This window comes from Nocardia miyunensis NBRC 108239 (genome assembly GCF_001613065.1).
In the GTDB taxonomy this organism is placed as follows: domain Bacteria; phylum Actinomycetota; class Actinomycetes; order Mycobacteriales; family Mycobacteriaceae; genus Nocardia; species Nocardia miyunensis.
This window is the reverse complement of record NZ_BDBQ01000043.1, coordinates 1-57,259: the sequence shown is the minus strand read 5'-3', so window position 1 is coordinate 57,259 and position 57,259 is coordinate 1. Positions and strand designations below refer to the sequence as shown.

At 67.7% G+C, this 57,259-nt stretch carries 52 protein-coding genes and 1 tRNA gene (1 of these 53 cut by a window edge); 33 read left to right on the top strand and 20 right to left on the bottom strand.

All coding sequences use genetic code 11. The features are described from left to right. Window positions 1-178 carry the 5' end (the start) of an alpha,alpha-trehalose-phosphate synthase (UDP-forming) gene (locus tag NM2_RS18425; protein ID WP_084531219.1) on the bottom strand. Its footprint begins 1,355 nt before the window's first position, so the window shows 178 of its 1,533 coding nt (coding positions 1-178); the start codon lies at window positions 176-178; the stop codon falls past the left edge of the window. Between the two features lie 80 nt (window positions 179-258). Next, on the bottom strand, window positions 259-426 hold the full coding sequence (locus tag NM2_RS50220) for a hypothetical protein (protein ID WP_169816187.1): 168 nt from the start codon (window positions 424-426) through the stop codon (window positions 259-261). A 201-nt stretch (window positions 427-627) separates the two neighbouring features. Between NM2_RS50220 and NM2_RS18420 the strand changes: the two genes are divergently transcribed. The 3 genes from NM2_RS18420 to NM2_RS18410 all read left to right on the top strand — a co-directional run bounded on the left by NM2_RS18420 (window position 628) and on the right by NM2_RS18410 (window position 2,065). Next, window positions 628-1,461: an alpha/beta fold hydrolase gene (locus NM2_RS18420; RefSeq protein ID WP_067670200.1), complete on the top strand. Its 834-nt coding sequence runs from the start codon at window positions 628-630 to the stop codon at window positions 1,459-1,461. Between the two features lie 146 nt (window positions 1,462-1,607). Further along, on the top strand, window positions 1,608-1,847 hold the full coding sequence (locus tag NM2_RS18415; RefSeq protein ID WP_067670198.1) for an MbtH family protein: 240 nt from the start codon (window positions 1,608-1,610) through the stop codon (window positions 1,845-1,847). Between the two features lie 143 nt (window positions 1,848-1,990). Next, a tRNA-Thr gene (locus tag NM2_RS18410) sits at window positions 1,991-2,065 on the top strand. Window positions 2,066-2,070: 5 nt separating this feature from the next. On the opposite strand, the gene NM2_RS18405 is transcribed toward NM2_RS18410, so the two are convergent. Continuing rightward, entirely contained in the window at window positions 2,071-2,478 is a 408-nt protein-coding gene (locus NM2_RS18405; protein WP_067670196.1) for an SAM-dependent methyltransferase, read from the bottom strand. Window positions 2,479-3,010: 532 nt separating this feature from the next. Between NM2_RS18405 and NM2_RS18400 the strand changes: the two genes are divergently transcribed. Beyond that, window positions 3,011-3,748 (top strand): response regulator transcription factor, encoded by a 738-nt coding sequence (locus NM2_RS18400; RefSeq protein WP_067670194.1) that lies wholly within the window; start codon window positions 3,011-3,013, stop codon window positions 3,746-3,748. A gap of 76 nt (window positions 3,749-3,824) precedes the next feature. Continuing rightward, a complete protein-coding gene (locus NM2_RS18395; protein WP_245718097.1) occupies window positions 3,825-5,255 on the top strand; it encodes a HAMP domain-containing sensor histidine kinase in 1,431 nt (476 codons plus the stop codon). A gap of 2 nt (window positions 5,256-5,257) precedes the next feature. Here the strand turns inward: NM2_RS18395 and NM2_RS18390 are convergent, their stop codons facing one another. Beyond that, window positions 5,258-5,683 (bottom strand): HIT family protein, encoded by a 426-nt coding sequence (locus NM2_RS18390; RefSeq protein ID WP_067670276.1) that lies wholly within the window; start codon window positions 5,681-5,683, stop codon window positions 5,258-5,260. A 154-nt stretch (window positions 5,684-5,837) separates the two neighbouring features. On the opposite strand from NM2_RS18390, the gene purD reads away from it, so the two are divergent. Next, window positions 5,838-7,121, top strand: a complete 1,284-nt coding sequence (gene purD / locus NM2_RS18385; protein ID WP_067670192.1) for a phosphoribosylamine--glycine ligase — start codon at window positions 5,838-5,840, stop codon at window positions 7,119-7,121. A gap of 313 nt (window positions 7,122-7,434) precedes the next feature. Here the strand turns inward: purD and NM2_RS18380 are convergent, their stop codons facing one another. Beyond that, window positions 7,435-8,415, bottom strand: a complete 981-nt coding sequence (locus NM2_RS18380) for a M23 family metallopeptidase (protein WP_067670190.1) — start codon at window positions 8,413-8,415, stop codon at window positions 7,435-7,437. 184 nt (window positions 8,416-8,599) lie between these two features. On the opposite strand from NM2_RS18380, the gene NM2_RS18375 reads away from it, so the two are divergent. From NM2_RS18375 to NM2_RS18355, 5 genes are all read left to right on the top strand, one after another. After that, window positions 8,600-9,769, top strand: coding sequence for a pyridoxal phosphate-dependent aminotransferase (locus tag NM2_RS18375; RefSeq protein WP_067670274.1), 1,170 nt, complete (start codon window positions 8,600-8,602; stop codon window positions 9,767-9,769). Between the two features lie 184 nt (window positions 9,770-9,953). Beyond that, the gene (locus NM2_RS18370; RefSeq protein WP_084531212.1) at window positions 9,954-10,670 is read left to right on the top strand and encodes a TetR/AcrR family transcriptional regulator; all 717 of its coding nucleotides are present in this window, start codon (window positions 9,954-9,956) and stop codon (window positions 10,668-10,670) included. 24 nt (window positions 10,671-10,694) lie between these two features. Beyond that, window positions 10,695-12,116: an adenylosuccinate lyase gene (gene purB / locus NM2_RS18365; protein ID WP_067670273.1), complete on the top strand. Its 1,422-nt coding sequence runs from the start codon at window positions 10,695-10,697 to the stop codon at window positions 12,114-12,116. A 58-nt stretch (window positions 12,117-12,174) separates the two neighbouring features. Next, window positions 12,175-12,609 (top strand): HIT family protein, encoded by a 435-nt coding sequence (locus tag NM2_RS18360; protein WP_067670188.1) that lies wholly within the window; start codon window positions 12,175-12,177, stop codon window positions 12,607-12,609. 132 nt (window positions 12,610-12,741) lie between these two features. After that, window positions 12,742-13,698: an alpha/beta hydrolase gene (locus NM2_RS18355; protein WP_067670186.1), complete on the top strand. Its 957-nt coding sequence runs from the start codon at window positions 12,742-12,744 to the stop codon at window positions 13,696-13,698. An 18-nt stretch (window positions 13,699-13,716) separates the two neighbouring features. Here NM2_RS18355 and NM2_RS18350 read toward each other — a convergent pair whose 3' ends face one another. Beyond that, the gene (locus tag NM2_RS18350) at window positions 13,717-13,929 is read right to left on the bottom strand and encodes a DUF397 domain-containing protein (RefSeq protein ID WP_067670184.1); all 213 of its coding nucleotides are present in this window, start codon (window positions 13,927-13,929) and stop codon (window positions 13,717-13,719) included. A 920-nt stretch (window positions 13,930-14,849) separates the two neighbouring features. Here NM2_RS18350 and NM2_RS18340 point away from each other — a divergent pair. Next, window positions 14,850-17,036, top strand: a complete 2,187-nt coding sequence (locus NM2_RS18340) for a S9 family peptidase (RefSeq protein ID WP_174575648.1) — start codon at window positions 14,850-14,852, stop codon at window positions 17,034-17,036. A gap of 27 nt (window positions 17,037-17,063) precedes the next feature. Here the strand turns inward: NM2_RS18340 and NM2_RS18335 are convergent, their stop codons facing one another. Together NM2_RS18335 and NM2_RS18330 are read right to left on the bottom strand one after the other, a co-directional pair. Continuing rightward, the gene (locus tag NM2_RS18335; protein WP_157121160.1) at window positions 17,064-17,354 is read right to left on the bottom strand and encodes a hypothetical protein; all 291 of its coding nucleotides are present in this window, start codon (window positions 17,352-17,354) and stop codon (window positions 17,064-17,066) included. Between the two features lie 216 nt (window positions 17,355-17,570). After that, complete coding sequence (locus NM2_RS18330) at window positions 17,571-17,864, bottom strand: hypothetical protein (protein ID WP_067670178.1); 294 nt, start codon at window positions 17,862-17,864, stop codon at window positions 17,571-17,573. A gap of 198 nt (window positions 17,865-18,062) precedes the next feature. On the opposite strand from NM2_RS18330, the gene NM2_RS18325 reads away from it, so the two are divergent. Beyond that, on the top strand, window positions 18,063-18,770 hold the full coding sequence (locus NM2_RS18325; protein ID WP_067670176.1) for a DUF2334 domain-containing protein: 708 nt from the start codon (window positions 18,063-18,065) through the stop codon (window positions 18,768-18,770). 69 nt (window positions 18,771-18,839) lie between these two features. Here NM2_RS18325 and gad read toward each other — a convergent pair whose 3' ends face one another. Next, the gene (gad, locus tag NM2_RS18320) at window positions 18,840-20,258 is read right to left on the bottom strand and encodes a glutamate decarboxylase (protein WP_067670174.1); all 1,419 of its coding nucleotides are present in this window, start codon (window positions 20,256-20,258) and stop codon (window positions 18,840-18,842) included. A gap of 253 nt (window positions 20,259-20,511) precedes the next feature. Between gad and NM2_RS18315 the strand changes: the two genes are divergently transcribed. Next, a complete protein-coding gene (locus NM2_RS18315; RefSeq protein WP_067670172.1) occupies window positions 20,512-21,882 on the top strand; it encodes a dipeptidase in 1,371 nt (456 codons plus the stop codon). Window positions 21,883-22,063: 181 nt separating this feature from the next. Here the strand turns inward: NM2_RS18315 and NM2_RS18310 are convergent, their stop codons facing one another. Continuing rightward, on the bottom strand, window positions 22,064-22,708 hold the full coding sequence (locus NM2_RS18310; protein ID WP_067670170.1) for an MBL fold metallo-hydrolase: 645 nt from the start codon (window positions 22,706-22,708) through the stop codon (window positions 22,064-22,066). A gap of 86 nt (window positions 22,709-22,794) precedes the next feature. Here NM2_RS18310 and purS point away from each other — a divergent pair, with 86 nt between their 5' ends. Continuing rightward, complete coding sequence (gene purS / locus NM2_RS18305; protein WP_067670168.1) at window positions 22,795-23,028, top strand: phosphoribosylformylglycinamidine synthase subunit PurS; 234 nt, start codon at window positions 22,795-22,797, stop codon at window positions 23,026-23,028. Then, window positions 23,028-23,708 (top strand): phosphoribosylformylglycinamidine synthase subunit PurQ, encoded by a 681-nt coding sequence (purQ, locus tag NM2_RS18300; protein WP_067670166.1) that lies wholly within the window; start codon window positions 23,028-23,030, stop codon window positions 23,706-23,708. Before purS ends, purQ begins: the two co-directional genes overlap by 1 nt. A gap of 12 nt (window positions 23,709-23,720) precedes the next feature. Here purQ and NM2_RS18295 read toward each other — a convergent pair whose 3' ends face one another. After that, window positions 23,721-24,791 carry a substrate-binding domain-containing protein gene (locus tag NM2_RS18295; protein WP_067670164.1) on the bottom strand — a complete coding sequence of 357 codons (1,071 nt, stop codon included), beginning with the start codon at window positions 24,789-24,791 and terminating at the stop codon, window positions 23,721-23,723. 52 nt (window positions 24,792-24,843) lie between these two features. On the opposite strand from NM2_RS18295, the gene NM2_RS18290 reads away from it, so the two are divergent. Together NM2_RS18290 and NM2_RS18285 are read left to right on the top strand one after the other, a co-directional pair. Continuing rightward, a complete protein-coding gene (locus NM2_RS18290; protein WP_067670162.1) occupies window positions 24,844-25,284 on the top strand; it encodes a MarR family winged helix-turn-helix transcriptional regulator in 441 nt (146 codons plus the stop codon). A gap of 11 nt (window positions 25,285-25,295) precedes the next feature. Further along, window positions 25,296-26,588 carry a M18 family aminopeptidase gene (locus tag NM2_RS18285; protein WP_067670159.1) on the top strand — a complete coding sequence of 431 codons (1,293 nt, stop codon included), beginning with the start codon at window positions 25,296-25,298 and terminating at the stop codon, window positions 26,586-26,588. Here NM2_RS18285 and NM2_RS18280 read toward each other — a convergent pair. Further along, entirely contained in the window at window positions 26,534-27,880 is a 1,347-nt protein-coding gene (locus NM2_RS18280) for a glycosyltransferase family 87 protein (RefSeq protein WP_245718096.1), read from the bottom strand. The genes NM2_RS18285 and NM2_RS18280 overlap by 55 nt on opposite strands. Window positions 27,881-28,432: 552 nt before the next feature. On the opposite strand from NM2_RS18280, the gene purL reads away from it, so the two are divergent. Continuing rightward, a complete protein-coding gene (gene purL / locus NM2_RS18275) occupies window positions 28,433-30,727 on the top strand; it encodes a phosphoribosylformylglycinamidine synthase subunit PurL (RefSeq protein WP_067670269.1) in 2,295 nt (764 codons plus the stop codon). A 348-nt stretch (window positions 30,728-31,075) separates the two neighbouring features. Here the strand turns inward: purL and NM2_RS18270 are convergent, their stop codons facing one another. Continuing rightward, the gene (locus NM2_RS18270) at window positions 31,076-31,363 is read right to left on the bottom strand and encodes a YiaA/YiaB family inner membrane protein (RefSeq protein WP_067670155.1); all 288 of its coding nucleotides are present in this window, start codon (window positions 31,361-31,363) and stop codon (window positions 31,076-31,078) included. Between the two features lie 139 nt (window positions 31,364-31,502). Between NM2_RS18270 and NM2_RS18265 the strand changes: the two genes are divergently transcribed. The 3 genes from NM2_RS18265 to NM2_RS18255 all read left to right on the top strand — a co-directional run bounded on the left by NM2_RS18265 (window position 31,503) and on the right by NM2_RS18255 (window position 34,639). Beyond that, the gene (locus NM2_RS18265; RefSeq protein ID WP_084531210.1) at window positions 31,503-33,260 is read left to right on the top strand and encodes an alpha/beta hydrolase; all 1,758 of its coding nucleotides are present in this window, start codon (window positions 31,503-31,505) and stop codon (window positions 33,258-33,260) included. Between the two features lie 20 nt (window positions 33,261-33,280). Then, a complete protein-coding gene (locus tag NM2_RS18260; protein ID WP_245718095.1) occupies window positions 33,281-34,117 on the top strand; it encodes a CPBP family intramembrane glutamic endopeptidase in 837 nt (278 codons plus the stop codon). Between the two features lie 135 nt (window positions 34,118-34,252). Next, on the top strand, window positions 34,253-34,639 hold the full coding sequence (locus tag NM2_RS18255; RefSeq protein ID WP_067670151.1) for a sterol carrier family protein: 387 nt from the start codon (window positions 34,253-34,255) through the stop codon (window positions 34,637-34,639). Window positions 34,640-34,723: 84 nt separating this feature from the next. On the opposite strand, the gene NM2_RS18250 is transcribed toward NM2_RS18255, so the two are convergent. Continuing rightward, window positions 34,724-36,043 (bottom strand): YhgE/Pip domain-containing protein, encoded by a 1,320-nt coding sequence (locus NM2_RS18250; protein ID WP_369690322.1) that lies wholly within the window; start codon window positions 36,041-36,043, stop codon window positions 34,724-34,726. Between the two features lie 113 nt (window positions 36,044-36,156). Between NM2_RS18250 and purF the strand changes: the two genes are divergently transcribed. From purF to NM2_RS18225, 5 genes are all read left to right on the top strand, one after another. Continuing rightward, window positions 36,157-37,734 carry an amidophosphoribosyltransferase gene (gene purF / locus NM2_RS18245; RefSeq protein WP_067670265.1) on the top strand — a complete coding sequence of 526 codons (1,578 nt, stop codon included), beginning with the start codon at window positions 36,157-36,159 and terminating at the stop codon, window positions 37,732-37,734. Between the two features lie 227 nt (window positions 37,735-37,961). Then, window positions 37,962-39,524, top strand: a complete 1,563-nt coding sequence (locus NM2_RS18240; protein WP_067670147.1) for an ABC transporter substrate-binding protein — start codon at window positions 37,962-37,964, stop codon at window positions 39,522-39,524. An 83-nt stretch (window positions 39,525-39,607) separates the two neighbouring features. Beyond that, the gene (locus NM2_RS18235) at window positions 39,608-40,621 is read left to right on the top strand and encodes an ABC transporter permease (RefSeq protein ID WP_245718099.1); all 1,014 of its coding nucleotides are present in this window, start codon (window positions 39,608-39,610) and stop codon (window positions 40,619-40,621) included. Window positions 40,622-40,638: 17 nt separating this feature from the next. Further along, the gene (locus NM2_RS18230; RefSeq protein WP_084531217.1) at window positions 40,639-41,709 is read left to right on the top strand and encodes an ABC transporter permease; all 1,071 of its coding nucleotides are present in this window, start codon (window positions 40,639-40,641) and stop codon (window positions 41,707-41,709) included. Then, window positions 41,702-43,444 carry an ABC transporter ATP-binding protein gene (locus NM2_RS18225; protein WP_067670144.1) on the top strand — a complete coding sequence of 581 codons (1,743 nt, stop codon included), beginning with the start codon at window positions 41,702-41,704 and terminating at the stop codon, window positions 43,442-43,444. Before NM2_RS18230 ends, NM2_RS18225 begins: the two co-directional genes overlap by 8 nt. A gap of 328 nt (window positions 43,445-43,772) precedes the next feature. Here the strand turns inward: NM2_RS18225 and NM2_RS18220 are convergent, their stop codons facing one another. Continuing rightward, on the bottom strand, window positions 43,773-44,393 hold the full coding sequence (locus tag NM2_RS18220; RefSeq protein WP_067670142.1) for a TetR/AcrR family transcriptional regulator: 621 nt from the start codon (window positions 44,391-44,393) through the stop codon (window positions 43,773-43,775). Next, window positions 44,380-45,246, bottom strand: a complete 867-nt coding sequence (locus NM2_RS18215) for an alpha/beta fold hydrolase (RefSeq protein ID WP_067670139.1) — start codon at window positions 45,244-45,246, stop codon at window positions 44,380-44,382. Before NM2_RS18215 ends, NM2_RS18220 begins: the two co-directional genes overlap by 14 nt. 278 nt (window positions 45,247-45,524) lie before the next feature. Between NM2_RS18215 and purM the strand changes: the two genes are divergently transcribed. Beyond that, a complete protein-coding gene (purM, locus tag NM2_RS18210) occupies window positions 45,525-46,622 on the top strand; it encodes a phosphoribosylformylglycinamidine cyclo-ligase (RefSeq protein ID WP_067670137.1) in 1,098 nt (365 codons plus the stop codon). 420 nt (window positions 46,623-47,042) lie between these two features. Here the strand turns inward: purM and NM2_RS18205 are convergent, their stop codons facing one another. From NM2_RS18205 to ygfZ, 4 genes are all read right to left on the bottom strand, one after another. After that, window positions 47,043-47,258 carry a DUF3073 domain-containing protein gene (locus tag NM2_RS18205; protein ID WP_067670135.1) on the bottom strand — a complete coding sequence of 72 codons (216 nt, stop codon included), beginning with the start codon at window positions 47,256-47,258 and terminating at the stop codon, window positions 47,043-47,045. A 172-nt stretch (window positions 47,259-47,430) separates the two neighbouring features. Further along, on the bottom strand, window positions 47,431-48,396 hold the full coding sequence (locus NM2_RS18200; RefSeq protein WP_067670133.1) for an asparaginase: 966 nt from the start codon (window positions 48,394-48,396) through the stop codon (window positions 47,431-47,433). Window positions 48,397-48,552: 156 nt separating this feature from the next. Further along, window positions 48,553-49,302, bottom strand: a complete 750-nt coding sequence (locus tag NM2_RS18195) for an MOSC domain-containing protein (protein WP_084531206.1) — start codon at window positions 49,300-49,302, stop codon at window positions 48,553-48,555. After that, a complete protein-coding gene (gene ygfZ, locus NM2_RS18190) occupies window positions 49,299-50,426 on the bottom strand; it encodes a CAF17-like 4Fe-4S cluster assembly/insertion protein YgfZ (protein ID WP_067670262.1) in 1,128 nt (375 codons plus the stop codon). The genes NM2_RS18195 and ygfZ overlap by 4 nt, the downstream gene beginning before the upstream one ends. Window positions 50,427-50,594: 168 nt before the next feature. Here ygfZ and NM2_RS18185 point away from each other — a divergent pair, with 168 nt between their 5' ends. From NM2_RS18185 to NM2_RS18165, 5 genes are all read left to right on the top strand, one after another. After that, complete coding sequence (locus NM2_RS18185; protein ID WP_067670131.1) at window positions 50,595-51,506, top strand: aminodeoxychorismate lyase; 912 nt, start codon at window positions 50,595-50,597, stop codon at window positions 51,504-51,506. Window positions 51,507-51,832: 326 nt separating this feature from the next. Next, the gene (locus NM2_RS18180) at window positions 51,833-53,275 is read left to right on the top strand and encodes a cytochrome ubiquinol oxidase subunit I (protein WP_067670129.1); all 1,443 of its coding nucleotides are present in this window, start codon (window positions 51,833-51,835) and stop codon (window positions 53,273-53,275) included. Window positions 53,276-53,288: 13 nt separating this feature from the next. Beyond that, window positions 53,289-54,353 (top strand): cytochrome d ubiquinol oxidase subunit II, encoded by a 1,065-nt coding sequence (gene cydB / locus NM2_RS18175; protein WP_067670127.1) that lies wholly within the window; start codon window positions 53,289-53,291, stop codon window positions 54,351-54,353. A 3-nt stretch (window positions 54,354-54,356) separates the two neighbouring features. Next, a complete protein-coding gene (gene cydD / locus NM2_RS18170) occupies window positions 54,357-56,216 on the top strand; it encodes a thiol reductant ABC exporter subunit CydD (protein WP_067670125.1) in 1,860 nt (619 codons plus the stop codon). Between the two features lie 274 nt (window positions 56,217-56,490). Further along, window positions 56,491-57,259, top strand: a 769-nt coding sequence (locus tag NM2_RS18165) for an ABC transporter domain-containing protein (RefSeq protein WP_501193636.1), incomplete at its 3' end; no start/stop codon positions are given.

The window sequence follows — 57,259 nt, the reverse complement described above, 5'->3', positions numbered from 1 at the left end:
CGGTGACCAGGCCGCCGGGGCTGCGCTTCCACCGAGTGGTGCCGTCGGGCAGCTGCTGCAGATCCACCGGCAGGCGGTTGGCGACCACGACGAATCCGGAACCCGCGCCGTGTCGAGCTGTCGCGGGCGAGTGGGCCCCCGCGTCCGATCTTCGCTGATCCGACGGGTTTGCGCTCATCTGGTCCATTACTGGAACCTCCGGTTTGCCGCGGGCCGGGAGAGCCCTGTGGAGTTGTAGTAGTCGCGGGTCGGGGGTGGTTATTCGCCCCGGCCGCCGGGACCGATGCCGAGCATGGACAACAGCATCCGGCATTCGTCCGCATCTTCAGCGTAAGCGGCGACGACTCGTTGGGCCTGTCGAGCAGTCTCGTCGGCGAGCGGCTCCAGATCGTCGTCCGCGATGTCGTTGGCGCCCTTCGCGGCCATCATCGTGTCCTCTCGACTATGGGTTGAGTTCTCACGGTTGCGAGAAGTCAATGGTATAGGTCGTGGGAAATAGGGGCGGTTCGGTCGGCCTGTGCTGGGTATTGACGTGATATCGGCAGCATGCCTGAAACAGGGAGGTTCAGGATGGCTATACCTTTGGGGAGACAGTACGCAGTGTAGGCAGAAAGGGTTTGGAACATCATGCCGTTGGCCACGGTGAACGGAATCGCACTGAACTATCAGGTGAAGGGGGACAAGGCCAAGGGCAGCGATATCAAGGGCGCCGCCCCGCTGGTCGTGCTGGTGATGGGGACCGGTAGTCCGGGCCGGGTGTGGGAACTGCATCAGGTTCCCGCGCTGGTCTCGGCCGGATATCGGGTGTGCACCTTCGACAACCGCGGCATCGCTCCCTCCTATGAGGCCGCGAGCGGAATGACCATCGACGATCTGGTGAGCGACACCGCCGCGCTGATCGAATTCCTGGACGAGGGCCCGGTGCTGCTGGCCGGGACGTCGATGGGCGCGCGGGTATCGCAGGAACTCGCACTGACCCGGCCCGACCTTGTTCGCAAGGCGGTCTTCCTGGCCGGGCACGGGCGGCTGGACCAGTTCCAGAAGACGTTGTCGCTGGGTGAGCACGAACTCGACGCCGAAGGGGTGAAGCTGCCGCCGAAGTACGAGGCCGCGCTGACCGCTGTGATGAATCTTTCACCCGCGACCCTCGCCGACGTCAACGCGGCGCGGGACTGGCTCGATCTGTTCGAGTTCACCGGCGGGCCGGTCACCCCCGGGATCCGGGCGCAGCGCGCGATGGATCACGATTTCGACCGGTTGCAGGCGTACCGCGGCATCAAGGTGCCGTGCCTCGCGGTCGGATTCGCCGACGACCGGATGATCCCGCCGTATCTGGCCCGTGAGGTCGCTCAGGTCATCCCCGCCGCGCGGTACCAGGAGATTCCCGACGCCGGGCACTACGGTTATCTGGAACGTCCCGACGCGGTGAACAAGGTGCTGCTGGAATTCTTCGGCGGCTGATGCGGTGTGCCCCCGGAGGTAACGCCCCGAGGGTAACGCCTGTCTTGCTAGGGTCGACATACGTATGGGGGTCGCTTCGCGCGGCCGTCAGCGTTTCGTACCCCTAGCGCATTCCCAACACACAGCGCCAGTATCAGTGAGGTGAGATGAGCACCAACCCCTTCGATGACGAAGACGGACGCTTCTTCGTTCTGGTCAACGACGAGGAGCAGCATTCCCTCTGGCCGGCTTTCGCGGAGGTTCCCGCCGGTTGGCGAGTCGTGTTCGGTGAGGACAGCCGGGCTGCCTGCGTCGAGTACGTCGAGAAGAACTGGACCGATATGCGTCCCAAGAGCCTGCGCGACGCGATGGCGGCCGACGACGCGGCCCGTCAGTCCCAGTCCTGAGCACAGCCGCTCGACACGCGTGGGGCACGACGACCCGGCGACCGCATGTCCCTGCTCATGCGGTCGCCCGGCTCCCCCCATCCCCGTGACCACGTCTTTTCCCGACCAGCCATCCCCCCGGTTATGATGGCTCCGCTTTTCCCGCCTCCTTAGCTCAGTGGTAGAGCACTCGCCTTGTAAGCGAAAGGTCGTCAGTTCAATCCTGACAGGGGGCTCCAGCAACTCAGTTCTTGCGGGCGACGCCTGCCCAGCAGCCCGCTTCGGCGTCTCGCCACTCGGGGAGGTCGGCCTCGGGGCGCCAGCGGTGGACGCCGACGACGCCTGGGTCCAGGAGTTCGTAGCCGTCGAATAGGCGGGTGACCTCGTCGCGATTGCGGTTCTGGGCGTGTACTCCGCTGGCTCGGTAGGTGGCCAGGGCGCGGCGCATGGTTTCGAGATCGCTCAACGTGCGCACCGCTCGGGCCATGAAGTCGCGGTTGTGGTGGACGCCCGAGGCGACGGTCGGCCACACCTCGAGGATCTTGGCCGCGGCCTGGCGGTCGACCTCGTAATTGTCCTTGCCGCCGAGGAAATAATCGTAGATGCGAGCGCTACTGGGTTTGCTGGGATCCACGCCCCGCTCATTCGTCATCACTCGTCTCCTGGTCTGCAGGTGTGAAAAGCCAATATCCAGCGGGCGCAATGCAATTCGTGTGATAATATGTCCTGTTGCGGCGCGGCCGGGCGACGGCCTCCGTGGTCACCGGGGGCTTGCCGGGCGGCGAGGTTCGGAGCTGATGATGCGATCCCGCCCGGATAATTCCCACCCGCCCCTCTGGTATTCCCTTCTGCGGGAGGGAATCCCGTGCGTGAATAATGCGGCCTCCGGCCTCGAGCGCGGAGTCGCCTATCGCGCAACCTTTTTCGAGGCCGATATGGCCAGGGCGCGACCGTGCGGAAATGGTGAATTCGAGGTCGCCGACAATGCTCACGTGGCGCCGCGTTCCGACGGTTCCGCATCGGGCGGGCATCCGCTCGTGCCCGCGAGCGCGTCGCGGGTACCGGTCGGAACAGGGACGTTGTGGCCGCTCGCGGCGGGTTCAGAGCGAGAACCTAGACCCTTCCCAGGAAACTCTCAGGCAACGTTCAGCGGGTTCGGCACTCGGCGAGGGACGATGTCCTCCATGAATGGTGTGCCAGCGGACCGGGCGCCCGAGGCCAGGATTCTGGTCGTCGACGATGAGCCCATGATCGTCGAACTGCTGTCGGTGAGCCTGCGTTACCAGGGGTTCGAAGTGACCTCGGCCGGCAACGGCGCGGAGGGGCTGGACAAGGCCAAGACCTTCCGGCCCGACGCGCTGATCGTCGATGTGATGATGCCGGGAATGGACGGCTTCGGCCTGCTGCGGCGGCTGCGCGCCGACGGTATAGAGGCTCCCGTGCTGTTCCTGACCGCCCGCGACGAGGTGGAGGACAAAGTCACCGGCCTGACCCTCGGCGCGGACGACTACGTCACCAAACCGTTCAGTCTCGAGGAGGTCGTCGCGCGATTGCGGGTGATTCTGCGGCGTTCCGGCCATGCGGTGGAGGAACGCAAATCCTCGCGAATCCGGTTCGAGGACATCGAATTGGACGACGATACGCACGAGGTGTGGAAGGCGGGGGATCCGGTTTCGCTGTCCCCGACCGAGTTCACCCTGCTGCGCTATTTCATGGTGAATGCGGGCACGGTGCTGAGCAAGCCGCGCATTCTCGATCACGTCTGGCGTTACGACTTCGGCGGCGAGGTCGGGGTGGTCGAGACCTATGTCTCCTATCTGCGCAAGAAGGTGGATACCGGCCCGGATCAGTTGATCCATACGCTGCGCGGGGTCGGCTATGTCATGCGTTCGCCCAGTCGCAGGAATTCCCCGGCGAAATGAGCGTCTGCCGGACCACCCGAATCGGAGGTCATCGGCCATAGACGACACTGTTTCGGCCGACATGGAGAATACGGGCATGGCTGGTGGCGTCGGGAAAGTTCGCGCGGCAATCATGCATCGCCTGGCGGCGGTGCCGTTGCGCGTGACGTTGGTCGTCGCGCTGGTGATTCTCGCCGGGCTCGGCCTGCTGATCTCCGGCGTGGTCGTCACCTCGGTCATGCAACGTGTCGTCGTCGTCGGCGTCGACCGGCAACTGTTCGACGCCGCGCATATCTGGGCGCGGCCGGACGCGCATCTGCCGAGCCGCCTGCCGCCGATGTTCTACGTGCGCACGACGAATGCGCAGGGGGTGGTGGAAGTGCGCTCCCCGGCGTCGTCGTCGGTGCCGGATCTGCCCCCTGATCTGGACAATCATCCGCGCACGGTCGGCACGATCGGCAATCCGTCCGACACCTGGCGGGTACTGGAGGTTGTTCATCCCGACGGTGTCAGCGTGGTCGCGGTGCATCTGGATCAGGGCAAGAACCTCGTCAGTCGACTGGTCGGCCTGCAGATCGTGGTGGGGCTGGCGGTGCTGGCGATCCTCGCGGCCGTCGCGCAACTGGTCATCCGGCGCAGTCTGCGACCGCTGCACGAGGTGGAGAAGACCGCGTCCGCGATCGCCGGGGGTGATCTGCATCGGCGAGTTCCCGTGCGCGGCACCAGCACCGAGGTCGATCTGCTGTCGCAGTCGCTGAACAGCATGCTCACGCAGATTCAGCAGGCATTCGCCGCCACCGAGGCGTCCGAGGAGGCCGCGCGGCGTTCGGAGGCCAAGATGCGCCGGTTCGTCGCGGACGCCAGTCACGAACTGCGCACGCCGCTCACGACCATCCAGGGTTTCGCCGAGCTGTATCGGCAAGGGGCCGTGCCGGATTCGGAACTGTTCATGGATCGGATCGAGCGCGAGGCCAAGCGGATGAGTCTGCTGGTGGAGGATCTGCTGATGCTGGCGCGGCTGGACGCGCAGCGTCCGCTGGAACGCCGGGAGGTGGATCTGCTGGCGATCGCCAGCGACACCGTGCACAATCTGCGCGCGGTCGACGCGACCCGGCACCCGGACGGCCCGCCGCGGCCCATCGATCTCGAAATCCGTTCCGGTGAAGGAACTTTGGAGGTCTCCGGCGACGAGGCGCGTCTGCGTCAGGTGCTGGGCAATCTGGCCGGAAACGCGCTGGTGCACACGCCGCCGGGCACCCCGGTGACGGTGCGGCTGACCCCCGCCGAGCACGAGGTGCTGCTGGAGGTCGTCGACACCGGTCCCGGTCTGCCGCCCAAGGAGGCCGAGCGCATCTTCGAACGCTTCTACCGCACCGACACCTCACGCAGCCGGGACAGCGGAGGCACCGGTCTGGGGTTGTCCATCGTGCAGGCGCTGGTCGCCTCGCACGGCGGCACGGTGTCGGTGAACAGCACCGTCGGCGAGGGCACGACGTTCACCGTGCGGCTGCCGCGCGAGACTTCCTGAGTTCAGTCCGGGACGTTCGCGCCGTAGCCCAGATCGCGCAGGGCCTGCTTGATCTTGTCTTGCGCCTCGTCGAGGGATTCCTTGCTGGGCTCGGGATCCGCACCCGAGATGTTGAAGTCGCCGAGCTCGAACGCCGGGAAGACGTGCAGGTGCAGGTGCGGGACCTCGAGTCCGGCGATCAGCAGGCCGGCCCGGGGCGCGTCCCACGCGGCGCGCACGGCCTTGCCGATCTTCTGCGCCACCGCGTTGATCCGGGCGAACACCTCGGGGTCGAGGTCCTGCCACTGATCGATCTCCTGGCGCGGGACCACCAGCGTATGCCCCTGGGTGATCGGGTTGATCGTGAGGAAAGCGACGAATTCCTCGTCCTCCCAGACGAACCGTCCGGGCAGCTGACCGGCGATGATCGCGCTGAAAACAGAAGCCATGGCCTGCATTGTGCCCTGTCCCGTGCGGCGCTGCGGTGTCCGGCGGTCCCGCGCGGACCTTTCCGGCCCGCATCCAGGCGCGTCGGGCGGCGGCGCGCGCTCCCCCCGCTGATACCTGGCGGGGGCGATTCGGCGGTCACCTAAGCTGTGCTGCGTGCGCGTACTCGTCATCGGTTCCGGAGCTCGTGAACACGCCTTGGTAGTGGCCCTGCGACGGGACCCGGGGGTGAGCGCGGTCTGCGCCGCGCCCGGCAATCCCGGAATCGCGTTGCAGGCGGATGTGAAGCCGGTCGATCCGTGCAGCGCGGAGGCCGTGGTCGCCCTGGCCACCGACTATGCCGCCGATCTGGTGGTGATCGGCCCCGAGGTGCCGCTGGTGCTCGGCATCGCCGACGCCGTGCGCGCGGCCGGGATCGCCTGTTTCGGGCCGTCCGCCTCGGCCGCGCGGATCGAAGGTTCCAAGGCGTTCGCCAAGGACGTGATGGCCGCGGCAGGTGTGCGCACCGCGCACAGCGAGATCGTGGATCATCCGGGTGAACTCGATGCCGCGCTGGACCGCTTCGGCCCGACCTGGGTGGTCAAGGACGACGGCCTGGCCGCGGGTAAGGGCGTGGTGGTCACCGGCGATCGGTCCGCGGCCCGCGACCACGCCGCCGAACTGCTCGAGCAGGGCCATCCGGTGCTGCTGGAATCCTTCCTGGACGGGCCCGAGGTGTCGCTGTTCTGCCTGGTGGACGGGGAGACGGTGGTGCCGCTGCTGCCCGCGCAGGACCACAAGCGGGTCGGCGACGGCGATATCGGTCCCAACACCGGCGGTATGGGCGCGTACACGCCGCTGCCGTGGCTGCCCGCGGGCGCGGTCACCGAGATCGTCGAGACGGTCGTGAAACCTGTTGCGGCGGAGATGGTTCGGCGTGAGGTGCCGTTCTCGGGCCTGCTCTACGCTGGGCTCGCGATGGGCCAGGCCGGGCCCGCGGTGGTCGAATTCAATTGCCGCTTCGGCGATCCCGAGACCCAGGCGGTGCTGGCGCTGCTGGACAGCCCGCTCGGCGAACTGCTGAACGCCACCGCGACCGGAACCCTCGCCCAGGCCGAACCCCCGCGCTGGAAGGACGGCGCGGCGATCACGGTGGTGCTGGCCGCGGAGAACTACCCCGGCCGCCCCCGGACCGGCGACGTCATCACCGGCGCCGGACCAGAGGCCACCGAGCCGAATGCCGAAGTGCTGCATGCCGGTACGTCCCTGCGCGAGGACGGCGCCCTGACCTCGGCCGGTGGCCGCGTGCTGAACATCGTCGCCACCGGAGCCGATCTCACCGAGGCCCGCGCCCGCGCCTACGCCCGCTTCGCGCCGATCAAACTGCCGGGCAGCCACTTCCGCACCGACATCGGCCTCGCGGCGGTGGAGAATCGCATCGCAATCCCGTCCGGGGCGTAGCCGCCGCGCTGCCCTGACGGCCCTGTGGTGTGACCGCGTCGTGGCGAGCGCCGCGGGGCCGGTGAGTGGTCCGTAATAGGACGGGATGCGCTGTCGCGGAACGGCTTCGACGTCGGGCCGGGGACGCGTCACAGCGGCCACACGCGGGCGTCGGTGGTCGGCCGGAATCGCGAATCGTTTTCGGTGCGACAGTCGTGGTGCGGGTATGTGCATCATGGCTGGCGTGTCCGGTGTCGTAGGTCTGACAGTGGCCGGTAGTCGGTCGGGATATGTTGTCGCGGAAGGATTCAGTGCCGTCAGCCTGGATGCCGCATCAGCCGACCTTGATGCCGTGCAGGGCGAGCCAGGGTTGAGGGTCGATGTGCTGGCCGTTGACGAGGATCTCGAAATGCAGGTGGGGGCCGGTGGAGTCGCCGCGGTTGCCCACGCGGGCGATCTGCTGACCGGCGCGGACGCGTTCGCCGACCGAGACCGAGAAGTCGTACATGTGGCCGTAGACGGAGATGGTGCCATCGTCGTGCTGGATGCGCACCCACAGGCCGAAGCCCTGGGCGGGGCCCGCGTTGATGACGGTGCCGTCGGCGACCGCGTAGATGGGCGAGCCGATCGGCGCGGCGATGTCGATGCCGTAATGGAAAGTGCCCCAGCGTGATCCGTATCCGGAGGTGAATACGCCGCGGGCGGGCAGCGCGTAGCCGCCGATACTGCCCTCGATGCCGCCGGGCAGCGCGGCGCTCGGGCCGCCGAGCAGCGGTGAGGGTTGTCCGGCCGCCGCGGCGGCGGCCTCGGCCTTGGCCCGGTCCAGGGTGGCGCGGGCGGCCGCGGCCACCACATCCTGTTCGCGCAGGCGCTCACCGTTGTCGATGGCGGCCAGATCGCGGGCGCTGGTCGCCGGCTCGGCCTGCACCTGCAGCGGATAGGCCACCGGAATGCGCTGTGCCACACCGGGAGCGGGCGTGGAGTCCACCGTGTGCGGTGCGGTGCCGTCCCCGGCGGCGGCCAGCCCGACGAGCACGACGCCCCCGACCAGTATCCGATGCGCGAGCACGAAGCCGCGTCCGCGCAACCACACCCCGCGCGCCTCGCCCGGCCAGTCCCGCCGCACGAATCCCCGCCAGTCCAGGCCCGCGATCATCCGGACGATCCGCCGGACCGAGCCCCGCGCGCGCGTCCATCCACGGCGAATCCGCTCGCCGCGCGAGGAACGTTCGCGGTGCAGTTCGGTACGCCAGTCGGGGCGGATCACGGTCCGGCTATCCCCGGAAATCGTCGTGTGGCGCGCCTCGTCAGGCATTCGCCGACGATAACAGGGGAGTGACCCCGGCCACGCGGACGCCGCCATCCGGCGTGGTCTACCCCTGGGCGCGCGGGTGTGATGCGGCTTCGGGCACGGCGGGGGATCCTGCGTCGGCCTCGGCAGGTTCCGGCCTTCGGGCGGTGCTCGTCGCGCCCGAGGGCACGTGTTCTACCGTCGTCGGGTGCGCAGTGAATCCCGTCGGTCCACCGTTCCCGCCTTCTACGTCATGGATGTGTGGAAGGCGGCCGCCGAACGCGCTCGCACTCACGGCGACGTCCTGGTGCTGGCCGCGGGACAACCATCCACCCCGGCCCCCGCGCCGGTGCTGCGGGCGACCAGGGCCGCCCTGGACGCCGAACTGCTCGGCTACACCGAGACTTTCGGCACCCCCGAACTGCGCGCGGCCATCGCCGCGTACCACCGCGACGGCTACGGCATCGAGGTCGACGCCGAGGACGTGGTGGTCACCACCGGATCCTCCGGCGCGTTCACGCTGATCTTCCTGGCCGCCTTCGATGTCGGCGACACCGTCGTGGTGGCCCGGCCGGGTTATCCGGCGTATCGGAATACGTTGTCGGCCTTGGGATGTCGCGTGGTGGAACTGGACTGCGGCGCGCGGACCCGGTTCCAGCCGACGGTCGAGATGCTCGAGGCGCTGCCCGAACCGCCCGCCGGGTTGATCGTGGCGAGTCCGGCCAATCCGACCGGAACCATGATCGACCCGGCCGAACTGGCCGCGCTGGCCCGCTGGTGCGATGCGCACGGCACACTGCTGATCTCCGACGAGATCTACCACGGCATCGTCTACGACGCAGGCGCGGACGCGACCGCGACGTCCTCGGCCTGGGAGACCTCCCGCGAATCGGTGGTCATCGGTTCGGTCTCGAAGTACTTCTCCATGACCGGCTGGCGGCTGGGCTGGATGCTGGTGCCCGAGGGCCTGCGACCCGCGCTGCAGCGGCTGGCCTCGAATATGACCGTCTGCCCGCCCGCGATCTCCCAGTACGCCGCGGTGCACGCCTTCGACACCGAGTCACGCCGGGAGCTCGACGGCCACGTGCGCCGCTACGCCCGCAACCGCGCCCTGCTGCTGGACGGCCTGCCCCGGCTGGGGATCACCGACCTGGCCCCCGCCGACGGCGCGTTCTACGCCTACGCCGATATCGCGCACCTCACCGACGACGCCACCCGCTGGTGCGCGGATCTACTCGCCGGCACGGGTGTCGCCCTCGCGCCGGGCACCGATTTCGATACTCGCAACGGCAGTCACACCATTCGGCTGTCCTTCGCCGGGGCGACCGCGGATATCGAGGAGGCGCTGGCCCGCATGGGCCGCTTCCTGGGCGTTTGACTAGGCAACCGAAGCGGATTGTGCCGCAAGGACTTTCCCCAGACACCCACGCGACGCCCGCGGATGGGGTACAAAAGCCATGGTTGTATTTTCAACACCTGCACGTTTGCCCACTCGAACTGGATTCTCACAGATCGCACCGATTTGGCACGGATGAACCGATGATGACTGGCACGATGACACGGTGATCACCGCGACGACCCCGAAAGGTGAAAGGCGTCGCCAAGCGTTGGTCGCGGCTGCCGCCGAGTTGCTACTCGAAGGAGGATTCGACGCAGTGCGCCACCGCTCGGTGGCCACCCGCGCGGAACTTCCCCTGGCCTCGACGACGTACTACTTCGCGTCGCTCGAGGATCTGATCGCGCGCGCGGTCGAGTTCAGCGGCAACGCCGAACTCGAGGTGATGCGCCGCCGCGTCGGCGACGTCCCGCACCGCCGCCGCGGCACCGACGCGACCGTCGACCTGATCCTGGATCTGCTGGTCGGTGCGGACGCACCCGACGAGTCCGCCCGCGGCCGGTTGATCGCCCGCTACGAGCGTTCGGTGGCCTCGGCCCGGCATCCGGAACTGCGCGAGGTACAGCTACGACTACGCGCGCAGCTCGAGGAGCTGCTCGCCGAGGCGCTGCGCCGATCCGATCGGGTGGTGCGCGCCGAACAGCTGCGACGGCTGGTGGCCATGGTGGACGGTGCGGTCGTCGCGGCGCTGACCGAACTGGATCCGCAGCCGCGGCGCACTGCCCGCGGCGCGCTGCTCGAGCTGATCGACGTGATCGCCCCGCCCGCGCCGCAGCATACGATTCCGCCGCACCCGATGGCCGCGCACACGATCCCGGCGCATCCGGTCCCGCAGCATCGGAGCGAGCCCCAGCAACTGGACAGGCACCGATCGCTGGACTGAGCGGGAACCGTAGACTGGATGTTCGTGACCCTCGTGCCGAATGTCCTCGCCACCCGCTATGCCAGCCCCGAATTGGTGCGGCTGTGGTCGCCCGAGCACAAGATCGTGCTGGAGCGTCGCCTGTGGCTCGAGGTGCTGCGGGCTCAGTCCGAACTGGGTATCGACATCCCGGACGGGGTGCTCGCCGATTACGAGCGGGTGGTCGAGCAGGTCGATCTGACCTCGATCGCCGAACGTGAACGGGTCACCCGGCACGATGTGAAGGCGCGGATCGAGGAGTTCAACGCCCTGGCCGGGCACGAGCACATCCACAAGGGGATGACCAGCCGCGATCTCACCGAGAACGTCGAGCAGCTGCAGATCCGCCTTTCGCTCGAACACGTCTACGCGCACGGTGTCGCGGTGGCCGCCCGGCTGGCCGAGCGGGCCGCGCAGTACCAGGCGCTGGTGATGGCCGGTCGTTCGCACAACGTGGCCGCGCAGGCCACCACGCTGGGCAAGCGATTCGCTTCCGCCGCAGACGAAGTGCTCATCGCGCTGACCCGCGTGCGCGAGCTGATCGACCGCTATCCGTTGCGCGGCATCAAGGGGCCGATGGGCACCGCACAGGACATGCTCGATCTGCTCGACGGCGATGCGGGCAAACTGGCCCAGCTGGAGCAGAAAGTGGCGCGGCACTTGGGTTTCGCGTCGGTGCTCACCAGCGTCGGGCAGGTGTATCCGCGCTCGCTCGATCACGACGTGCTCTCCGCGCTGGTCCAGATCGGCTCGGGCCCTTCGTCTTTCGCGCACACGGTGCGGCTGATGGCCGGAAACGAACTGGTCACCGAGGGCTTCGCGCCCGGCCAGGTGGGTTCCTCGGCGATGCCGCACAAGATGAACACCCGATCCTGCGAGCGCGTCAACGGTTTGCAGGTGGTGCTGCGCGGATACGCGTCGATGGCCGCGGAACTGGCTGGGGCGCAATGGAACGAGGGTGATGTGTTCTGTTCGGTGGTGCGCCGCGTCGCGCTGCCGGACGCGTTCTTCGCCGTCGACGGGATGCTGGAGACCTTCCTGACGGTGCTCGCGGAATTCGGCGCGTACCCTGCGGTGATCGAGCGCGAACTGAACCGCTATCTGCCGTTCCTGGCCACCACCCGCATCCTGATGGCCGCCGTGCGCGCCGGGGTCGGTCGCGAGAGCGCGCACGAGGTCATCAAGGAACATGCCGTCGCGGTGGCGCTGGCCATGCGCGAGCAGGGCCGCGAACCCGACCTGCTGGACCGCCTGGCCGCCGACGACCGCATGCCGCTGGACCGCACCGCCCTCGACGCCGCCCTGGCCGACCGTTCGGCCTTCATCGGCGCGGCCCAGGCTCAGATCGCCGATGTCGTCGCGCAGGTGGAGAAGCTGGTCGAGGCCAACCCCGAAGCCGCTCGCTACACCCCCGCGCCGATTCTCTAACCGGGAGCCGGTAGCCGAGCGGTCGCCATATCGGCCCGGGATGGCCTATAAACGCAGTATGGATCCATACACGATCTTCGCCGACATCGTGGCCGGCCGGGCTCCGGCATCGATCGTCTACGAGGACCCGGATGTGCTGGCGTTCATGGATATTCGCCCGATGACGCCCGGTCATCTGCTGGTGGTGCCGAAGGCGCCCGCGCGGTCCCTGGCCGAGCTGGATCCCGAGATCGGCGGCAAGCTGTTCCGGGTCGGGCAGCAGCTGGCCGCGGCGCTGCGGACCGGCGAGGTGAACTGCGACGGGGTGAATTTCTTTCTCGCCGACGGTGTTACGGCCGGCCAGGAGGTGTTCCACGTGCATCTGCACGTCATTCCGCGCACCCCGGGCGACGGGTTCGGGCTGCGCGGACGGCCGCGGACGCCGCCGCGGGAGGATCTGGACTATCTGGCCGCATCCATCCGCGGCGCGTTGGGACGGCTGGCGTCGGAATAGGCCGTTCACCGGTCGCGTCCCGCTCGAGCCGGTGATTTGCCAGTCGAAAGCCCCTTGGTCAAATCACCCCCTGACCTGTTTGCGCGGGTTATCTTGATGATTCGGGATCACAGGGCTGATGGAGGCGGGGATATGCGGCACGGGTCGATAGCTGTTGTGGTGCTGGCCATGGTTCTGGGAATTTCCGCGTCGCTGATCGGGCAACCGCGCGCCGCGGCGGCCCGGGTCGTCGGGACGACCCAGCTGGGGCCGACCAGGTCCGCGCTGTTCATCGACTCGCCCGCGATGGGCCACGTCGTGCAGGTGCAGGTGCTGCATCCGGTCGGCTCGCACGCCCGGCCCTCCTACTACCTGCTCGACGGCCTGGATCCGGGCCCGCTGCAGAGCAGTTGGACCAACGCCACCGACGCCGAGCCGTTCTTCGCGAACAAGAACGTCAACGTGGTGCTGCCGATGGGCGGGGAGGCCAGCTACTACACGAACTGGGAGCGCGAGGACCCGAATCTCGGCCACTACCAATGGGAGACGTTCCTGACCCGGGAGCTGCCGCCGATCGTCGACCGCACGTTCGCGGGCAACGGCGTCAACGGGATCGGCGGACTGTCCATGGGCGGGATGGCGGCTTTCACTCTGGCCGTGCGCAATCCGCAGCTGTACCGCGCGGTCGCCGGCTACAGCGCGTGCCCGGACATGGGGATGGCGCAGTGGCCGATCATGTTCTCCATCGCCAATCGCGGTGGTGATCCGGGCAATATGTGGGGTGCGCCGGGCAGCCCGGACTGGGGCGCGCACGATCCGGCGCTGCTCGCGAATCGCCTGCGCGGCAAGACCATCTACCTGTCCACCGGCTCGGGCGTGCCCGGACCGCACGAGGGCGAGCTGAAACCGCAACTGGCGGAGAACATCCTGACCGGCGTCCCGATCGAGGCCGCCGTGGACACCTGCGTCACCGCGTTCGCGCAGCGCCTGCGCGCGTTGAACATTCCGGCCGACATCGTCCAGAATCCGGTCGGCACGCATTCGTGGGCCTACTGGAAGGACGATCTGCACAACTCCTGGCCAACGGTGGCGCGGGCGCTGGGCGCGTGAACGGCGGCGACGCGCGGATCAGGCTCCGGGCCGGTTGAATTCCCCGTCCTTGGCGCCCGCGACGAAGGCCCGCCACTCGCCGGGGGTGAAGATCAGCACCGGGCCGTCGGGATTCTTCGCATCGCGCAGCCCGATGTTGCCTGTGGCCAGGAACGCCACCTCGACGCCCCCGGTCTCGCTGCTGCGGTGCCAGACGGCGTCGGGCTCGATCTCACGGTTCTTCTCTTCCACGGATGCTCCTGCACTGGTTCGTGACCCAATATGAACCACATGAGAATAGTGATGTTCAACACCTGAGACAAAAGGGTAATTCCGAGCGGAATATCGTCCGTGCCAGTTGATATGGACTACACCGTATTGGCGTTATTCCGATGTGGAAGTGGGCCTTCCGGAATGGTGGTTCGGGTCGCCGTCGCGGGAGGCGTCCGCCGCCCGGCGCTGGTGGGATCCCAGGACCGTCGCGGCCCCGGCTTTCCGGTCGACATGCCGCTGTGCCGAGCATTAGGGCAGGTCGGGTGGGGTTGGTTGACGCGCGCGACCGGACCCGGTCGCAATGGTCGGTTGTCCAGTGTGGTGGACGAGGTGCCCGATCTGTGCGGTTCCCGGCAAACCGGACGGTCGCGCGGGTATCCGGCCGGAATGGGATCGATCACATGGGGCGGCATTCGGCGGACAGCGGACATTTCTCCCGTGTTATCCGGCTCGTGTGGTTTATCCGGCAAGCTGAGCGGAAACTCAGAACTTCGTGGCGGGAATACAGCGTCCACCGGTCCGCCCAGGCCCGGCGCCCGCGCCGCGTCACAGCATGGCACGACAAAGGATGGAGCACCGCATGGCACCCGTCTTCGACAGTTGCGCGGTAGTGCCCCGGCACCTTACCGTCGAGCAGGCTCACAACATCTTGCGTATCCACAACACTTGCCCCGCGGACCAGTGTCTGCGCCGCAAGGCGGCCCTGTTCTTCTTGATGGAAGCTCGCCGCGGCGACCACGGTGTGGTCGGCCCGCGGCTGCCGGGAGTGACCCCGCGCGCCCGTAGATTGACCTAGCGTCGGCACGACGTTCCCGCCGGGAGCGCCACGGCGGGCCCGGCAGGGCCCGCCGCACCGGGTCCGACCAGCCCTGTCGGACCCGCCGACTACGGTGGAGCGCATGGCTCTCGACACTGGTACCGGCCCGATCCGCAACGCCGCCGATCCGTCCGTGGTGACGCCGCCGATCGCGAAGCGGGTCCCGGCGCAGCGCGTGCACCACGGCGACGTCGTCGTCGACGAATACGAGTGGTTGCGCGACAAGGAGGATCCGGAGGTCATCGCCTACCTGGAGGCGGAGAACGCCTACACCGAGGCTTGCACGGCGCAGCTACAGCCGTTGCGGGACAAGATCTTCGACGAGATCAAATCCCGCACGCAGGAGACCGATCTGTCGGTGCCGGTCCGGATGGGCGATTTCTGGTACTACTCGCGCAGCTTCGAGGGCAAACAGTACGGCGCGCACTGCCGCTGCCCGATCGGATCGAAGGACGACTGGACCCCGCCCACGCTCGAGGCCACCACCGAGGTCCCCGGCGAGCAGGTGCTGCTGGACAGCAACCTGCTGGCCGAGGGACACGAGTACTTCGCCGTCGGCGCGTACTCGATCAGCAACGACGGCAATCTGCTGGCCTATTCGGTGGACACCGTCGGCGACGAGCGATATGTGCTGCGCTTCAAGGATCTGCGCACCGGGGCCGAGCTCGCCGACGAGATCGCGGGCACCGTACCGGATGCGACCTGGTCGCTGGACGGTACGCACGTGTTCTATCAGACCTACGACGAGGCATGGCGCTCGGACACCGTCTGGCGGCACCGGCTCGGCACGCCGAACGAGCAGGACGTCCGGGTGTTCCACGAGCCGGACGAGCGCTTCTCGGTGGGCATGGACACCACCCGTTCGGAGAAGTACCTGATGATCGGGGTGCATTCGAAGATCACCACCGAGATCCGGGTCCTGGAATCCGATGATCCCGAGGGCGAGTTCCGGGTGCTGCTGCCGCGCCGGGAGGGTGTGGAGTACGTCGCCGAGCACGCGGTCATCGGCGGGCGGGACCGATTCCTGATCCTGCACAACGGCGAGGTGCCCGCACCCGGCGGCGGAACGGTCAAGGCGGAGAACTTCGTGCTCGCCGAGGCTCCCGTCGAGGACCCGGCCGCCATGACCACCCTCGTCGAACATCGCGAGGATGTGCGGCTCGAGGGTGTGGACTGTTTCGCCGACCATCTGGCGCTGTCCTATCGCCGCGGTGCGCTGCCGCGAGTCGCGGTGTGGCCGTTGACATCCGGCGGTTACGGCGAACTGCGCGAGCTGGATTTCGGGCTCGAGTTGTTCTCCGCGGGCGTGCTGGGCAATCCGGAGTGGGCGCAGCCGACGCTGCGGGTCGGCGTGACCTCGTACATCACGCCGGTGCGCGTGTTCGATTACGTACCCGCAACGGGTGAGCTGCTGCTGCGCAAGGAGCAGGCGGTGCTGGGCGGCTACGACCCGGAAGACTATGAGCAGCACCGTGATTGGGCCATCGCCGCGGACGGCACCCGGATCCCGATCTCGCTGGTGCGGCGCAGGGATCTGCCGGCGGATGAGCCGAACCCGTTGCTGCTCTACGGATACGGCTCCTACGAGGCCAGTATGGATCCGGGTTTCTCGGTGTCGCGGCTGTCGCTGCTGGATCGCGGCATGGTGTTCGCGGTCGCGCACGTGCGCGGCGGCGGTGAGATGGGCCGGCTCTGGTACGAGCACGGCAAGACGCTGCGCAAGAAGAACACCTTCACCGATTTCGTCTCCTGCGCAAGGCATCTGGTCGATACCGGCGTCACCGCGCCGGACCGCCTGGTCGCCGACGGCGGCAGTGCGGGCGGCCTGCTGGTCGGCGCGGTCGCCAATCTCGCGCCGGAACTGTTCGCCGGAATTCTGGCGGCCGTGCCGTTCGTGGACCCGCTGACCTCGATCCTGGATCCGTCACTGCCGCTGACCGTGACCGAATGGGACGAGTGGGGAAATCCGCTGGAGGATCCGGCGGTGTACGAGTACATGAAGTCGTACTCGCCCTACGAGAACGTCCGGGCGGTGGACTATCCGGCGATCCTGGCCACCACCGGCCTCAACGACACCCGCGTGCTGTACGTCGAACCGGCCAAGTGGATCGCCAGGCTGCGGGCCACCTCGACCGGCCACTCGCGCCTGCTGCTGAAGACCGAGATGAGCGCCGGTCACGGCGGCGTCAGCGGAAAGTACGAGAAGTGGAAGGAAGTGGCGTTCGAATACGCCTGGGTGCTGGACACGCTCGGCCTCGGCGACCGCTGAGGTAGCGGCACGACGAACGGGCGCGGCTCAGCGGATTCCGCAGGCCTGGATCAGCTCCAGCAGCTGCTGGTGCTGCTGTCCCTGGACGAGCTGATAGCCGGGCACCTTCGCGCCCATCATCTGGTCGTAGTCGTCGGCGATCTGGTCCGGAGTGGCGTTCGGATGCTGTGCGCGCACCGTGTTCACGATTTGCTGGGTGTTGTCGCACATCTGGTCGGGGGTCGGGTGCAGATTCGGAAGTGGAGGCAGGGCCTGCGCGAACGCGGGGGCGAAGAGCATGAGGGATGCTGTCAGGACGGTGAGTGCTGCGGCTTTCACAGGGGCGGAGCCTATTGAGGTGACGGAGCCGGTGTGGATCAGTTGCAATCAAACGATGTGCACTCCGTCACCGTCACCTCACGGTCAAGGTTCGCGGCCCGTCTCGCCGTTCGGACGCGTGGCGGGTGCGAGGAACGAGTGCCCGACACGGGGCCGAACGGCGAGACTTCGGGGGCCGCGAACACGCCGGAGCGGAGCGGAGGCCAAGGATACAACCTAGGCCAGATGGCAGTTGGCGATGTGGTCCAGGATGTATTGGCGCTGGCGCTCGCGGCTGGCCGCCGGAAGATTCTTGAACGCGCCCTGCCGATCGAGGAACGTCATGTAGCCGTCGGTGATCTGCTGCGGCGTGGCGTGCGGATTCTGCTTGCGCTCCATGTCGACCACGGCCTTGGTCGCCTCGCACTCCTGCTGCGGAGTGAAGATATGTGGCGGCGGATCCGCTTGTGCCACAACGGGTACGGCGATGAACAACGGAACTGCCAGTGCGGTCAGTAATGCTGCTTTCACCCGTTCGATCCTAGGCGAGACGGCGGTGGCCCGAAGTGATGACCGGACGGTATGTCATGGGACCGGACGGTCTCGGTCGTCGGATGATTGCCCGATTCGGTAGCGCGAATTCGTCGGCGCGTCATCGGGACTGCACGGTTCGGACACCTCCCGCGCCCATCGTAGGACTATGAGCGGGATCGGCAGAGGGGTGCGGGTATGCGTGCACAGTTGATCGTCTCGGTGTCGGGAATCCGGGACACCACCCGCGCGCAGGCGCAGGCATTCGCCGCGGACATGGACCGGCGCGAGGTTCCGCTGTCGCTGCTGGTGGCGCCCCGGCTGAAGGGTAAGTACCGGCTCGCCGACGACGCCCGCACCCAGGAGTGGTTGCGGGAACGTCGCGAGGGCGGTGACGCGGTCGTGCTGCACGGGTACGACCAGGCCGCGACCAAGCGCCGCCGCGCCGAATTCGCCACCTTGCCCCGGCACGAGGCGCGGTTGCGGTTGATGGCCGCCGATCGCGTCATGGAGGAGGTCGGGCTGCGCACGCGGCTGTTCGCCGCGCCGCGCTGGAACGCCTCCGAGGGTGCGATGGCCGCGCTGCCGGACGTCGGCTTCCGCCTGGCGCTGAGCCTGACGGCCGTCCACGACCTGGAACGCGATGTGGCACAACGTTCTTGGGTGCACGGCATGGGCGAGGGCTTCCGCGCCGAACCCTGGTGGTGCCACGCGCTGGTGATGAGTGCGGCCCGCACCGCCCGTCGCGGCGGCGTGTTGCGCCTCGCGGTCTCGGCCGCCCAGCTCGGTCGCCCCGGACCGCATCAGGCCGTGCTGGATGCGGTCGATCTCGCGCTGTTCCACGAGGCTCGGCCGGACATCTATCGCTGGGAGCCGTTCGCCACCGGAGCCACCCGCGCGGCGTGAGGGATATCGTCCGGTGCCACACCGGTCGGTCGGGCCCGGAGTACGCGGCGAGCCCGGCCGTCGGCGTGCCTAATGCCGCACGGCTTGCTCGACGCGGCGGCGCAGTTCGGCAGTGGAGACCTCGGCTGTCGCGCTGTGGGTGAACCCACCGGACTCCTCGCGGGTGAGTGAGCTGCTGGGCGGATGTTTGTCCAGCTGGTCCAGGGCGCGGCCCATATCGGCGAGCAGTAGATCGGCCATATCGTGGCTGAAACCGTGCCGGACCAGCACGCGCATGATGCTTTCGTCCTGCCGGTCGGCGGGCAGCGGGTAGGCCGCGACCAGCCAGCCGCGGGTGCGCAGGCGGTCGGACAGGTCGTAGAGGTTGAAGGTCTGCTCGCCGGTCAGCCGCCACGACACCGCCGCGATACCGCGCAGCGGATCGCCGTCGTGGATGAGCTCGAACAGGCCGAACTTCTGTATGCCCGTGGCCAGGTACTGAGCCACCGAATACGCGGCGGACTGCACCCGGTCGTATCCGTCGCGGCCGAGCCGGATGAAGCCGTAGTACGAGGTGATGACCTGGCCGCCGGGGCGGGAGAAGTTCAGGTTGAACGTGGCCATATTGCCGCCGAGATAGTCGACGTTGAACACCAACTCGTCCGGCAGATCCGCGGCCTCGCGCCAGATCGCCCAGCCCACCCCGAGCGGCGCCAGGCCGGTCTTGTGCCCGGAGGCGTTGATCGATTTGACCCGCGGCAGCCGGAAATCCCAGACCAGATCGGGTGCGGTGAACGGGGCCAGGAATCCGCCGCTGGCGGCGTCCACGTGGATCGGGATGTCCAGGCCGGTGCGGTCCTGCAGTTCGTCCAGCGCCCGGCTGATGCCCGCGACGTCCTCGAAAAGGCCGGTGAAGGTCTGGCCGAAGGTCGGCACCACCATGATGGTGTTCTCGTCGCAGTGCGCGGCGATATCGTCCGGATGCAGGGTCAGCCGGTCGCCGCGCAGCGGAACCTGGCGGATCTCCACGTCGAAGTAGCGGGCGAACTTCTCCCAGCAGACCTGCACCGGACCGCACACGAAATTCGGGGTGCCGCGGCCACCGCGGGCTCGCCAGCGGAATTTCGCGGCCAGCCCGCCGAGCATGGCGGCCTCGCTGGAACCGGTCGTGGAGGTGCCGCGGGTGCCGGCCGGGTCGGGGGAGTGCCACAGGTCCGCGAGCATGCGCGTGCATCGGGACTCGAGTTCGGCGGTCTGTGGATATTCGTCCTTGTCGACGATGTTCTTGTCCAGCGACTCGTTCATCAGCCGCCGAACCTGATCCTCGACCCAGGTGGTGCAGAAGGTCGCCAGATTCATCCGGGAGACGCCGTCGAGCATCAGTTCGTCGTGCACGATCTGATAGGCGGCCAGCGGATTGATCTCCGAGCGGGGGAATTCCGATTTCGGTGCACCGGCTCGGAACGGGGTTGTCGCGAACAGATCGTCGGAATCGGGTGATCCGGGCATCGTAACCTCCTGGTCATCGCACATATGACGAATTCGCGGGGCATTCGCCAGCATCTCACAGGGCGGGCGCCCTCGGATGCCGGGGCGAATGTCTGTCGGCGAGTGGCGGATGGCAATGTTCGTCACGTGACGACAACCTTGCGGACCAGCGGCGAGCGCGTCGTGCGAGAGTGGTGTCGACCGAGGTGCTCGGCGACATACCTGCTGGCCGCCAGGTCCGCGGGACGGCGGCGAAACGACGAAATGAGTTGATATGACGGATGATTCACGTACCGCCGCGTTGCGGACGCAGATTCGGGCGCTGATGACGCGGGCGAAAGACGATCTGGCGGAACTGGTTTCCTATCGATCCGTGCACGATCCGCGGCAGTTTCCACCGGAGGAGTGCCGACGGGCCGCGCAGTGGGTGCTGGACGCGTTCGTCGAGGTCGGCCTGACCGATGCGGGACTGCACGAGACCTCCGACGGAAGTCTGGCCGTCGTCGCTCGGTATCCCGCACCGGCGGGCGCGCCGACGGTATTGCTGTACAGCCACTACGACGTTCAGCCGCCGCTGAACGAAGATGCCTGGCGCACACCGGTGTGGGAGCTCGCCGAGCGGGACGGCCGCTGGTACGGACGCGGGGCGGCGGACTGCAAAGGGAACATCCTGGCGCATCTGACCGCACTGCGTGCGTTGCGGGAAACGTTGGGCGGCAAGGATTTTCCGGTAGGCATCACGTTGGTGTGCGAGGGTTCGGAGGAGCAGGGCACCGGCGGCCTCGAGGAATTCGTCCCCGAACACGCGGATCTGTTGCGCGCCGATGCCCTGGTGATCGGTGACTCCGGCAACGCGGCGGTCGGCGTGCCGACCTTCACCCAGACCCTGCGCGGCACGGTGAATGTCATCGTCGCCGTGGAAACCCTTGCGGGACCGATGCATTCGGGGATGTTCGGCGGGCCCGCGCCCGATGCGCTCGCCGCCCTGATCCATCTGCTCGCGACGTTGCGCGACGAACACGGCAATACCACCGTGGCCGGTCTGCCCGCCGATCAGGTCTGGGACGGCGCGCAGTATCCGCCCGAGCGATTCCGCGCCGACGCCGGTGTCCTGGACGGCGTCGATCTGCTCGGCGACGGCACCGTCGCCGATATGGCCTGGGCGCGACCCGCGGTGACCGTGCTGGGTATCGATGCGCCGGGTGTGGCCGGTGCGGTCGCGGCCGTGCAGGGGTCCGCTCGGGCCCTGATCAACCTGCGAATTCCGCCCGGCATCGACCCTGAGACGGCGTTGAAAGCCCTTACCGCACACTTGGAATCGAATACGCCGTGGCATGCGCGGGTGAGCGTGCGGCCCGAGGCGGCGGGTGCGCCGTTCCGTTCGGGCACCGGTGGTCCGGCCCGTCGCGCGATGGAGGCGGCCTTCGCCGCGGCGTACGGCCGGGAGGCGACCACGCAGGGCCAGGGCGGTTCGATCCCGCTGTGCAACGTCTTCGCCGAAACCTATCCCGAGGCGGAGATCATGCTGATCGGCGTCGAGGAGCCGAGCTGTCTCATCCACGCGCCCAACGAGAGCGTGGCCCCGAGCGAGATCGAGCATATCGCCCTGACCGAGGCGCTGTTCCTGGCCTCCTACGGTTCCTGACGCCCCGCCCCGACGCATCCGGCGGGGCACACCGGAATCCCTTGGGGCGCAATAGGCTATAGCCCACCGCTGGCCGCCGCGGCGTATCCGTCGAGGCGCGCCCGGATCTCTCGAGGCGCGCAGGAATCCGGGCTGCTTCGGCAGATTGCCATGGTAATTGCCCGGAACTCCTTGGGGCACATCAGAATTGAGCGTCGGTCTCCGGTGCGACGATGGCGAGTTCGGTGTCGGCCGGGCCCATCTCCTGCAAACGCCCGAAGTAGATGCCGCGGGCGTCGGGCTCGATGATTCCGTAGTGGATGGGCATGGCGGTGCGCGGGGAGACCGCGCGCAGATAATCCACCGCTTCGCTCAGGCGCATCCAGGGGGCGGCCGCCGGGATGGCCAGCACGCCCACCGGCGAGGGCGGCACCCACAGCGAATCGCCCGGATGGACGAACCGCGCCGGATCCTGCGGGGTGCCCAGCTGGAAGACGGTGTTGTCGATGACCGGGATGTCCGGATGGATCACCGCGTGCCGCCCGCCGCCGCCGGTGATCTGCACCCCGCCGACGCTCAGCACGTTGCCGGCGTGCACCGCCTCCCACGGCTCCTCGCGCAGCTGCGCGGTCTGCGGATCGCTCAGCAGCCGCGCCTGCGGATTGTTCTCCACCAGCGCCCCGATCCGCGCGGGATCGATGTGATCCGCGTGCTGATGCGTGATCGCGATCGCGTCGAGCCCGGTGAGGCCCTCGAAACCGTGCGAGAAATTGCCGGGATCGAACAGGATCTTCACTCCGTCGATCTCGACCAGAACGCAGGAATGACCGAAGTGAGCAATGCGCATAGGGGTCACTCTAACCCGCCGCGACCTGTATGCCCGGCCCCGATTAGGCTGTGCGGGTAATCCCCCACCAGCGTGAGGAGCAGCGCGTGGCACGAGTCGTGGTCGAGGTGATGCCGAAGGCCGAGATCCTGGATCCGCAGGGTCAGGCCATCGTCGGCGCACTCGGGCGCCTGGATATTCCGGGTGTGTCGGATGTGCGGCAGGGCAAGCGATTCGAACTCGACATCGACGACAGTGTCACCGATGCGGAGCTCGAGAAGATCGCCGAGTCGCTGCTGGCCAACACCGTCATCGAGGACTGGAAAGTGGTGCGCCTGTAATGTCCGTGCGCATCGGTGTCATCACCTTTCCGGGAACGCTGGACGATGTGGACGCCGCACGCGCGGTGCGGCTGGCCGGCGCCGAGGCGGTCAGCCTGTGGCATGCCGACGCCGATCTGCACGGCGTGGACGCGGTGATCGTGCCCGGCGGCTTCTCCTACGGCGACTATCTGCGCGCCGGAGCCATCGCCCGGTTCGCGCCGGTGATGGGCGAGGTCGTCGCGGCCGCGAAGAAGGGCATGCCTGCTCTCGGCATCTGCAACGGCTTCCAGGTGCTGTGCGAGGCCGGACTGCTGCCCGGCGCGCTGACCCGCAACGAGGGTCTGCACTTCGTCTGCCGCGATCAGTGGCTGCGCGTGGAAGCGACCGGCACCGCCTGGACGAGCCGCTACGAGCCCGGCGCGCAGATCCTGATCCCGGTCAAGAACGCCGAGGGCCGCTACCAGGCGTCGCAGTCGGTGCTGGACGAACTCGAGGGTGAGGGCCGCGTGGTGTTCCGCTACGCCGGTGGCAATCCGAACGGTTCGCAGCGCGATATCGCCGGAATCGCCTCGGCCGACGGCCGCGTCGTCGGGCTGATGCCGCATCCCGAGCACGCCACCGAACCGCTCACCGGACCCAGCGACGACGGTCTGGGCATGTTCCTGTCGGTGGTGGACACGCTGGTCGCAGCCGCCTGAACCCGGTCGGGCTCAGTTGGCCAGATTGTCGAGCACGTGCAGTTGCACGCCCTCGGCGCGGGCGATCAGCCCATCGGCTTGCTCGGCCCGATCGCCTCGGAAAACCTTTCCGCCGGAAGGGGTTTCGAGTGTCAGCCCGTCCGCCAGGGCCGCGCGCATCCGCGGCACCTCGAGTGAGCCGAGGGTCCGCGCCATCGAGCCGATCAGATGGATCGCCTCGTAACTCGTATTGCTGAAGAAGGTCAGCGCGGGCGCGAATCGGCCGTGCATGCGGTGATAGCGCGCCAGCCGATCCGGATCGCCGACCTGGTCCGGGAAGAACGCCGAGGGGACGTAGAGGTTCTCGTTCGCCGCCGGACCGCCCGCGAGCAGGACGGTCTCATCGATCGCCGGGCTCACCCGCACCTGGTGGGCGGCCCGCCCGGCATGCGCGAACTGCTGATTGAACCGCACCGCATCCGTACCCACCAGCAGCAGGACGATTCCGTCCGCCCGGTCCAGCCGGGGGTCGTTCAGGATCGCGGAGAAATCCTCGGTGCCCAGCGGCACATAGCGTTCCAGCAGCACCGCGCCCGGATACCTCGCCCGCACCGCCCGCGCGGTGGCCAGCGGCCAGATGTAGTCGTTGCCGATGATCGCCCAGCGCCGGATGCCGTAGTGGCGATGCAGCCAGTCCATGGCGGGCAGGACGTTCCCGGCCGGGCTCTCGCCGACCAGCACGACCCCGGGCGGCTCGTCGGGCAGATCCTCGTGAATGGTCGCGAACAGATAGGGGACCCGGCCGTCGGCGGCGTGCGCGACCGCGCGGCGGACCGCGGAGATGTGCCATCCGGTGATGGCATCGATCATGCCGGTGGCCAGCAGCGCCGAGACCTCCCGCGCGACATCGGCGGGTTCGCGACCGCCGTCCACGGTGGTGACCCGGACCTCGCGTCCGAGAATTCCGTCGCCGCCATTGATTTCCGACACCGCGAGCGCGACGGCCGCCTCGCAGGAGGGTGCCACAATTCCACCGGAGCCCTGTAGCGGGACGATGTTGAGGATCTCTATCACATCGTCCGCGCGCTCGTGGAACGGCGACATTCGGTACCCTTCTCCTCGTCGGGAAAATAGGAAATGGGCGGAAGAAATTATTATGTCGACCATTGTAAGCGGATTTTCCACGTTGCACGGTGCGCTGCGCGCCGCTGAGCGCGGTTGGCTCCGCCACCTCGATACGGCTCTGTCGGCCCGACGGCTCTCCGCGGACCACTGGGCGATGCTGTCCAATCTGTCCGGCGAGGTCGGCATCACCATGACCGAATTGGCTTGCCGGGCACAACTTCCGCCCTCTTCGGCGACCCGCCATGCCGACGCTCTGGCCGAACGCGGACTGATTTTCCGCATCGCCGCCGAAGACGACCGCCGCCGCATTCTCATCGGCCTCAGCAAACGCGGCCTCGAAGTGGTCGAATCGGTCCGCGCGGAGGAACTGCGCGCCGAGGAACAATTGCGCAAGCGAATCGGCGCACGCAATCAGGCCGAACTTCTGCGCCTGCTGGAACTGGTGGCGCAGACGCCCACCCACGATCGTTAAGATCGAGCCTTATGCCCGTCCCCACCACTGCTACGCCTGCCGGACTGTGCGCGTTCGTCGACGCTTCGCCCTCGCCGTTCCACGTCGTGCACACCGTCGCGAACGAATTGACCGCCAACGGATTTCGGGAACTTCCCGAGTCGCGGCCGTGGGATCAGCCCGGGGAGGGGCGGTATTTCGTGGTGCGCGGCGGTTCGCTGGTCGCATGGGTGGAAAACGGTGCGGCGCAACCGTTCCGGGTGGTGGGAGCGCATACCGACAGTCCGAATCTGCGGGTCAAACAGCATCCGGATCTGACCTCGGCCGGGTGGCAGCTGGTCGGGCTGGAACCCTACGGCGGCGCATGGCTCAACTCCTGGCTGGACCGGGATCTGGGCATCTCCGGGCGGATCACCGTCCGCGAGGGAAACACGTTGTCCGAGAAGCTGATCCGGATCGACGAGCCGCTGCTGCGGGTGCCGCAGCTGGCGATCCACCTGTCCGAGGACCGGCGCGGGGTGAGCCTGGATCCGCAACGTCACGTCAACGCGGTGTGGGGTGTGGGCGGTGAACCGCGTTCGTTCCTGGGATATCTGGCCGAGCACGCCGGAATCGACCCGGACACGGTGCTGGGCTGGGAGTTGATGACCCACGACCTGACCCCGAGCGGGACGGTCGGCCGCGATCTGGACCTGATCAGCGCACCCCGCCTGGACAATCAGGCCACCTGCTACGCCGGACTGCAGGCCTTCGCCGCGGCGGTCGCCGAGCCGGGCGCGGCGACCCCGGTGCTGGTGATGTTCGATCACGAGGAGGTCGGCAGTCAGTCCGATCGCGGCGCGCATTCGGATCTGCTGCCCTCGATCCTGGAGCGGATCGTGCTCGCGCGCGGCGGTGGACGTTCGGAATACCTTGCCGCACTGGCGGGTTCGGTTCTCGCCTCGGGCGACATGGCGCATGCGACGCATCCCAACTATCCCGAACGGCACGAACCCGCGCACCGCATCGAGGTCAACGGCGGCCCGGTGCTGAAGGTGAATCAGAATCTGCGCTATGCCACCGACGCGGTCGGCGCGGGCGCGTTCGCGCTGGCCTGCGCGCAGGCTGAGGTTCCGTTGCAGCGGTACGTGCATCGCGCGGATCTGCCGTGCGGGTCCACCATCGGCCCGATGTCCGCGGCCCGCACCGGGATGACCACCGTCGACGTCGGCGCACCCCAGCTGGCCATGCATTCCGCGCGCGAGCTGATGGGCGCGCGGGACGTCTCGGCCTATTCGGCGGCGCTGGCGGCGTTCCTGACACCGGCGGAGCTCACCGCGCGGTAGATCGGCCGGTAGGCAACGACGGCGACGACCAGCACCGCGAACGTGACCAGCACATAACTCGAACCGATCAGCTGCTCCCACAGCGCCCAGTGCTGTTCGTGATCGCCGCCGTGCGGCAGCAGCCACTGCGGCCCGACCAGGAACATCACCGCGATCGCGGCGGTCGCGATCAGATAGGGACGCCCGCGCCGGCCGCGATCGATGGCGTCGGCGGCCACCAGCGCGGCGGGGGCCACCCACACCCAGTGATGCGACCAGGAGACCGGCGAAACCAGCAGCACCGCAGTCGCGTTGACGGTCAGCGCGGCGACGGTCGCGGCGGCCGAGGCCGGTGCGGGTGCGTCCGGGGATTCCCGGCGGCGGGCCGCCGCGGCGTCGTCGAAGAGTCGTTTCATCAGGACCGCGGCGAGTACCACCGCCACCAGCGACGTGGCGAGCCAGAGGATCGTCGCATCGGATGTGTTCAGGCCCAGCCGGAAGGCGAATCCCTTGAGCGACTGGTTGCCCGCGAAGTAGGGCGGCCCGATGCGGCCGGTGTCGAGCATGGTGTGGAACCAGTACCGGGTCGATTCGTGCGGGAACAGTACGAAACCCACCGCGATCGCGCCCAGCGCCGAGAGTGTCATGGTCAGCGCCGAACGCCAATCGCGGCGCACGAGGAAATACAGCAGGAATCCGCCAGGGGTCAATTTGATCGCCACCGCGATGCCGATCAGCACGCCGCGCGGCCAGAACGGCTTGCGTACCAACGTATCCAGCGCGATCGCCGTCATCAGGAACAGATTGATCTGCCCGAAGTTGTAGGTCTGGCGGATCGGTTCGGACAGTCCCAGCAGGGCGACCGCGCCGACCACCAGGCACAGCCCGGTCGTCCGGTCCAGCCGCGGGCGCAGCCGCCGCAGCACCAGCCACACCGTCAGCGCCAGACTCGCGATGGACAGCGCCAGCACCAGCCATTCGGCGAGCAGCAGCGGCAGCACCGCGAGCGGGGTGAACAACAGCGCGGCCAGCGGGGGATAGGTGAACGGCAGGCCGAGCCCGCCCACCTTCGGCATCGGGCCGTACAGGTCGCCGCCGTCGAGCCAGATGTTCGCGCCGTTGCGATAGACCTGCAGATCGATGTACCCGCGCCACAGCCCGGTCGCCATGCAGATGATCGCGGAAACCGCGAACAGGGCGATCGCGATCGCCATCATGCGCCGTCGTCCGGCCGCCGGATCTGGACACGACCGGTCCACCGAGTTATTCGGGGGTAATTCGTCCGGATCCGCGACCTGGGATCGCTCGTTCACGCGGCAAGAGTATCCGGTGTGCGGGTGGGCCTCGCGCGACACGGCTGGAGCGTCACGGCGCATTGTGCCGCGAGCGGTGTCGGCCAACACGTTCGGCGGGCCTTGTGTTTTCCGGTTCGAGCGTCTCGTATGTCATGACGCGCGGCCCGGTGCATCGCGTTTCGAGCGGCCTCGGGTGCCGGGGTTGTGGGCCCTGAGCGCCGCGGTTCGGGCGTCTCGTACGGCACGGCGCGCGCTCCGGCGAATTGTGCTTCGAGTGGCCTCGGGTAACGCGCGGCTGCTGGGCTCTGCGAGCGCTACGGTCAGGGTGTCTTGTACGACACGTTTCGTGGGCCTACTGGGGCATGTCGAGTATGTGCGTGGCCCTGTGCGTCATGGCTCGGGTGTCCTGTGCAACATGGCTCGTGGGCGCGGCGCACTACGCCTCGGGAGCCTCGCAGAACACGGTGCGCGGCGTTGTTTCGGCACACATTAGACTCGCTGGTATCCGCCGACCCCTGCTTTAGGGCTCATGGCATTCGCGTGCCCGCCGAAAGGACCCTGGTACTCACCGTGACTGTCCACGTCGACACCGTCAGCGCCGCCGCGGCAACCCCGGATACCCCGCAGCCGTACAAGGAGCTGGGTCTCAAGGACGACGAGTACGCCCGGATCCGGGAGATCCTGGGCCGTCGTCCCACCGACGCCGAGCTCGCGATGTATTCGGTGATGTGGAGCGAGCACTGCTCGTACAAGTCCTCGAAGGTGCATCTGCGCTACTTCGGGCAGACCACCACCGACGAGATGCGCGCGTCCATGTTGGCCGGTATCGGCGAGAACGCGGGTGTTGTCGACATCGGCGACGGCTGGGCGGTCACCTTCAAGGTGGAGAGCCACAATCATCCGTCCTATGTGGAGCCGTACCAGGGTGCGGCGACCGGCGTCGGCGGCATCGTGCGCGACATCATGGCGATGGGCGCGCGGCCGATCGCGGTGATGGATCAGCTGCGATTCGGCGCGGCCGAGCACCCCGACACCCGGCGCGTGGTGGACGGCGTGGTGCGCGGTGTGGGTGGATACGGCAATTCGCTGGGTCTGCCCAACGTCGGCGGCGAGACGGTATTCGACGCGTCCTACCAGGGCAATCCGCTGGTGAACGCGCTGTGCGCGGGCGTTATGCGAGTGGAGGATCTGCATCTGGCCTTCGCCTCGGGTGCGGGTAACAAGATCATTCTGTTCGGTGCGCGGACCGGTCTGGACGGCATCGGCGGCGTCTCGGTGCTCGCCTCGGACACGTTCTCCGGCGACGAATCCGGCACCGGCCGCAAGAAGCTGCCGAGCGTGCAGGTGGGCGACCCGTTCACCGAGAAGGTGCTCATCGAGTGCTGTCTCGAGCTGTACGCGGCCGGTCTCGTGGTCGGCATCCAGGACCTCGGCGGTGCCGGATTGTCCTGTGCCACTTCCGAACTCGCGGCCGCGGGCGACGGCGGCATGCATATCGAACTGGATCGGGTGCCGTTGCGCGCGGCGAATATGACTCCCGCGGAGATCCTTTCGAGCGAATCGCAGGAGCGCATGTGCGCGGTGGTGACGCCGGAGAACGTGGACGCGTTCATGGCCGTCTGCCGCAAGTGGGACACCCTGGCCACCGTGATCGGCGAGGTCACCGACGGTGATCACCTGGTCATCACCTGGCACGACGAGACCGTGGTGGACGTTCCGCCGCGCACCGTCGCGCACGAGGGTCCGGTGTACGAGCGTCCGGTGCGGCGTCCGGACTCCCAGGACGCGCTCATCGCCGACACCACCGCGTCGCTGACCCGCCCGAAGACCGGCGAGGAACTGCGCGCGACCCTGCTGAAGATGATCGCCAGCCCGCAGCTGAGCAGCCGCCGCTGGATCACCGAGCAGTACGACCGCTACGTGCGCGGCAACACCGTGCTGGCCGAGCACGCCGACGCCGGTGTGATCCGCATCGATGAGTCGTCCGGCCGCGGTATCGCGCTGGCCACCGACGCCTCGGGCCGCTACACCAAACTCGATCCGTACACCGGCGCGCAGCTCGCGCTGGCCGAGGCGTTCCGCAATGTCGCGACCACCGGCGCGACCCCGAAGGCGGTCACCAACTGCCTGAACTTCGGTTCGCCGGAGGATCCGGGCGTGATGTGGCAGTTCCAGCAGGCCGTGCGCGGACTCGCGGACGGCTGTGCGGCCCTGGGGATTCCGGTCACCGGCGGCAATGTGAGCTTCTACAACCAGACCGGGCAGACCGCGATTCTGCCGACGCCGGTGGTCGGTGTGCTGGGCGTCATCGATGACGTGCACCGCCGCATCCCGACCGGCTTGGGCCTCGAGCCCGGTGAGACGCTGATCCTGCTCGGCGACACCCGCGACGAGTTCGACGGTTCGATCTGGGCGCAGGTCGAGCACGACCATCTGGGCGGCGTCCCGCCGCGGGTCGACCTGGCCCGCGAACAGTTGCTCGCCGAGGTGCTCACCTCCGGCTCGCGCGACGGAATGATCAGTGCCGCACACGATCTCAGTGAGGGCGGCCTGGCGCAGACCGTCGTGGAGGCCGCGCTGGCGGGCGAAACCGGTTGCCGCATCCTACTTCCCGAGGACGCCGACCCGTTCGTGACGCTGTTCTCCGAGTCCGCGGGCCGCGTCCTGGTCGCGGTCCCGCGCTCGGAGGAGACCCGCTTCACCAAGATGTGCGACGCCCGCGGTCTCCCGTGGGTCCGCATCGGCGTCGTCGACCAGGGCTCCGATGCGGTCGAGGTCCAGGGGCAGTTCACCGTCTCGATGACCGACCTGCGCGAAGCCCACGAGGGCACCCTGCCCCGCCTGTTCGGCGGCGCTGCCCACTGAGCCCGTCCGCCGAGTTCACCGTCGGTCGCTCGGCGGCTGCGACGTCGCGGCACCGCGGACACGCCTGATTCGAGCGGGTACCTGGCGGTTCCGCGTTCGTGACGTGCAACCGGGACGCGGAATCTGTTGTCGCAGAGAGTCGTTCGTGGTGGTGTGGCGGATCCGGGAGCGGTGCGGCTCGCGGCCGTTCTGTGTGGGCGACGGGTCGTCGGGGCTCGGAACCTGTTGTCGCTCATAGCCGGTCATCGGCGTTATGCGGATCCGGGGAGCAGTGGCGCTCGCGTCCGCCCGGCATGGATTCCGGCCGCGGTTCCGGTGACCGCGAACTGTGCTGTCGCAGTCGCGGGTTCAGGCCGCGCGGAACGGGTCGTGTTCGGCCATCAGCCTTTCCAGGCGGGCCTCGTCGATGCGGTGGTGGACGCGGGCGGCCTCGTGCTGGTCGCGGACGACCTTGGCGAGGGTGAAGGTGCTGCTGACCAGGAACAGCATGGTCATCAGGAGGAAGCCGCGCTGCCAGATGTCCAGGGGCAGGTAGATGATGCCCGCCGCGGTGGCGACGAAGGCGACGCCGAAGGCGATGGCGGCCTGGGCCAGGAAGGCCGAGGTGCTCTTGGTCGAGGTTTCGGGAGTGCTCATGGATATCGAGTCTCCCGATCGGCGGGCTCGCCGACCTGCGTACAACTACTCGAGCCGGGTGGGTAGTTCTCGCGCGCGGTGATGTTCGCCTCCGCGCGACATCCCCGGATTTCGGCGGTCCGGCGGCCATACTTGACGGGTGCTCGACTCCGCCGAGGCTCTGACGACGCTGCGTTCGCGCGGTGCCGTCGTCGCTCGCCGGGCATCCAGCCTGCTGCATCGCCTGGAGAAGGACGTCATCGGCCTCAACTATGCCGGACTGGTCGTCGCGACGGTGTTCTTCGCCTGGTCGGTCACTCCGTCGCTGCTGCCGCGCGACTGGCTGTTCCAGGGTCTGATCAGCGGTCTCAACGCCGTGATCGGATACGGCGTCGGCTGCGTGTTCGACTGGGCGTTCCGCAGGTGGATCCGGCCCAAGCTGCCGTGGCAGCCGCCATCGCTGCGGGTGCAGTACGCGGTGAAGGTGCCTGTGCTGGTGCTGTGCATCCTGACCGCGGGGTACATGCTGGTGCTCTCGGCGGACTGGCAGCGGCAGATCTACGCGCTGATGGGTATGACCGGCACCACCACCTCGGGGTATCTGCGTACCGGTGGGTTGAGCCTGCTGGTGGGCGCGGTGGTGGTCGGGGTGTACCGGACGTTTCGGATCACCGTGCGGCTGCTCGCCCGGCTGCTGAGCCGCTGGGGGCGGATACCGTTGCGGTTCGCGCCGACGGTCGGTGCCGCGTTGCTGGCGGTGCTGGTCGTTTCGCTGTTCAACGGCCTGGCGATGCGGGCGTTCTTCGCGGCGGCCAATTCGGCGTTCAGCGTGCGCAACGACAAGATGACGCCGTACGCGGTGCAGCCGCTGTCCCCCGAACGCTCGGGCAGTCCGCAGTCGCTGGCCGGTTGGGACACCCTCGGTTCGGAGGGGCGCTGGTTCGTCTCGCACGGGCCCGACGCCTTCCGGATCGGCGCGGTCACGGGAGCGCCCGCGCGGGAACCGATTCGCGCCTATGTCGGGCTCGAATCGGCGAGAAACGGTGAGAGCCAACAGGATCTGGCCGTGGCCGAACTCGAGCGGACCCATGCGTTCGATCGCAAGGTGCTGGTGGTGGTCACCACGACCGGTACCGGATGGGTGAATTCCATGACGGCCAATGCGATCGAGTACATGTACGGCGGCGATACCGCGATCGTGGCCTCGCAGTATTCGTATCTGCCCAGTGTGCTGTCCTTCCTGGCGGACCGGCAGAAGGTGGCCGAGTCGGGGCGCGGGATGTTCGACGCGATCTACCGGGCGTGGTCGCGGCGGCCGCCGCAGTCACGGCCGAAACTGCTGGTCTACGGGGAATCGCTGGGGTCGCAAGGGTCCGAGTCGGCCTTCTCCGGACTGGCCGATCTGCGCGCGCGGGTGGACGGGGCGCTGTGGGTGGGGCCGCCGGATTCGAATCGGCTGTGGAGTCAGTTCGTCACCCGGCGCGACCCCGGATCGCGCGAGGTCGAGCCGGTCTACGCCGACGGACTCGTGGTGCGTTTCGCCGCGAACGCCGCCGATCTGTCCAAGCCCTCGCCCGAGTGGCGGCGTCCGCGCATCGCGTATCTGCAACACGCGTCGGATCCGATCGTGTGGTGGTCGCCGGATCTGATCTTCTCCAGACCGAATTGGCTCTCCGAACGTCGCGGTTCGGACGTCTCCACGCAGATGCGCTGGTGGCCGTTCGTCACCTTCTGGCAGGTCGCCGCCGATCTCACCAATGCACAGGGCGTCAGCGACGGTCACGGCCACAACTACGGCAGTCTGGTCTTGGACGGCTGGGCCGCGGTCCTGCCGCCCCCGGGCTGGAATTCGGACCTCGAGGAACGAATCCGCACCCAGCTCGAGCTCTCCGAAGCCTTCGAACACGCCGTAAAATGATCGCGAAAACACTTGCGGCCGTGAGTCTTCCGCTGTTGTGGCACAACTGGCTGCTGCCGCGCCTGCGCTTGGGACCGCGCGGCCGCACCGCCGCCAACGCCGTGTTCGCCACGGCCTGTGCCGCCGCGTTCGGCATTCGCGAAACGGATTACGATCTGCACGCTGCACCGCATCATGCGGGCGGGTATCGAGACAGCGTACCTACCAGGCCGATCGGCGAGGCTCGCCTCGGCAGCCTGGGCGTCGGGCCGTGCGGATTGCCCGATCGACGGGTGAGCCGGGGTGCAGGCTGTTCGGCGCGCGTCGGGAACGAGGTGGTCGCGCGGCATCGGGCTGGTCGCGTCGCACATCGCGGATTGTGCTGGGGCGGGGCATCACTCGTGGCTGTCGCGGTGGGATACGGTACCGCACTCGCCATTCCGCCGGTGCGCACTCGCCTGGCCGAATTCGCCACCCGTGCAACGGAAGTCGATCTCGCGGAGTGGGTGGTCGTGCACATCCCGATCGGCACGGTGTACAGCGAGGAGCTGATCTTCCGCGGCGTCCTGGACCCGCTGTTGGATGAGGAGTTCGGACCACTCGGGATCTGGCTCGGTGCAACGGCTTTCGGTCTCTGGCACATCGGCCCGGCCCGCGCCGCCGGCGACAGCGTGCTCGCCACCATCGCCGCAACAGCCTCGGCGGGCCTGATCCTGGGCTTACTGCGCCGTCGCACCGGCAGCGCGATCGCCCCGGCTCTACTGCACCTGGCCGTCAACGCGGGCGGCGCGATCGCACCCCGGATCGCGTTGCGAGCAATTCGAACCGGCCGGGCCGGAACCGACACGCTCGATGTCCGGCGTGACCCCTGTGGATGACTGTGGACAATCGGGGAATGCCTCGTCGCGACGACGACGGATCGGCCGATGATCGGCTGGCGGTCGCCCATGCGGCGCAGGTGAAGTGGGTTGGATTGGTGTGCGGGGTCATATCCGCTGGGTAGTCTCGGCATCGTGGCGCGACGAGGTGCGGTGGATCCGGCGGAGGTGCGTGCGGCGGTGGTCGCGGTGAGCGGGTGGTTGCGCGAGGAGACCGAACAGGCTCCCGCGCGTACGGAACTCGGCGCGGCGGTACGCGGGACGGCGCGCACCCTCGCGGCCAGCGCACCGGGCGCATCGGTGGAGGTGCGGGTGCCGCCGTTCGTGGCGGTTCAATGTATCGAGGGCCCCAGGCACACCCGCGGCACCCCGCCGAACGTGGTCGAGACCGATCCGCGCACCTGGTTACTGCTGGCGACCGGTCTGCTCACCTACCAGGAGGCCGTCGACTCCGGGGCGCTGACCGTATCCGGCATTCGTGCGGGCGAACTCGCGCACTGGCTGCCGCTCGTCCCGCTCTGACCCCCTGCGGCCGGGGCCGGGTCGAGTCCGGCGGCACGCGGCCCGGGCGAGATCGGCGCGGCCCGACTGCCGCGGGTCGACCGCTCAGGCGGGCTGGCGCTGCTCGGCGGGCCTTCGTTCGAGCCCCTTGTGGTCGTAGTACCGCGTGATGAACAGTCCCAGAACCAGTCCGATGGCCATGCCCAGCACGGCCATCCAGAATCCGCGCGCGAGTCCGGCGTCGGCGCTGCCGTTGAAGTAGAGGATCGCGCGGGTGCCCAGGAACACCTGGTGCATCGGTTCGAACGAGGACAGCCAGCCGAAGTACTTCGGGGTCGCCTCGATCGGGACCGAGCCGCCGGAGGAGGGCAGGCCCAGGATGATGAACACGATCATGTTGACGATCAGTCCGGAACTGCCGATCGCGGCCAGGACCGAGGTGCAGGTGAAACCGGTCGCGATGATCACCAGCGCGCCGTAGAGGAACAGCGTCAGCGGTTGATCGATCGGCATGCCCAGCAGCTTGCCGATACCCAGCATCACCGCCGACACGACCACCGCCATGGTCGCCACGGCCGCCCATTTGATCAGCAGCGTCCGTACCCGGGAGATGCTCGCGCGCGGATAGTGCACGTACCACGGCCCCCACTCGGTGGGCAGGAAGCCCAGCGAGGAGTCGATCAGCTGATGCACGACCATCGCGCCGACCATGCCGACCATCAGGAGCAGCAGACCGTAGAAGAAGGCCGTCAGCCCTTGGCCCGAACCTCCGGGCAGCGGGCGGAACTGATCGGTCACGATATTCAGCGGATGCGCCAGCACGATCCGCGTGGCTCCGGACAGCTGGGTCGCGGTCCCGCCGCCGGACGATGTGAGCTGGGCCTGCACCTGTTCGGTCAGCTGTTTGCCGACGGTGGTGTCGACCTGCGTCAGCGCCTGATTGCCGAAACGCTGCGTGATCGACGTGGCGAACGCGCCGGTGCGCGGATTGGTCTGCAGGGTGATGATCGGGCGTTCGATATCGCCGGGGACGACACTGCCGACACCGAGGATCCCGAGCCGTTTGGTGAAGTCGCTCGGAATGATGACGGTCCCGTAGACCTTGCCGGTCTGCATCTGCAACTGCGCCTCGTTCAGGCCCAGCACGCGCAGATCGATCTTGTCCGCGGGTACGGCCTTGCGCAGTCCGTCCTGCACCTGATCGCCGAAATTGACGTGCTTACCGCTGATGGTGTCGCCGACGTCCTGGTTGACCAGTGCGATCGGGAAGTCGTGCAGATTCTTCTCCGGATCGATGACGTAGTCGAGATACATCACACTCAGCAGCGCGGCCAGCAGGGTCATCACGATGATCGGGAAAGTCCATCTGACCGGGGTCAGTCGCCGAGGGTTCGCAGGTACTTCCGCACTGTCCGTGGACGCCACTCCTGGCACGGTAGCAGCAAACCACGTGCCATCCCGGTGATCCCCGCGCAGGTTTCGCGCGGATGACCCGTAGAATGATGGGTGCCACCCGTACGCCGAACATGGAGCAAACGGTGACCAACGACGATCTGTCGGTCGAAAGCCCGAATCCACCCGTCGAACCCGACTCGGATCGGCCCGAGAACGAGCCACGCGAGGAGTGCGGCGTCTTCGGTGTCTGGGCTCCGGGCGAGGATGTGGCCAAACTCACCTATTACGGACTTTACGCATTGCAGCACCGCGGCCAGGAGGCGGCGGGCATCGCGGTCTCCGATGGTTCGCAGGTGCTGGTGTTCAAGGATCTGGGCCTGGTGAGTCAGGTGTTCGACGAGCAGACGCTGGCGGCCATGCCGGGCCACGTCGCGGTCGGTCACTGCCGGTATTCCACCACCGGCGCGGTCACCTGGGAGAACGCTCAGCCGATCTTCCGCACCACCTCCGTGGGCACCGGAATCGCCCTGGGGCACAACGGAAATCTGGTCAACACCGCCGAACTTGCCTCCCGCGCAAGGGAATTCGGCCTGATCAACCGGATGCCGGGCTCGGTCGCGGCCACGTCGGATTCGGATGTGATGACCGCGCTGCTGGCGCACGCGGCCACCGACAAGAGCATCGAGCAGGCCGCGATGGAACTGCTGCCGACCCTGCGCGGCGCGTTCTGCCTGACCTTCATGGACGAGCACACCCTCTACGCCGCGCGCGATCCGCACGGTGTGCGGCCGCTGTGCCTGGGCCGCCTGGATCGTGGCTGGGTGGTTGCCAGCGAAACCGCCGCGCTGGATATCGTCGGCGCGTCCTTCGTGCGCGAAATCGAGCCGGGCGAACTGCTGGCGATCGACGCGGACGGGGTGCGTTCCTCACGGTTCGCCAATCCCGAGCCGAAGGGCTGCGTCTTCGAATACGTCTATCTTGCCCGCCCGGACAGCACCATCTCCGGACGTTCGGTGCACGCCACGCGTGTGGAGATCGGCCGCCGCCTCGCCGGTGAGCATCCGGTCGAGGCCGATCTGGTCATCCCCGTTCCCGAATCGGGCACCCCGGCCGCGGTCGGTTACGCCCAGGGGTCGGGCATACCGTACGGCCAGGGCCTGATGAAGAACGCCTATGTCGGGCGCACGTTCATCCAGCCCAGCCAGACCATCCGCCAGCTCGGCATCCGGCTCAAGCTGAACCCGCTGCGCGAGGTGATCCGTGGCAAACGGCTTGTCGTGGTGGACGATTCGATCGTGCGCGGGAACACCCAGCGCGCGCTGATCCGAATGCTGCGCGAGGCCGGGGCGCTGGAGATCCACGTCCGCATCGCCTCGCCGCCGGTGAAATGGCCGTGCTTCTACGGCATCGACTTCGCCTCGCGCGCGGAGCTGATCGCCAACGGGGCCGAGTGCGAGGGCTCGGTCGAGGAGATGGTCGAGAACGTGCGCCGCTCGATCGGCGCGGACACCCTGGGCTACATCTCGCTCGACGGAATGGTCGCGGCCACCGAACAGCCGCGGTCGCGGCTGTGCTGTGCGTGCTTCGACGGCCAATACCCGATTCCGCTGCCTTCCGAGGCCGCGATCGGAAAGAATGTGCTGGAGACGCTTCTCGGTGGCAAGTCCGAGTCCCAGCTACTGAGCGAGAACGCGAATGCGAGCGCCCTGAGTCGCCCGTAGACCTGCGGAATTTCCGCACACGCGACTAATTGTTGCGAAACGCAACATATCCGCAACGCCCTGGCGGTACTGTCCCGCCATATCGAAGTTGACGTGGCCGCACCCGTCCCGTGACCCGGGACGGCTGCGCCGCGTGTGCGAGATGATGAGGGACAATCATGCGGTTAGTGGCGACGCAGGCGTCGGCGGCCCGATCGGGCCGAGTGAAAACTATTGCGGCAGTGGGAATGGCAGGACTCGCGCTGGTCGCGGTCGCCGGGTGCGGTGCCGGCCGTACCAACGGCGGCGGCAGCGGCAGCGGCAGCGGTCTGGTCATCGGGACCACCGACAAGATCTTTGCGCTGGATCCCGCCGCTGCCTACGACCAGGGCTCGCTGGTCCCCGAGACGCAGATCTATCAGCAACTGCTGAACTTCGCTCCGGGTGCGACGACCCCAACACCGGATGCGGCGCAGCAATGCGGCTTCGCCACGCCCACAACGTTTTCCTGCACGTTGAAGCCGGGCCTGAAGTTCGCCAACGGCGATCCGCTGACCGCGGCCAGCGTGAAGTTCTCCTTCGATCGCATGCTGAAGCTCAATGATCCGAACGGCCCGGCTTCCCTGCTGGGCAATCTGGATCACACCGACACCCCGAACAACACGACGGTGGTGTTCACGCTCAAGAACGCGAACGATCAGACCTTCGCCGCGGTGCTGGCCACACAGGCCGGGCCGATCGTGGACGAGAAGGTGTTCCCGGCCGACAAGGTGCTGGACGACGATGCGGTCTTCAAGGGCAAGGGCTACTCCGGCCCCTATACGATCAGCAGCTACGACAAGAACAAACTCGTCGAGTACCAGGTGAATCCCGGCTACAACGGCATCCTCGGCAAGGCCAAGACCGCCACTGTGTCGGAGAAGTACTACGCGTCCAGCGACAATCTCAAGCTCGACATCCAGAACGGCAATATCGACGTCGCCTACCGGAGCCTGAGTCCGACGGATATGGACTCGCTCGGCAAGAACGGCAAGCTGACCGTGCATTCGGGTCCCGGCGGTGAACTGCGCTACATCGTGTTCAACATGAACACCATGCCGGGCAACACCCCCGACCAGAAGCTGGCCGTCCGCAAGGCGGTGGCGTCGAGCATCGACCGTGACGCGCTGTCCAACGGGGTGTACAAGGGCACCTACCAGCCCGCATATTCCCCTGTGCCGCAGGCATACCCGGGTGCGATCGAGTCGTACAAGACCATTTACGGCGACAAGCCCGACAAGGCCGAGGCGGCCAAGTTCCTCTCCGGCGCCGGTGTCCAGACCCCGGTGACGCTGAATCTCCAGTACAACCCGGATCACTACGGTTCGAGCAGTTCCGAGGAGTACGCGGCGATCAAGAGCCAGCTCGAGGCCACCGGGCTGTTCAAGGTCAACCTGCAGTCCACCGAGTGGGTGACCTACTCCAAGGAGCGTGTGCACGACGGATATCCGGTCTTTCAGATGGGTTGGTTCCCGGATTACCCGGATGCGGACGACTATCTGACCCCGTTCTTCGCGCCGAACAACTTCTTGCAGAACCACTTCGAGGATCCGGGCCTTACCGCGCAGTTGGCCGCCGAGGCCACGGAGCCGGACAAGGACAAGCGCGCCGCGATCATCCAGCAGATCCAGACCGAGATGGCGCAGAACTTCCTCTCGATCATTCCGCTGCTGTCGGGTAAGCAGGTCGCGGTGTCGACCAAGGGTGTGCAAGGTGTCGACAGCACACTCGATCCGTCCACCAAGTTCCGCTTCAGCGTGCTGAGCAAGTGACGAGCACGGCCACCGAGCGGGAGCCGGAATCCCCGGCTCCCGCAACACCGAACATCAAGCGCCGCAGCGAATCTCGCTACGGCGTGCTGTTGCGCTACCTGGGCGTGCGGCTGTTGCTGATCGTGCCGACGGCATGGATTCTGGTGACGGTCGTGTTCTTCCTGATGCGGGTGGTCGGCGATCCGATCAGCGCCGCGCTGGGCGGGCGGCTGCCACCGGACCAGATCGCCGAACGCAGGCGCGCGGCCGGATTCGACCGGCCCATCCTGACCCAGTACTGGGAGTACATCTCCGGGCTGCTGCGCGGGGATTTCGGCCGCTCCCAGGACAATCGGGCGATCAGCGACATCATCACCAGTTACGGCGCGGCCACGCTCGAGCTGGTGGTGTGGGCGCTGATCGTGGCCTTCCTGGTCGGAATCCCGCTCGGGCGGTTGGCGGCCAAACGACGGGACAAGCCCGTGGACGTCGGCTTGCGGCTGTTCGCGATCCTGGTCTACGCCGCGCCGGTGTTCTTCGTCGGGCTGCTGCTCAAGCTGGTCTTCGCGGTCGAACTGGGCTGGCTGCCGGTGGCCGGGCGGGCGAGTACGAATGTGGAACTCGCGCTGCAGAACGTCTCGCCGAGAACCAATATCCTGTTCATCGACGCAATCCTCTACGGCGACAGCGGATATCTGCTGGACGTCGTGAAACATGCGATCCTGCCCGCCATCGCGCTCGGCCTGCTGACCGCGGGCATCTTCCTGCGGCTCGTGCGGATCAATCTGATCCAGACCCTGCGCAGCGATTTCGTGGACGCGGCGCGGGCGCGCGGCCTGTCGGATCGGGTGGTGACGGGACGACACGCGTTCCGCAACGCCATGATTCCGATCGTCACGGTGATGGGCATGCAGATCGCGATGATGCTCGGCGGTGCGGTGCTCACCGAGATCACCTTCGAATGGAAGGGGCTGGGCTATCAGCTCGCGCAGTATCTGCAGGCCCGGGACTTCGTCGCCGTGCAGGGCATCGTGGCATTCCTCGCGCTGGTCGTGGCGGTGATGAGTTTCCTGGTGGATATCGTTGTGGCGCTCATCGATCCGAGGGTGAGGTTCTAGTGACCGCTCCTGAACTGATGGCCGATCCGGTGGTCGTCCCGCCGGTGCCGCGTCGCGGAACCCCGGGGCTGCGGCTGTTCTCGCTCACCTCCGGACTACAGCGGGCGACATTGATCGCCGGTCTCGCGTTGATCGGTCTGTTCGTGATCGTCGCGGTGTTCGCACCGCTGATCGCGCCGTACGGATTCGCCCAGATCTCCGATCACGGCGTGGATTTCGTGCGGCAGCAGGCGCCCTCGGCGCAGCACTGGTTCGGTACCTCGGTGCGCGGGGAGGACGTGTTCTCCCGGGTGATCTACGGGGCGCGCACGGCGCTGATCGTCATCGCGATCTCGCTGGTGTTGTCGCTGTTCATCGGTGTTCCACTGGGTTTGGTGTCCGGCTATGTCGGGCGCTGGGTGGACCGGGTGCTGGTGCTGTTCATGGACGCGATGTACGCCTTCCCGACGCTGCTGCTGGCGATCGTGGTGTCCATCGTCGTGGCGGGCGGTAATTCGTCGAGTTTCGGCGGCGTGTTGTCGGCGGCCGTGGCGATCACGGTGATCTATGTGCCGCAATACTTCCGGGTGGTGCGCAACGCGACGGTGGCGGTGAAGACCGAACCCTATGTCGACGCCGCGCGGGTGACGGGGGCGCCGATCGGGCGAATTCTGTTCCGGCACATCTTCCCCAACGTCACGCAGTCGCTGCCGGTGATCATCACGCTCAACGGCTCGGAGGCGATTCTGACGCTGGCCGCGCTGGGATTCCTCGGTTACGGCATCGAGCCGACCCAGGCCGCGGAATGGGGCTACGACCTGAACAAGGCGTTGTCCGATGTCTCCGACGGGATCTGGTGGACCGGGATATTTCCCGGCGTGGCCATCGTTCTGGTCGTGCTGGGGATGACGATGGTGGGGGAGAGCCTGAACGAGGTGCTCAGTCCGCTGTTGCGGACGCGCCGGGCGGCCTCGGGCGGGAGCGGCGCGGTCGCGGTCGAGGAGACCGTCGATGCGCAGGTAGCCGAGGAGGAGTCGGGGGTCGACGCGATGCGGGCTTCGGACGAGGGGGCCGCTGTCGCGAACCGTACCGGAGGCCGAGATGACTGAGACAACCGAACAGGCTGCGGCCCTGTCGATTACGTCACTGTCCGTCAGCTTCGCCACCGACGCCGGTGCGGTCGACGCGGTGCGCGATGTGTCCTACGAGGTGTTCCCCGGCGAGGTGCTCGCGATCGTCGGCGAATCGGGCTCGGGTAAATCGGTGAGCTCGCGCACCGCGATCGGACTGCTGCCGCACACCGCCCACGTGCGGGGCATGGTGACCGTCGGAGCGCACACGATCACCGCGATGTCGGACAAACAGCTGACCGCGATCCGCGGCGGTGAGATCTCGATGGTGTTCCAGGAACCCGGTGCGGCCCTGGACCCGCTGTTCACCGTTGGCTTCCAGATCGCCGAAGCGCTTCGCGCCCATACGAATACGAGCCGCCGAGCGGCCAAGGCCCGGGCGATCGAGCTGCTGCGAACGGTCGGCCTGCCCGATCCGGAACATCGGGTGGACTTCTATCCCCACCAGCTCTCCGGTGGCCAGAAACAGCGCGTGATGATCGCGATCGCCATCGCCTGCGAACCGAAGGTGATCATCGCCGACGAACCGACCACCGCGCTGGACGTCACCGTCCAGGCCGAGATCCTCGAGCTGCTGCGCGATCTGCGTGACCGCATCGGCAGCGCGATCGTCCTGATCACCCACAACATGGGCGTCGTCGCGGACCTCGCGGACCGCGTGGTGGTGATGCGCTCGGGCCGAGTAGTGGAGACCGCCCCGGTCGAGCAACTGTTCGCCGCCCCGAAGGAGCAGTACACCCGAGACCTCCTCGCCGCCGTCCCGCACCTCGGCGCGGGCCTCGAGCCCACCACTGAACCCGTGTCTCCGATTGCACCACAAGTGGATTCGGTGACCCTCGCTCCGGAGCCGGGTGAGTCGAGTGCGGGGGCGGCAGCGGCCCAGACCGTGCTCGAGGTGCGCGATCTGGTCGTGGAATTTCCGGGAGCGCTGGGGCGGAACGCGTTTCGTGCCGTGGACTCGGTGAGTTTCAGTATCGCGCGCGGTGAAACTCTGGGACTGGTAGGCGAATCCGGTTCGGGGAAGACGACGATCGGACGGTGTGTGGCCGCGCTGCAACGGCCTTCGGCGGGGGTGATCCGGGTGCGGGGGCAGGAGCTGACCGGGTTGTCCGAGCGCAGGTTGCGGCCGGTGCGCAGGCGGCTCGGGTTCGTGTTCCAGGATCCCGCGACCTCACTGAATCCGCGGCTGACCGTGGGACAGTGCGTTGCCGAGCCGCTGGTGGTGCATCGCGCGGCCAAGGGCGCGCAGGCGCAGGCGCGGGTGCGGCGCATCCTGGACGCGGTGCAACTGCCGGAGGGTACCGAAAGCCGTTATCCCCATGAGCTTTCCGGCGGTCAGCGGCAGCGGGCGAGCTTGGCGCGGGCGCTGGTGCTGAATCCGGATCTGCTGGTCGCGGACGAGCCGACCAGCGCCCTGGACGTCTCGGTGCAGGCTCGGGTGCTCGAGCTGTTCGCCGAGTTGCAACGCGAATTCGGCTGGGCCTGCCTGTTCGTCAGTCACGACCTGGCCGTGGTGGATCAGCTCGCGGCCCGGATCATGGTGCTGCGCAACGGATCCGTGGTCGAACAGGGCACTCGCGACGAGATTCTGCGTCATCCGTCCCAGGAGTACACCCAGCGCCTGGTCGCGGCCGTCCCGGTCCCGGACCCGGTCGAACAGCGCCGCCGCCGCGCCGCCTCGGCCGCCCTGTTCGCCGCGGACGGCGCCGGATGACCGACCGGATGCGGTGCGCGGCCGCCCCTCGGCGGAATACGCTGCGCCGCATCCCTTTCCGGACGGACGCTGGGCCGGTGGTAGGTATCGGCCGAGTGTTCACCGATTCGGGGCGACGGCCGGTGCCGGACTGCCGCCGCCCCGGATCGGGTCCGGAACGGCAGGTTGCACTTGGTGATCAGGGTGTGCGCCGATCGAGCAACGCCTTGTCGGGACAGCTGGGCGGCTGGCCGAGTTTCCGAACCGTTGCCGCGACCGCGATCCGGTCGGACTGGCCGGTGACTTCACGGATCGAGCACTGCCCCAGGCGAATCCGGCTACGGTGGGGTCACGTTTCCGGCGAGGCGGGCGGCCGTAACAGGCCGCTGATCATCAGGAGCATGCATTGTTCCGCTTCGGCGCGTGCGGTTTCCGGATCCTCGGCGTTCGCCACCAGCATGCCCGCTTCGGTCACCGCGCTCAGGATCAGGTGGGCAAGGACGCGGACTGGCGCGTCCACCGCCAGCCCAGCCGCGACCGCGCGCTCGAGCAGGTCGGTGATCAGGCCGAGTCCGTGGCGGCTCTCCATTTCGCGCCAGCCCGCCCAGCCCAGGACGGCGGGGCCGTCGGCCATCGCGATGCGGACCGTTTCGGCGCGGCTGCACATGTCCAGGAAGGTGCGCAGGCCGACGGCCATCGCGGCCATCAGGTCGTTCGGGTCGGGCAGGGCCGCGACGGCCCGCTCGATCTCGGCGGTGTTGTCGGCCTCGAGTTGTTCGAGCACGGCCAGGAACAATCCCCTCTTGTCGCCGTAGTGATGGTGCAGCGCACCCCGGGTGACCCCGGCCTCGGACACGATCTCCTCGGCCGAGACGCCCGCATATCCGCGTGCGGCGAACAGCCGGTAACCGGCCTGTTCCAGTGCGGTGCGGGTGGTTCGGGAGCGATCCTCCTGACTACGGCGTGGCATGCAGCCGAGTGAACTCCACGATCAACTCGGTGAGCAACTCGGGCTGATCCTCGGCGATGAAGGTGTAGGAATCCCCGACGGTTCTGAGAGTCGCGTTGGGCAGATCGCTCGCGAGTCGTTGTGCGAAGGACAGTTTGAACGCCTTGTCCTCGGTCGCCCATGCGAGCAGGATCGGCAGGTCCAGTTTCGGGAACTGCTCGGCCGCCGCCAGGGTGTACCGGTTGTGCACCCCGCGCACGAATCGGCGCAGATCCGCCCGCACCGCGGCCGAATCGCGGCTCGGCGACAGATACGACTCGGTGATCTCCGCGGGCGGCTGCCGCTTGGTGACCAGGCCGAAGGCGATCGGCAGCCGCAGCGCCGGACGGAAACGCATGAGCTCGAGCATCGAGCGCAGCAGACCCGGCACCGCGGCGAGCCGGGGCAGCGGAGTGAACGGTTGCGGGAAGAACTTCTCGTAGGCGTCGCAGTTGGTGAGCACCACCCGCGCGACGCGGGATCGGTTGCGCGTCAACAGAATCTGCGTGATGGCACCGCCGGTGTCGTTGGCCACCAAGGTCACGTTCCGTAGGTCCAGCCGCTCGAGGAAGGCGGCGATGAGGTCGGCCGCGCCGGTGGGGGACAGGTCCGCGTCCGGCACCGGAATCGAGTGCGCGCCGAAGGGCCAGTCCGGGGTGAGGCATCGGTGTCCCGCCGCGGCCACCCCGGGCACGACCTTGCGCCACAGATCGGCGTTGACGAGCAGCCCGTGTACGAACACCACCGGATCGCCGGAGCCGGTGTCGTGATAGCGGATCCTGGCGCCGGGCAGGTCCACATGATCGATCGGGCCGAGTGCGGTGCTGGTTGCCATGATTCCTCCGGAAAGTGGGGAGTGGATGCCTGCTCAGATTCACATACATACGGTATGTATGTCAATGGTGTGTGTGACCCCGCGAACAGCCCGGTGACGGCCCGAATGGCCGTTGACGCGTATGCGACGTATCCGGATAAGGGGGCTGGACAGCGGTGTCATCGCAATAGCGGAATTTTGTCGATCTGCCAAGTCAATACCGGTGCATAGCCGTTACTCCGCTCCGGTAGCGTGATCAGGCATCTATCCGCCGATTCGGTTTGGAGCTTTCCCCGAAAATGACTGAGCAGACCCCGAGTGGTGCCGGTACGGACGGCCGGGGCGGCGCTTCGTACGCTGCCGCCGGCGTGGATATCGAGGCGGGCGACCGCGCGGTCGAGCTGTTCGCGCCCCTGGCCCGCAAGGCCAGCCGGCCCGAGGTACAGGGCGGACTCGGCGGATTCGCCGGACTGTTCGCACTCAAGGGCGGCTACCGCGAACCGCTGCTGGCCTCCTCGACCGACGGCGTCGGCACCAAACTCGCGGTCGCGCAGGCCATGGACAAGCACGACACCGTCGGGCTGGACCTGGTAGCCATGGTCGTGGACGATCTGGTCGTCTGTGGCGCCGAACCGCTGTTCCTGCAGGACTACATCGCGGTCGGCAAGGTCGTCCCGGAACGGGTCGCGCAGATCGTGGCCGGGATCGCGGAGGGCTGCATCCAGGCCGGCTGCGCACTGCTCGGCGGCGAGACGGCCGAACATCCCGGCCTGATGGAGGACGACCACTACGACATCTCGGCCACCGGCGTCGGCGTGGTCGAGGCCGACGCGGTGCTCGGTCCGGATCGGGTGCGTCCCGGTGACGTGGTCATCGCCATGGGCTCCTCGGGCCTGCACTCCAACGGCTACAGCCTGGCCCGCAAGGTGTTGCTGGACATCGACCGGATGTCCCTGGCCGGACACGTCGAGGAATTCGGCCGCACCCTCGGTGAGGAACTGCTCGAACCCACCAAGATCTACGCCAAGGACTGCCTGGCCCTGGTCGCCGAGACCGATGTGCGCACCTTCGCACACGTCACCGGTGGCGGACTGGCCGGAAACCTGGCCCGGGTGGTGCCCGCGGGGCTGGTCGCCGAACTCGACCGCGGCACCTGGAATCCCGCACCGGTGTTCAAGCTGATCGCCCAGCGCGGGCGGGTCGAGCGCGCGGAGATGGAGAAGACGTTCAACATGGGCGTCGGCATGGTCGCGGTCGTCGCGCCGGAGGATGCCGACCGCGCCCTCGCAGTCCTGACCGCGCGCCACATCGCCTGCTGGACCCTCGGCACGGTCAAGAAGGCCAAGGACACAGAAGCCGACCGCGTCGTCCTCGAGGGCGAACACCCGCGCTTCTGACCCGCCTCCCCGGGACGCTCGACCGCCTCCCCGGAATTTCAGAGCGTCGTTGGGTGCCCCGAAGCTCGGTGTCGGGCCGGCCGGTTGGGTGCGAGGAAGCTTTCGGGCGTCCCCGGCTGAATTACCCATGCGCGTACGAAATCGGTCGTCGCGTCAGTCCACGCACTGTTTGCCTACGGTTCGTTCCAGGTCCGACTCGGAACGAACCGTAGGCGAGAGTCCGGATGTCCGGAACATACGGTTCACAGTGTGCAGACATCAAAAATGCACCGATGTCCCGCCGTCATCTAAAAGACGGGACGCCGATGCGGGTTGTTGAGCTCTCAGCTGGTGATGCGAGCCGCTCGACAGGGCCGGACGCGGTACGGACGTGTGAAGGGGGAGGCCCCACAGGCCTCCCCCTTCACACGTCGGTCCAGGTCAGCGGCGCCAGTTGTCGTAGTCGTCGTCGGTGTCGTTCCAGCGCGCCAGCGAGTCGTCGCTGTCGTGCTCGTCGGACAGCACATCACCGCGCTGCGAGTTGTGGGAGTGTCCCGACAGCTCGCGCTGAAGGCTCGTGAAGTCGGTCGATGGCGAGCTGTACTTGAGCTCGCGAGCAACCTTGGTCTGCTTTGCCTTAGCCCGGCCACGGCCCATGGCTGACCCCCTCACGTCACTGCGGAGCGGCCTGGGGTGGTTTGGCGGCCCCGTTCGAATTAATACTCTTCCTGACAGACACTTTAGCGTGTGTCACGCGGTCGCGCTTCCAGGAGTGGTCGAAGACTCCCGATCTGTCCGCGTTTGCCGGGTTGTCGCCCTCGGTCGAGAGTTATCCGAACAGGCCGGGCACCGCGCGGATCACCCCGACCCGGGCACCGCCGCCGAGCACCGCGGGAGTCGCCAGATCCGCGTGCGCATCGGTCCAATGCACACCCATCCGGTGCAGAATTGCCTGCGTCAGGGGCATGCGGGCGCGGTCGTGACCGTCGTCGATCTTGTAGGCGAACGCGCGCCCGTCCGGCAGCGCACCCGCGTGCACGCCGTCCGCGCCGATCTTGCAGACCAGTCCGGGGGTGGCCCGCATGGTCAGCAGGTCCGGGCCGTCCGTGCCGGAAATCACTCGCGGATTGTTACGAATCGCCTCGGCGACGCGCCGCTGCGGTGTTCCGGGCTCGCCGGTGGCCATCGCCGCGTAGGCGCGGGCCAGATTCACCAGCGAGACCGGCACGATCGGCAGACCGCAGCCGTCGATACCCAGATCGGCCTCCGGTTCGCCGGTGATGTCGGCGATCGTCGCGGAGACCGCCTGCTGCAGCGGATGACCCGGATTCGGATAGCCGGTCGTCGGCCAGTCGTTGATCTTGCAGGTCGCGAGCATGGCGGCGTGTTTGCCGGAGCAGTTCATGTAGATCTTGCGCGCCGCCTTATCGCGGTCGCCTCCGGACAGGGCCTGCGCCCTGGCGAGTTCGTCCGACGGCAGGTCCGACGGGCATTCGAGCTGATCCTCCTCGAATCCGAACCGGTCCAGCAGCCGCTGCACGAGTGCGATGTGGTCCGGCTCGCCGAAGTGCGAGGCGGTCGAGATGGCCAGCTCCGCCTCGTCGACGGGCTCGAAACCGTTGCGCAGCAAGGTGATCGCCTGCATCGGCTTATTCGTCGAGCGAGGGAAGATCGGCAGGTGCACCTCGCCCAGCGCGATATCCGGCTCGCCGTCGCCGTCCAGGATCACCACCGACCCGCGATGCACGCACTCGCGGAATCCGGACCGCACCACCTCGACCAGGTCGACGCTCACGACCGCACCTCGCTGGAGCTCGGCGCGGCCGTGCGCGATGCGCGCTGTGTCGATGGTTCACTCCGCTGCGCTGCGTTCACGACCGCACCTCGCTGGAGCTCGGCGCGGCCGTGCGCGATGCGCGCTGTGTCGATGGTTCACTCCGCTGCGCTGCGTTCACGACCGCACCTCGCTGGAGCTCGGCGCGGCCGTGCGCGATGCGCGCTGTGTCGATGGTTCACTCCGCTGCGCTGCGTTCACGACCGCACCCCTTTGATTGTTCCGGCGGCGCGCATGCCGCTCGACCTGCATACGGACGTCGTCGGAGACGGTGGGCTCGGCGGCCAGGAGCAGTTCGAGCCGCTCGGGATCGCTGCCGGTGAACAGGTCGCGGACCGTGACGCCGTGTTCGGGGACGTAATCGACGCGCACCTCGTCGCCCGCGCCGATCGTGCCCTCGGTCAGCACGCGAAGGTAGGCGCCGGTATCGGACTGCTGGGTGAAGCGCTTGACCCATTGCCGCTCGTTGCTCCAGTACTGGAACGTCGCGCACGGCACGCGCGGCGCGCTCACCTCGAGCACGGTGTCACCCACGCGCCACCGCTCGCCGATGACCGAATCACTCACCGGCAGACCGGAAATCCGCAGATTCTCCCCGAACCAGCCCGGCCCCAGCGAACGCTGCAACTCCGCACCCCAGCGTTGCGCGTCCTCCTCGGCGTAGGCGTACACGGCCTGATGAACGCCGCCGTGATTCACGGTGTCGCACACGTGATCTCCGTCCAGGCCCTGCGCGCGCACCGCGACGCGGCCCGGGACCGGACGCTTATCGATGGCGGTGCGGCCGACCCGGTTCACCTTCGCGGGCGTCTCCAATTCGGCATATACAACGCAGACCGCCAGAACGCGGCCGACGGGCTCGTTCATCGCCCGCGCAGCCTGTCCACCGCGAGGCGACCGGCCTGCGGTTCGTCGTCCGCGGGAATCGAGTCCGGATCGATGGCCGCGGCCATCGGGCCCGCCTCGAGCCGGGCGTCGGCCGGGACGGCGCGTTTGAGCAGGGCCAGCGCGATGGGGCCTAGTTCGTAGTGGTCGACCAGGGTGCCCAGGCGGCCCACCGCGCGTCCGCCCGCGGTCACCGGATCGCCGGCCTCCGGGCGGGAGTCGGCCGATCCGTCCAGATGCAGCAGGACCATCCGTCGCGGCGGTTTGCCGAGATTCTGCACCCGCGCGACCGTCTCCTGGCCGCGATAGCAGCCCTTGTTCAGATGGACCGCGCCGAATTCGCCGACGCCGCCGATCCAATGGACCTCGTGCGGGATGGTGCGATCGTCGGTGTCGATTCCGATGCGCGGTCGCAGGGACGCCACCCGCAGCGCCTCGAACGCCCACAGCCCGGCCGGCGCCACACCCGCGGCGGTCAGCCGGGACCACCAGGAGTTCAGGTCCTCGCGCGGGACGAGCAGATCGAAACTGTCACCGGTGGGCCACGGCATACGTCGCAGGAATCCGCCGGACGGTAGCGCAATTGCGCCATATGCCGGAGGTAGCTGTTCGACCCCGAGCGTTTCGGTGAGTGCGGCGATTCCGGGTCCCAGCAGGGTCAGCACCGCGTGATCGGGTGCGGCCTCGGGTTTCGCGTCGGCCCAGAACACCATCTTGCGCAGATAGTCCAGCAGGGCCTGGCCGCGCTCGCCCTCGGTGTCGATCCACAGCGTGCCGTCCAGATCGGTGAGCACGAAATGGTGCAGCACCCGGCCGTTGAGATCCAGGTCCAGATCCTCGGCCGATTCGCCGTCGCGCAGGTCGGTGACGTGCTGGCTGGAGATGGTGTGCAGCCAGGACAGCCGCTCGCCGCCGGTGATGGTGAACACGAATCGGTGGGACCGATCGACCACGGCCGATCGCTCGATCGCGGCTCGCTGTTCCCCGAACGGGTCGCCGTAATGCCAGGCGACCGCGGCGTCCGGGGTTCCGGGCGGGCCCGCGACGGCCCCCGGAACGGTCAGCAGCGGACTGGGCGGGAGATCCACGGACACGTCATCCACAATAGGCGAACTCGCCACGGCTGGGGCGGCGCGCAATGCGGCGCGGGATTTCACGACTCGTTTGCTGTGTAGTTCCTCACAGGTTGCGCGGTGATTCGCGGGCGTGTGATGGTGGGCGACGCCAGTTCGGTACTCTCTCGCGGAGCCGTCCGTTCGCCTAGGCTGCTGCCCATGGTGGATCGAGTTCTGGTGACACTCGACGGCACTGTCCAGGACCCGGACGCGCCGTTGCTCTCTGCGGACGACTTCGGCGCACTGCGCGGCGACGGTGTGTTCGAGACGATTCTGGTACGTGAGGGTAAGCCCTGCGCGCTGGAACTGCATCTGGCCCGGCTGCGTCGTTCGGCACAGGCACTGGAGCTACCGGAACCCGATCTCGGGCAATGGCGTTCGGCGGTCGAGATCGCGGCGAAGGAGTGGGGCGCCGAGCACGAGGGCCAGCTGCGCATGGTGCTGACCCGCGGCCGCGAAAGTGCCGGGCCCGCATCGCGAGTCACCTCCGGCGCGCTGTCCGAGACTCCGGATTCGACCGCCTACGTTCTCGTCGCGCCGGTCCCCGAGCGGGTGAACAAGGCTCGCACCGAAGGGATTTCGGTGATCACGCTGGCGCGCGGGATCTCGGTCGAGCTGGCGCAGAGCGCGCCGTGGCTGCTGATGGGCGCGAAATCCCTGTCGTACGCGACGAATATGTCCGCGCTGCGCTTCGCCGCTCGCCAGGACGCGGACGACGTCATCTTCACCAGCACCGAGCGTCGAGTGCTCGAGGGTCCGCGTTCCACCGTGGTGATCCAGCGCGACAAGCAACTGCTCACCCCGCCCGCCAAACACGGTGTGCTGCCGGGCATCACGCAGCGCGCACTGTTCGCCGAGGCCGAGCGCGCGGGCTGGACGTGTGAGTACAAGTCCTTCTTCGTCGCGGATCTGATCACCGCGGACAGCGTGTGGATGCTGGGGAGCATCACATTGGCCGCGCGGGTGGCATCACTGGACGGTCTGCGGATGTCCGCGCCGGACTGCGCGCCGGAGATCACCGAACTGGTGGATCGGGGCGTCGCGCGATCCTGGAATCTCGCCGACTGGTAATCGCACCTGTCGCCCGGCGCGAGCCGAGGCTGAACACACGCCCGCAGGAAATACGGCCCCGCCGGGCGCCCGAGTTCCGCTCACCCTCGGACACGCCCCCCCGAGGTCGGGGCCCGGGTCGATTCTGGACTGACGGAGCGGGGGAGCGAAGCGGAGGAGCGGAGGAGGGAAGAATCGGCCCTCAGGGGCCCCGACCCCGCCGGAGCGAAGCGTAGGCCAAAGATACAGCGGCCAAAGATACTGTGTCGTGACGCAGGACTCGTTGTATGGCGAGGTATCTGGCGTAATCTCGACTACGACAGGTCGTAGTAGGGGTAGGAGGCCGGATGGATGTTGTCGACATATCGCGGTGGCAGTTCGGCATCACCACCGTCTATCACTTCATGTTCGTGCCGCTCACGATCGGTCTGGCGCCCCTGGTCGCGGGAATGCAGACCGCCTGGGTGGTGACCGGCAAGGAACATTGGTACCGCTTGACGAAGTTCTTCGGCAAGTTGTTCATGATCAATTTCGCACTCGGGGTCGCGACCGGCATCGTGCAGGAATTCCAGTTCGGAATGAACTGGAGCGAATATTCGCGATTCGTCGGCGACGTCTTCGGCGCACCGCTGGCCATGGAGGGGCTGGTCGCCTTCTTCATGGAGTCCACCTTCCTCGGACTGTGGATCTTCGGCTGGACCCGGCTGCCCAAACTCGTGCACCTGGCCACGATCTGGCTGGTCGCGATCGGGGTGAACGCCTCGGCGTTCTTCATCATCGCGGCCAACTCGTTCATGCAGCATCCGGTCGGCGCGGTCTACAATCCGGAGACCAAACGCGCTGAGCTGCACAGTATTTGGCAGTTGCTCACCAATAACACCGCGCTGGCCGCGTTTCCGCACGTGGTCGCCGGATCCTTCCTCACCGCAGCGACTTTCGTGGCCGGTATCGGCTGCTGGTGGATGGTGCGCGAATCGCGCAAGGGCAACATCGACCTCGCCCGCGACATGTGGCGTCCGGCCGCGCGAATGGGCATGTGGGTGATCATCATCGCGGGCATCGCCCTGGTGTACACCGGCGACGTGCAGGGCAAGCTCATGTTCAAACAGCAGCCGATGAAGATGGCCTCGGCCGAATCGCTGTGCCACGGGCAGACCGATCCCGACTTCTCGGTGCTCACCGTCGGCACGCACAACAACTGCGACAGTGTCACCCACGTCATCGAGGTGCCGGGCGTGCTGCCCTGGCTGGCCGAGGGCAGATTCAGCGGCGTGACCCTCGGCGGGGTGAAGGATCTGCAGGTCAGCTACAACGAGAAGTACGGGCCGGGTGACTATCGGCCGAATCTGTTCGTGACCTACTGGACGTTCCGCGCCATGATCACCTGGGCGGGCGGTTCCGCGCTGATCGCGCTGCTCGGACTGTGGCTGACGCGGCGCGGGCGCATTCCCGGACAGCGCTGGTTCGGCTGGCTGAGCCTGCTGGTCATCCCGACGCCCTTCCTGGGCAACAGCGCGGGCTGGGTGTTCACCGAGATGGGCCGCCAGCCCTGGGTGGTCGCGCCGAATCCGACCGGCGATCCGCACATCCGGATGACGGTGCAGCAGGCGGTATCCGGCAATACCGCGGGTACGGTGCTGACCTCGTTGATCGTCTTCACCGCGCTGTACGGGGCGCTGGCGATCGTGTGGTTCTTCCTGATGCGCCGGTACGTCGTCGAAGGGCCCGAGGAGGTCGCCGCGGCGCACGCGGAAGACGGTGCTGTCGAGAAGCTTTCGTTCGCCTACTGAGTGGAGTCGAGCAATGAGTCTGCCGGAATTCTGGTTCCTGGTGATCGGTGTGCTGTTCACCGGCTATTTCGTGTTGGAGGGCTTCGACTTCGGCGTCGGCATGCTGATGCCGATCCTCGGGCGGGCATCCGAGACCCGAAAACGCGTGGTACTCAACACGATCGGGCCCGTATGGGACGGCAACGAGGTGTGGCTGATCACCGCGGGCGGTGCGCTGTTCGCGGCGTTCCCGGAGTGGTACGCGAGTCTGTTCTCCGGGTTCTACCTGGCGCTGCTGCTGATTCTGGTGGCGCTGATCGTGCGGATCATCGGCATCGAATACCGCAGCAAGATCGATGATCCGCGCTGGCGCATGGGCTGCGACGCGGCGATCATCTTCGGATCCTGGGTGCCCGCCCTGGCCTGGGGACTGGCCTTCGCGAACATGGTGCACGGCGTGAAACTGAACGAGCACAGGCAGATCGGGGGAAATCTGCTCGATCTGCTCGGTCCGTACGCACTGCTCGGCGCGCTGACCACGGCACTGTTGTTCCTGCTGCACGGTGCGGTGTTCATCGCGCTCAAGACCGGCGGCGAGGTGCGCGAGAGCGTGCGGCGGATCGCGCGGATCGTGGTGCTGCCCACCGTGATCGTGGTCGCGGCGTTCGGACTGTGGACGCAGCTCGCGCACGGCAAGGGCTGGACGTGGATTCCCCTGGCGCTGGCCGTGATCGGGCTGGCGCTCGCGGCCGCGGCGACGTTGCGCGGGCGGGACGGATGGGCGTTCACCGGGACCGCGCTCACCGTCGCGGGGGCGATCGTGCTGCTGTTCGGCGCGCTGTTCCCGTACGTGCTGCCGTCGAGCATCGACCCGTCGTTCGGGCTGAGTGTGGACGGGCGGGTGGTGAACGGCCATCCGACCGTGAGCGCGTCCTCGACGCATTACACGCTGATGGTGATGAGCTGGTGCGCGGTGATCGTGACGCCGGTCGTGGTGCTGTATCAGGGCTGGACGTACTGGGTGTTCCGCAAGCGGCTGACCGTCGAGCAGATTCCACCGGCGACCGGGTTGTCGCTGCAGCGCAGCGCAGTGGGCTGAGTCATGGCCGGACCCGTCGACCCTCGCCTGTGGCGGTACGCGCATTCCGCTCGCCGGTATCTCGTTGTCAGCGTGGGACTTTCGCTGGTGATGACCGGATGCATCGTGGTCGCCGCCTCGATGCTGGCGCGCGTGCTGGCCGGGGTGATCACCGATCCGGCGCGGCGCGCGCTCGGCTCATGGGCGGTGGAGATCGCGGTCTTCGCGGTGGCGATCGGCTGCCGGGGCGTGGCGACGTGGTGGCAGTCGCGGCTGGCGCATCGGGCCGGGGCGCAGGTCGTGGCCGAGTTGGAACAGGCCGTGCTGGCCACCGGGGCCGGGCTCGCGCCGCGCGAGTTGGATTCGCGCCGAACGGAATTGGCGATGGTGGCCGGCAGTGCGCTGAGCGGGTTGCGGGCCTATCTGACCGGATATCTGCCCGCACTGCTGCTGGCCGCGCTGGTGCCGCCGATCGTGCTGGCGGTCATCGCGATCCACGATCCGACCGCCGGGGTGATCATCGCGATCACGCTGCCGCTGATTCCGGTGTTCATGGTGTTGATCGGGTTGATGACCAAGGGGCGGTCCGCCGCGACGCTGGCCGCCGCGACCAGGCTGTCCGATCAGCTGCTCGACCTGTTCGCGGGGATGCCGACTCTACGTGCGCTCGGTCGTGAAACTGCCGGGGACGCGACGGATTCCGGGATGACGATGCGTTATCGGGTGCGGGCGCTGGGCGAATCCCTGCAAGCGCGCACGATGTCGGCGCTGCGGGTGGCATTCCTGTCCTCGATGGTGCTGGAGATGCTGGCCACCCTGTGTGTCGCGCTGGTGGCGGTATCGATCGGAATGCGGCTCGTATTCGGGCAGATGGGCCTGTACGCGGGGTTGCTCGGGCTGATCCTGGCTCCCGAGGTGTATCTGCCGCTGCGAGCGGTGGGGGAGCGTTTCCACGCCGCGCAGGACGGTATGGCCGCGGCCGAGAAGGCTTTCGCGGTACTGGAATCCGCTGATCGCGATGCGGAAATCGATGGTGCGCGGGAGGTCTCGGATTTCCACAGCGTGATCGAGATGCGGGATCTTTCCGTGCGCTCACGCGACGGATTCGCGCCCGCCGGCCTGTCCGCGGTGCTGCGGCCCGGTGCGATCACGGTACTGGCCGGGCCGAACGGATGCGGTAAATCGACTGTCCTGCAATCGATTCTGGGCCTCATCCGGCCCGACGGCGGAACGGTTCTGCTGGACGGCGTTCCGGTGCCCGAGCTGGATCCCTCGTGCTGGTGGGCGCGGGTCGCCTGGCTGCCGCAGCGTCCGGTGCTGTTGCCCGGCACCCTGCGCGAGAACCTCGAACTCCTCGGCGCGAACACCCGCACCGAACTTCTGGAATCGGCCAGCGCCGCAACCGGATTCGACGCAGTCCTGAACGAACTTCCCGACGGCTGGAACACCGTCGTCGGCTCCGGCGGCCTCGGCCTCTCGCTCGGTCAGCGCCAGCGCCTGGCCCTGACCCGGGTCCTGGCCGCCGACCGCCCGATCCTGCTCCTGGACGAACCCACCGCCCACCTCGACGACGCCAGCGCCGCTACCGTCCTGGCCGCTCTCACCGCCCGAGCCCGCGCCGGTGCGACGGTCGTCGTCGTGGCCCACCGCCCGGACCTCTTCGCCGTCGCCGACCACATCGTCGAAGTCATTGCCTCCCAAGATGTTTCGCTCCAAGCTACAATGGGTCCAGCTGGCCATGCCTCGCGGCCCGCGGACCTCGAGCGTCCGGTTCGTGAGCCTTCCATGAACGGCCGCCTCCGTAATTCAGATCGAGCCCGGCCCGCGCACGGTGCCGAGATCCTTCCGGTGATCGACGGAGAACCCCGGAAGGTGGTCCGATGACGCGCCTGCCGGAGATCGTTTCCGCACTGGAACCGTTGCGCTGCAACGGTTTCCCGCCGAGCCGCGCAGATATCCTCACGCCCCGGTCCTGGCGTCCTGCATGTGGAGACGCGAGGTGTGGCCGGCACGATCGTGCCTTGCTGTCGTCGCGTGATCCTCTTGTCATCGAGGTGGCGATGCGATCCCGATCGCACGGGTGGCGAGTGGTTCGCGCCGGCCGTCCGGTGGCTGGCCTGTGGAGCGATCGCTCCCGTTGTGCGGTGGAGGCGGTCCGATGAGGAGCGCGTGGACCGATTTCCGACGGATGCGGGATCTGCTGGCGTTGTCGGGGTGGCGGGTCGCGGTGTCGATCGGGTGGGGCGTGCTGGCGCTGGGCAGCGGGCTGGGATTGGCGGGCTTGGCGGCCTGGTTGATCGCCCGGGCGTGGGAGATGCCGCCGGTGCTGGATTTGAGCGTGGCGGTGGTGGCCGTTCGGGCACTGGGGATTTCGCGGGGATTGTGCCGATATCTGGAGCGGCTGGCCACGCACGAGGTCGCGCTGCGAGCGATGACGACCGCGCGGACCGGGGTGTACGCCGCGCTGGCCCGCGCCGACATCTGGACGCCGCGTTCCCGGAGTGACGCCGAACCCGTTGACGCTCAGGAGGATCCGACGCGGCTGCGGCGCGGTGATCTGCTGACGCGAATCGTCGGCGATATCGACGACCTCGGGGCCGTGGTGGTGCGGGCGGTGGTTCCGATCGCCGTCGCGGTGGTGCTGTCGGTCGCGGCTGTCGCCGTGCTTGCCGCCGTATCCCTTTCTGCCGCAGTGATTCTCGTCATCGCGCTGGCCGTCGCCGGAATCTTCGCGCCGTGGCTGTCCGCGCGGGCGGCCCGGGAGGCCGAACTCGCAGTTCGCGAGGATCGTGCCGAATTCACCGCGGCCGCGGTGACAGTGCTCGATCACGCGCCCGAACTGCGCGTTGCCGGACGTCTCGACGGGGCGTTGCGGACGGCCGCGGCGGCGAGCCGTCGCGCTGTCGCGGCCGAGGATCGCGCCGCCG

What these genes read in the sequence shown, in the direction of transcription:
- NM2_RS18340 (WP_174575648.1), top strand. Translation starts at nt 14,850, where the DNA reads ATGGCTCTCGACACTGGTACCGGCCCGATCCGCAACGCCGCCGATCCG.
- NM2_RS18315 (WP_067670172.1), top strand. Translation starts at nt 20,512, where the DNA reads ATGACGGATGATTCACGTACCGCCGCGTTGCGGACGCAGATTCGGGCG.
- NM2_RS18230 (WP_084531217.1), top strand. Translation starts at nt 40,639, where the DNA reads ATGGCCGATCCGGTGGTCGTCCCGCCGGTGCCGCGTCGCGGAACCCCG.
- NM2_RS18380 (WP_067670190.1), bottom strand. Translation starts at nt 8,415, where the DNA reads ATGCCTGACGAGGCGCGCCACACGACGATTTCCGGGGATAGCCGGACC.
- NM2_RS18220 (WP_067670142.1), bottom strand. Translation starts at nt 44,393, where the DNA reads ATGCCACGCCGTAGTCAGGAGGATCGCTCCCGAACCACCCGCACCGCA.
- purQ (WP_067670166.1), top strand. Translation starts at nt 23,028, where the DNA reads ATGTCCGTGCGCATCGGTGTCATCACCTTTCCGGGAACGCTGGACGAT.
- NM2_RS18240 (WP_067670147.1), top strand. Translation starts at nt 37,962, where the DNA reads ATGGCAGGACTCGCGCTGGTCGCGGTCGCCGGGTGCGGTGCCGGCCGT.
- NM2_RS18325 (WP_067670176.1), top strand. Translation starts at nt 18,063, where the DNA reads ATGCGTGCACAGTTGATCGTCTCGGTGTCGGGAATCCGGGACACCACC.
- NM2_RS18395 (WP_245718097.1), top strand. Translation starts at nt 3,825, where the DNA reads ATGGCTGGTGGCGTCGGGAAAGTTCGCGCGGCAATCATGCATCGCCTG.
- cydD (WP_067670125.1), top strand. Translation starts at nt 54,357, where the DNA reads ATGGCCGGACCCGTCGACCCTCGCCTGTGGCGGTACGCGCATTCCGCT.
- NM2_RS18285 (WP_067670159.1), top strand. Translation starts at nt 25,296, where the DNA reads ATGCCCGTCCCCACCACTGCTACGCCTGCCGGACTGTGCGCGTTCGTC.
- NM2_RS18290 (WP_067670162.1), top strand. Translation starts at nt 24,844, where the DNA reads ATGTCGACCATTGTAAGCGGATTTTCCACGTTGCACGGTGCGCTGCGC.
- NM2_RS18360 (WP_067670188.1), top strand. Translation starts at nt 12,175, where the DNA reads ATGGATCCATACACGATCTTCGCCGACATCGTGGCCGGCCGGGCTCCG.
- NM2_RS18415 (WP_067670198.1), top strand. Translation starts at nt 1,608, where the DNA reads ATGAGCACCAACCCCTTCGATGACGAAGACGGACGCTTCTTCGTTCTG.
- gad (WP_067670174.1), bottom strand. Translation starts at nt 20,258, where the DNA reads ATGCCCGGATCACCCGATTCCGACGATCTGTTCGCGACAACCCCGTTC.
- NM2_RS18355 (WP_067670186.1), top strand. Translation starts at nt 12,742, where the DNA reads ATGCGGCACGGGTCGATAGCTGTTGTGGTGCTGGCCATGGTTCTGGGA.
- NM2_RS18390 (WP_067670276.1), bottom strand. Translation starts at nt 5,683, where the DNA reads ATGGCTTCTGTTTTCAGCGCGATCATCGCCGGTCAGCTGCCCGGACGG.
- NM2_RS18295 (WP_067670164.1), bottom strand. Translation starts at nt 24,791, where the DNA reads ATGTCGCCGTTCCACGAGCGCGCGGACGATGTGATAGAGATCCTCAAC.
- NM2_RS18195 (WP_084531206.1), bottom strand. Translation starts at nt 49,302, where the DNA reads ATGAACGAGCCCGTCGGCCGCGTTCTGGCGGTCTGCGTTGTATATGCC.
- NM2_RS18205 (WP_067670135.1), bottom strand. Translation starts at nt 47,258, where the DNA reads ATGGGCCGTGGCCGGGCTAAGGCAAAGCAGACCAAGGTTGCTCGCGAG.
- purM (WP_067670137.1), top strand. Translation starts at nt 45,525, where the DNA reads ATGACTGAGCAGACCCCGAGTGGTGCCGGTACGGACGGCCGGGGCGGC.
- NM2_RS18185 (WP_067670131.1), top strand. Translation starts at nt 50,595, where the DNA reads ATGGTGGATCGAGTTCTGGTGACACTCGACGGCACTGTCCAGGACCCG.
- NM2_RS18405 (WP_067670196.1), bottom strand. Translation starts at nt 2,478, where the DNA reads ATGACGAATGAGCGGGGCGTGGATCCCAGCAAACCCAGTAGCGCTCGC.
- NM2_RS18270 (WP_067670155.1), bottom strand. Translation starts at nt 31,363, where the DNA reads ATGAGCACTCCCGAAACCTCGACCAAGAGCACCTCGGCCTTCCTGGCC.
- NM2_RS18310 (WP_067670170.1), bottom strand. Translation starts at nt 22,708, where the DNA reads ATGCGCATTGCTCACTTCGGTCATTCCTGCGTTCTGGTCGAGATCGAC.
- NM2_RS18420 (WP_067670200.1), top strand. Translation starts at nt 628, where the DNA reads ATGCCGTTGGCCACGGTGAACGGAATCGCACTGAACTATCAGGTGAAG.
- NM2_RS18180 (WP_067670129.1), top strand. Translation starts at nt 51,833, where the DNA reads ATGGATGTTGTCGACATATCGCGGTGGCAGTTCGGCATCACCACCGTC.
- NM2_RS50220 (WP_169816187.1), bottom strand. Translation starts at nt 426, where the DNA reads ATGGCCGCGAAGGGCGCCAACGACATCGCGGACGACGATCTGGAGCCG.
- NM2_RS18400 (WP_067670194.1), top strand. Translation starts at nt 3,011, where the DNA reads ATGAATGGTGTGCCAGCGGACCGGGCGCCCGAGGCCAGGATTCTGGTC.
- NM2_RS18225 (WP_067670144.1), top strand. Translation starts at nt 41,702, where the DNA reads ATGACTGAGACAACCGAACAGGCTGCGGCCCTGTCGATTACGTCACTG.
- cydB (WP_067670127.1), top strand. Translation starts at nt 53,289, where the DNA reads ATGAGTCTGCCGGAATTCTGGTTCCTGGTGATCGGTGTGCTGTTCACC.
- NM2_RS18215 (WP_067670139.1), bottom strand. Translation starts at nt 45,246, where the DNA reads ATGGCAACCAGCACCGCACTCGGCCCGATCGATCATGTGGACCTGCCC.